This window comes from Komarekiella delphini-convector SJRDD-AB1 (genome assembly GCF_014831675.1).
Lineage (GTDB): Bacteria > Cyanobacteriota > Cyanobacteriia > Cyanobacteriales > Nostocaceae > Komarekiella.
In genome coordinates this window covers 1-44,084 of the sequence record NZ_VJXY01000010.1, presented here as the reverse complement: position 1 = coordinate 44,084, position 44,084 = coordinate 1, and the positions used below count along the sequence as shown (strand labels likewise).

The window sequence follows — 44,084 nt, the reverse complement described above, 5'->3', positions numbered from 1 at the left end:
ATTGGAGAGATTTTTTGGGATATTGAGCGATAATTCCGCTGGAGATTTTCCTTTTCTGACAAGTTTTTATCTTTAATAACTCCACAGGAGGATAGCACATGAACACTTTCAAAGAATCAGCTACTAATACTATTCTTGATATTCCTAAAAAGGGAATGCCTGTTACTATCATTACTGGATTTTTAGGTAGTGGTAAAACCACACTGCTTAATCAAATTCTCAAGAACAAACAAGATTTAAAAGTGGCAGTACTAGTTAATGAGTTTGGTGATATCAACATTGATAGCCAATTACTAGTTTCTGTAGATAAAGATATGGTAGAACTCAGCAATGGCTGTATTTGTTGTACGATAAACGATGGGCTAGTTGATGCTGTTTATCGCGTTTTAGAAAGAGAAGACCGCATTGACTATTTAGTTATCGAAACCACGGGTATTGCTGACCCTTTGCCAATTATCTTAACGTTTTTGGGCACAGAATTGAGAGATTTTACTAACCTCGATTCTATCCTCACCTTAGTAGATTCTGAGGTTTTTAATGCAGAACATTTCCAGAGCGAAGCAGCTTTAAAACAGATAACTTATGCAGATATTGTTCTCCTAAATAAAGTTGACCTCGTTAGCTCAGATAAACTCAAAGAATTAGAAACTTACATTCACGAAATGAAGGCGGGAGCGAAAATTCTACATACTCAATATGGACAGGTTTCGTTACCATTAATTTTGGATGTGGAGTTGACTTCTACAGCTGAATATACTTCTCTTGCTCAAGAAGACAACCATGAGCATCACCATGATCATGAACATGAGCATCATCATCACCATCATGAACATCACTCACATCATTTAGACAATGATGGATTTGTTTCGGTTTCTTTTCAAAGCGATCGCCCTTTTGATATCCACAAGTTTGAGGAATTTCTTACTGGACAAATGCCACAAGGTGTGTTCCGCGCTAAAGGTATTCTTTGGTTTAGTGATAGCGACTTACGCCATATCTTTCAACTCAGTGGCCCTCGTTACAACTTACACGCTGATAACTGGCATTCTTTGCCTAAAAATCAGCTAGTTTTCATTGGACGAAACTTAGAAACGAGTGAAATTTACTATCAGCTTCATCAATGTTTAGTATAATGAAGAAGTGTAAAGATATGTTACACTCAGTTACTAGTTAGCGGTCAATGGCAACCGATATCTGACTACAGACTAATTTGTCAAACATTTCTACAAGACTCAAAAAATGACTTTATCGATTCGTCCCGATCTAACTTCTGCTGATCAAATACTGTCATCTTTAGCAACTCAGCAACAGCAAACTGTAACAGAAGCAGAAATGATGCAAGCTGTGCGTACTCTGTTGATTGGATTAGGAGAAGATCCAGACCGTGAAGGACTAAAAGATACTCCCAAAAGGGTGATGAAAGCATTGCAGTTTCTCACCAAGGGATATCATGAATCTTTGAATGAACTGCTAAATGGAGCAGTATTCACAGAAGATGCCAATGAGATGGTGTTGGTTCGGGATATCGATATTTTTAGTTCCTGTGAGCATCATATTCTACCGATAATTGGTCGCGCTCATGTTGCCTACATTCCCAATGGCAAAGTGATAGGATTATCTAAAATTGCCCGTATTTGCGAAATGTATGCACGACGCTTACAAGTGCAAGAACGTTTGACGGTGCAAATTGCTGATGCATTGCAAGGGTTACTCAAACCTCAAGGGGTAGCAGTTGTAGTAGAAGCCACTCACATGTGTATGGTGATGCGTGGTGTTCAAAAACCCGGTTCTTGGACAGTAACTAGTGCGATGCGCGGTGTTTTTGCAGAAGATGGCAAGACTCGTGAGGAATTTATGAATTTGGTAAGGCACAATTCTAATTTTCGTTAAATAGCCTCGGTTGAGTTAAATATATATTTAGCGAGTGCTGTAGGTGTAGAGATGGGATTCCTGTCTCTACATTATTTTAAATATTTGTATGTAGCGAGAAATCGCTCACTACGAACAAAAAAAGTTATTTTTTTAATTCTGTTATTTTAAAAGCAACTCCAGCTTCATCTGAAACAACAAGAGGTGCATCAGACTAAGAATCTTGCTAAAAGCGATCGCATCTACAATAAACTGCAAACACCCGGTATCTCGTTAATTGACCAACTTGATACTACAACTCGTTGGTATTCCTGATGGACATCTACTTGAATTGTAAGTTTTAATCAGATATTCTGAGCAATCAAGATTATTTTCTAAGGAAACCAATGAACAAATTTATACTAAGCTTGCTTTCTTCTCCAGTCCTAATTAGCTCCATTCTTTCTATGGGAGTAATGCTTAATCAAGCACAAGCTACAGAGCCAGAAGCCAAAACTACAGACCGCCTATCTTGCATACGCAATTACCATAAAGTTGGTTTTGTATGTGCTAGGGCTTCCGTATTGGCTGAAATTCCTAACTATCAGCCGGAAGTAGAGTCTTCCCAAGATGAGGTTCCTATGCTAAAGTTTAACGTTGAAGAGAGCGAAATGGCAGTCGTTTTATTTAACTGTGACTGTCCTCGTTGTATCAATTCTTTACGTCAGATGCGCGGCTCGACACCTTTAGTTTATTAGTATTTCACCAGCGACTACAAAGCAATATCTACAAACATTCGTGAGGGCACAACAGATGTTGTGCCCTTAACGCGTGTCTACTCAAACGAAAACTACTATCTAGGAAGATTAGCAACCGCCAGCCCAAGTTACCCATTTATGAGATAAACCTATATGCAAAACTCCCCCAATCATCTCTTGTTCAGTGATGATTGCCCCTGTTAAATCTGCACCAAAAAGGTCTGCTTCATTAATATTGCTGCCAATTAAATTTGCCTTTTTGAGATTGGCATGACTTAAATCTGCCCCACTCATTTCCGCCTCGCTAAGGTTTGCACCAAGCAAGTTTGCCAAAGCTAAATTTGCACTTCGTAAATCTGCACGACTCAAGTTAGTTTCTTGCAGATTTCCCCTAATTAAGTCTGCACCAATCAAGTTTACTTCACTCAAGTTTGCACCACTTAAGTTGGCTCCGCTAAGTTCTGCATCAGTCAGATTTGCCCGACTAAAGTTACATCTACTCAAGTTGGCTTGAGAAAGGTCAGCACCACTCAAGTCAGCTTCAGCTAAATTTGCACCACTCAAGTCAGTTTCAGTCAGGTTTACTTGATGCAAATTTGCTTTATTGAAATTCCGTTCTCCTGCTGCATATAGATTTAGGAGCTTATTAGCGTCCATATTGTCACCTCGTAATGTCTGTAGGTAAATAAATCTAGTGAATTAACACTACCCACACACCAAAGACGATTTGTTGAGTTACCAGCAATCGGAATTTAGCTAAAACTTGTAATCTTATTGTCCTATATATTTTGACTATTTGAACATTTACTTAATGGAAATATACTTGCTACCTTGCTAATAAGTAATTAGTATATTTTTCGCATTTCTACTTGACTGGGAATAATTACTTAACTACTACCAGGAAATTAATTAAGTAAAAATTGATTTAGTAAATCAATTAATATTATTAAGATAAAATAGATGTGACAAGTTGTAAATTTAATAATTGTGAGCGTTATCGCAGCTAGAAAATATGTTGATAAATTAGAATTTGTTGCTGATAGCATTCGTGTTGGCTGTTGACGGTTGACAGTTAACCGTCAGCGGTTAATGAACCTCATGAGTGACTGTACAATTTGAAAGCGTAATAGCTTACTGAGTTATGTGTTTACTGTTCCGGCCCAGTTAACGTAATTATTAAAATTTTAGCTGAGGCTAACATCTAAAAAATCAAAATCTGGACTATTTGATATTAGTTATTAAAACAGATAATTTCATTCCATACTTGCGATCGCCAGTCATACAGATTCAATAAACACCACCAACTTTAATGGTATATTTGATTAAGAGTTTCATCAGTTAAAAGCTATGACACAACTTAATTCTCATCAAAAGCCTCGTCGAGGAAGATTATTTCCAGAACTTACTATCTCGCCTGAAGAACAAGCCAAGCGCCAAGCCGAATTAGAAGCATTTCAGCAGCGAGGTCGTGTAATTTTTGAGAAACTTCGCCCACAGTTAATCGAGAAGCACTATAACTGGTTTATATACATTGAGCCAGATAGTGGAGACTATTTCATTGCTTCAGATAGCATGGTGGCTGTACAGCAAGCACTTGAAAAATATCCGCAGCGTCGATTTGCAACTTTCCGGCTAAATGAGACTGGGGTCTGTGGTCGGATATGATCCAAGGTGAGTTTGATGAAATTGGTCAGTTATTTTTTGACATTGAGTTGATTGCTGCTGATGGTGATAAATTACCAGTAACAGCATTACTTGATACAGGCTCGACAGAGTGGCTGGCAATTAATAACCAGGATTTAGAAGCTCTTGAGTGGCTTAATGTTGGAACAAGAGACGTGGTAACTGGAAAGGGTGAAATCACTTTTAATACTTACTTAGGAAAAGTAGTATTAGATGCACAAGAGTTTACTATTGAAGTCGTTGCTGGGTCTGAATTCAGGGAAATTATATTAGGCTTGCCTTGGCTAAGAACTCGGCGGCTTTTGGTGGATTTTCCAGCAGGAGTATTGACTTTAGGATAGAGGCGATCGCACTTTTCAATGCTTATTAAAAATTATTATTTATAGCATCAAGTTCTATAACCTGGTTAAGTTTGGCAGACTTTGGATAGATATAAACGTTAAAATTTATTAAAAGTATAGAAAAGTCAAAATAATAGTTAAATTCAGAGTGCCCTCATGACCGCTGATTTGAATACGGCTACACCTGATTTTATAAGCACGCTATCCCAGGCTGCGGCTGCGTATCGAGAACACAGAGGTACACGCCCTAGTGCTGAAATATTAGTAAATGCGTTATTGCAAGCAGAAAAAGCAGCCAAGCAACAACGGTTGACTTATTCGTTTGAGTCTCTTTTGGGTAAATGGCGACTTTGCTTTGCTACTGGTACTAAGAAAGTTAGAAAGCGGGGGGGAATTGTATTAGGTAAAGGTTTGTATGTACCCAAATTGGCAGCAATCTATATTTTCTTTAGTGCCATAGAACAAAATTTAGGTAAAGGCGAAATTGCTAATCAAGTCCAATTAGGCTCAGTGTTGTTGAAGCTCACAGGGCCAGTGCAATATTTAGGTAAGAAAAATTTATTGGCATTTGATTTTAACCAGATGATTATTAGTCTGTTTGGTCGTGTGGTGTACAACAAGCAGATTCGTTCTGGTAAAGTTCAATCTGAGGATTTCTATAATCAGCCTATAGCTGAGCTACCCTTCTTCGCCTTCTTTTTAGTAACAGAAGATTTCATTGCAGCTCGTGGCCGTGGGGGAGGGTTAGCACTTTGGATTAGAGAAACTTGAAGATACTCCCCAATCGGTAATCGCTGCGTTCTGCCATTCACTTTCCCAATCTAATTTCAGTTCATCCACTAGGGAACATCCCCTAATAATTCCAAAAGCGATCGCTCCATAACTTTACTCACAAGCTGATTACCTTGCAAGTTGAGGTGAATATGATCGTGATACAAGCTTTGTGGGTTGGTAGTTGAGTTAAATATTGGCAGAAAATCTATATAAGTAATTTGCTGTGCTTGAGTAAAATCACTGAGACGCTGACGTGCTTGAATTTCGTAATCACGCGAACCTGGTTCGCCAAGTTCTCGGAGTAAGGGAGTCATAACTAGGAGAAATTTACTGTTGCTTTGACGAGTCAAAGCTTGAATTTTACTTATTGCCTCTAAATTAAAACCAACGCGATCGCCTGGTTCATCATTCACTGCTTTCATTTCAGGAATTGGCTTTTGTGTGAAGACATAACGCCGTAATACTTCCACCAATGCCAAAGCAGGTTTACTATCTGGATAGTTGCGATCGCGTCCCACTGGTAAAGAAGTAGGAGCAGTAGCAAACAAATCATCAGTGTTAATTAATAACACCACCGCCTGCGCGTTAAAATTGCTAAACTTCTCTAAATAAGCTAATTCGTTTCTTGGGCCCCAAGAATTGGCTGAAGCATTAAGCACTTCTACTACCTGGTAATTTTGATCGATTGCTGATGATAAAGAACGCATCATCAAGCTAGATATTGTATTAGCTTGATCTGTCCACCAGCCACCATTAGCGATTGAGTCCCCTAAGAGTAGAACTCGCAGTGTAGAGGGTGCAAGTATCTTTTGGATTGGCGCACCTCGCATAGAATACTGATTAATCTCAATGCGATTACCAAAGCGCCGGGTACGCTGGCTAGGAGCTAACAAATAACCAATTTCCGCATCGCCAATATAAATTAGCGGATTACCAAAGCCAAAGAGCGATCGCAATCCGATCTCTATCACCACAAAAAATCCCACAACTACTGCCAAAATTATGCTTAGCACCACTTTCACCTTAAAATTTTGGAAATATCGCAAAAATCAAAGTAATAAATTATACTATTATTTGTTTTTTGACTTGGCTGGCAAACAATAAACGCTATTAAGTGAAATTACGCTAAACTATCAATGCATCGACCACACACATGTATAAATAAACGAACTACGTCTATAGGAGTAAGTAATTTTGGGGATGGAAAAGTTGCAAACTTTAAACAAAATAGAATTAGGAATTTAACGTGATCCGCAAATAGAAGGACTACAATCAAAACGGACAAATGCTTCACGCTGTGACGAAGGAGGAATTATCAAGCTATGTCCGACTTAAATCGCGGAATTATGAAATTTGAGGGTGCAGATTCACCAAAAGTAGTCACTATTTCTACTGTGTTGCTTTTGGGGTCGATCGCCGCTCTGATCATTTGGGCGCTGCAAGCCGCCTATGCGCTAAACTAAAATCATCAGTAGCTTAGAAAAGGGACATTGGTGAAAACGGTTTCCGTCGTAGCCAAGTGTCCAACTTCTAACTAATAAATAAAAGCCCCTGACAACCATCAAAATTTCATAAAAACTTTAGATATGAGATTTGAGATTTTAGATGGAAAATTTAAATCCGTCTTGAAAAGTTTGCTAGGTCGGGAAACCCTCTTTACGACTTTTCGCAAAATCCAAAATCCACAATGTTTGACCTTTGGGGCGCTTTAGTTATTTTAATTGCCTGTCCCCTCTTGGGCGGATTACCACTAATTGGGTGGATCACCTCCGCCCTGACGCAGAAGCAATTATCGCAAATTGGTACAGGAAATGTTAGTGTCTCCGCTGCGTTTTACCACGGTGGCACATTCGTAGGTATTCTGGCAGTTTTGTCAGAAGCTTTAAAAGGAATTGCAGCAGTATTGCTTAGTCGTGCTTTCTTCCCAGTGGGATCGCCTTGGGAATTAATTGCCCTCATAGCCCTGGTAATCGGTAGGTACTGGATGGGCAAAGGGGCGGGCACGACAAATGTTGTTTGGGGATTTCTGATACACGATCCACTTGTGTCAGGATTTACACTTTTTTTTGCAGCCATCAGCTTTTTAATCCTGCGCTCAAGACAGATAGTGAAATTTGGGGTTTTGATTTTATTGCCCCTATTTGTGACATTTTTGCACGTTGGTGATATCCCCAGAATGATGGCTGTTACCGCCCTGGCTGGGTTACTGGGCTGGATTTATACAAGAATTCCCGATGACATGAACCTCTCAGCCCAAGAGGCACAAACAGAGTCGCAACCGATGTTGGAATTTTTGCGCGGCGATCGCGCTATTCTCTCTCTAGACGATGAGCTAGATGCTGCCATAGTTGGAGAAAAGGCAGCCACACTATCTCAAATTAAGCGCTGGGGCTACCCCGTACCTAAAGGGTGGGTACTTGGGCCAAGTGATGATCCCGCGTCAACAGAATTTCTCCAGCCATCAGAACTATCACCCTTGGTGGTGCGTTCCTCTGCCATTGGCGAAGATTCAGAACAAGCCTCCGCCGCCGGTCAGTATGAAACGGTTTTGAATGTTACCAGCCAGCAGGAGTTACAAGAAGCGATCGCTCAAGTTCAAGCTTCCTACAACCATCCATCTGCTGTGCAATATCGACGCGATCGCGGCTCAAATGATACAGCAATGGCGGTGCTGATTCAACAACAAGTCCAGAGCGTCTATTCGGGAGTAGCTTTCAGCCGCGATCCCATTACTCAGCAAGGTGATGCGATCGTCATTGAAGCCCTTCCAGGTAGCCCAACACAAGTTGTCTCCGGTAAAGTCACACCAGAACAATATCGCGCTTTTGTTGTTGAGACAGAAAATTTTTCCTCTGTCCAATTAGAGGGACAAGGACGAATCCCACAAGCATTAATCAAGCAAGTAGCATATTTAACCCGCCGCCTCGAAAAGCGCTATCACGGCATTCCCCAAGATATCGAGTGGAGTTATGACGGACAAACATTATGGGTTCTGCAAGCTCGACCGATTACCACCTTACTACCCATCTGGACGCGTAAAATCGCCGCTGAAGTGATTCCTGGCGTGATTCACCCCTTAACTTGGTCGATTAATCGTCCATTAACTTGTGGAGTTTGGGGAGAAATTTTTACTTTAGTTTTAGGCGATCGCGCCCTTGGCTTAGATTTTAACCAGACAGCAACTCTGCATTACTCTAGAGCTTACTTTAACGCATCTTTCCTAGGGGAGATTTTTCGGCGCATGGGATTGCCGCCGGAAAGTCTGGAGTTCTTAACTAGAGGAGCTAAAATGAGTAAGCCGTCCTTAGAGTCAACCTGGGAGAATTTACCAGGACTGACGAGATTGCTAAGGCGGGAATTAAACTTAGACCAGGACTTTAAGCAGGATTATCACAAAAGATTTATTCCAGAATTGTCGCAACTGGCGCAAGAAGATATAGATGCTTTAGATGCATCCAAGCTGTTAGCTAGAATTGACCTCATCTTAGAGTTGCTGCATCGTGGGACATACTACAGCATTCTGGCTCCCTTGAGTGCGGCATTAAGACAGGCGATTTTTCGCGTCAAAGATGGGAAAATTGACAACAGCGTTTCCCCAGAAGTGGGAGCATTGCGATCGCTGAGTGCTTTAGCCGCAGATGCGAAACAGATATTAGTTAAGTTTGAGCCAGGTAAAGTATTTGAAGAGTTGGCGCAAACCCCAGAGGGACAGAAGATTCTGCAACAATTTGACGAGTTACTTCAGGATTATGGCTATTTAAGTGAAGTGGGAACTGATATTTCCGTTCCGACTTGGCGAGAGAATCCCCAACCAGTCAAGCAGATGTTTGTGCAGTTGATGCAGGGAAATGAACCACAAACTGGCGCTGTTGACCAAATTAATCTAGTTTTACCAAAAAAGCAAAAGCGCTCTTTTGTACAGCGACGTGTGGATCTTAAAGGGCGAGTCACCGAAATTTATTCGCGGCTATTAGCTGAATTGCGTTGGAGTTTTGTAGCCTTAGAGAAAATTTGGTTAAAATCAGGTTTGCTCAAGGAAACCGGGGATATCTTTTTTCTCGAATTTGATGAAGTGCGCCGTTTAATTGCGGGTTCCGATTCCAAGTTGATTGATAAATTAGCTAAGTTAGTGGAATCTAGGCGATCGCAATTCGTCCAAGATAGCGAGTTTAATCAAATACCGCTTTTAGTCTACGGCAATACACCACCTCACCCCTTAGCTCCTTCGGCTATTTACTCTGACCAAATTTTACAAGGTATTCCCGCCAGTCACGGACAAGCTGAAGGGCGAGTGAAGGTGTTGCGAAATTTACAAGATATACCGGAGATAGATCGAGAGACGATTTTAGTAGTTCCTTACACAGACTCCGGCTGGGCCCCCTTCTTAGTAAGGGCTGGAGGCTTAATCGCTGAAGCTGGTGGACGACTTTCTCACGGGGCGATCGTTGCTCGTGAGTATGGGATTCCCGCTGTCATGGATGTTCGCGGTGCTACATGGCTACTACAAGATGGTCAACGAGTACGGATTGATGGCTCTAGGGGTATTGTGGAACTATCCAACGATTTAAGACCGGAATGATTAGTACTTCCCTCAAAGACTTACCAGAAGAGTCTGTTTCCCATAATCCCGAAATCAAGAAAAAAGTAATGTTGAGGTTTGGCGATTTACCTTACTTGACTAACTTTTCTCAAGCACGTTTTGCACCTGGACAGAGCGCACCAGGACACGCGCATCAGGATATGTGTGAGGTTTTCTTTGTGGAAGCTGGTTCAGGCGTAATTTCTATTGACGGTAAAGAAAACCCCTTGCTTCCAGGAACCTGTGTAGCGGTAGAGCTGGGGGAAGTTCACGAAATAGTTAACACTGGCTCAACTGAGCTTGTTCTGACTTACTTTGGTTTGCAGGTAGAAGCGGAAAACAGAGAAAAATCATCCACTCGCATCGAATGAAACTCAAACCCAAAATCACATTGCTAAATCACCTGGCGTTGCTGATTAATGAGATGAATTTGTTTCGCGCAAACGCGAGCTAGTGCGTTGCGGGATACATATAGATTTCTCGTAGGGGCACGGCATTGCCCATAAGTGTCAACTTCAGCTCAAACACTCAATTTCCCGTCGTTTCAGATCCCCCAACCCCCTTCAAAAGGAGGCATTCGATTCTAATTCCCCCCTTGGAAAGGGGGGTTAGGGGGGATCTCAAATCTAGGTGGTACATCGAAAAACTTTGAAATGCTTATCAGACTAAGCTTTCACGTTAAGTTGACACGTATGGGCATTGCCGTGCCCCTACCAACGGATCTGTATCATTTTTAAAGTTAAATGGTACAAGAGGATGTCTGAAAACTTTTTGGTGTTGTATTCGAGACTTGTAGATCCCCCTAAATCCCCCTTAAAAAGGGGGACTTTGATTCCGTTTCCCTCCTTTTTAAGGGGTTTCAATTCTGGCAATGTATCTGGCACTTTGCTTGGCTCTAGGGGGACTTTGATTCCGTTTCCCTCCTTTTTAAGGGGTTTTAATTCTGGCAATGTATCTGGCACTTTGCTTGGCTCTAGGGGGACTTTGATTCCGTTTCCCCCCTTTTTAAGGGGGGCTAGGGGGGATCAATAAGTGCCTAATATCACAGCCGACCACTTTTCAAACAACCTCTAAGATGTTAAGTTTTTAAATTTTATACTTCAATTCAGCAATGCCGGATTTAAGTATCTTGAAGAGGAGTTGCATATTGAGATAGTAAAGCATCAGCGGCTTGGTGATGTTTTTCTACCAAGTGAGGCGGGGAAATAACTTGTGCCTTGTGCATATAGCGATAAATCCAGAGACTAAACTCATCAATAGAGCGAGGTGGCAGGGTAATTAGATAATCTAGATAACTAGGATTACCAGTAGTTTCGTTTTTTGAACCAAGGATAATTTTCTGCTTGGGGTGACGTAGTTCCCCCTCTTGAATAAAAGCTGTGACTGGAGGAAAAAAACGCACTTTTACTGTTAAAAATTCTAACTGTTCTTGTAGTTCTAGTTGCTGCTCTGGAGGTTCACCTAAATACAAACCCCAGCCATTTTCTAGTAGTTGATAAGCTTTGTTGAGGCTATTTTTTTGTGCTTCTAGACCTCTACCTTGTCCATTATTTAATAGTTTGCAGTAATTTTTAAAGCGGTTTAGCCGTCCAATTGCTAAATGCCCATTTTCGTAGTTTTCATAAAGCAGATACCAAGCAATATCATGATAAATTAACTGCAAAGGAACTATTTGTAAGAGTCCAATACGATTATTACCATAGAGGTCACTAGCACGAGAAATTTCTATCGCCTGTCCTTGACTAATGGCTGTTTCTAGGACTGGTAACTGGTGAAATAGTGTATTACGGTTCTCTCCCTGTGCAGCCATCTCTTCGGGATCTGTATAAACTATAGCGCGGTTGAGATGCTGTCTAACAGGGTAAAAAAATTTACCTTGTAGTTCCATATCTAATCCCCGCAGTCTTTTGCTAAGTATTTCGCAAATTCGCCTTAACTGCGGATCTCCTTGAAATTTGGCCTGGGATGCCAAGGCATTAAAAGCTACTTTTAATTCTGTCTGAGACATAGCACCAGTACCTAGGTAATATCCCCAACGATACATTCGGCGTTCTAAGATGCCATAGCGACGCAAAGTTTTTAAGTCTTTTCGCAGGGTGGCGATCGCAGGATAATCCTCTGGTAATTCTATTTTACACTCGACAGCTAACTGTTGTAGGGATAGTCGTACTTGAGTAAGTGAATCGTGTTGTTTGTCATAATTGACGTTGATTAAATCGGGACTACCTATACCTGGATTCTTCAACAAAGTTGCAATTAGCAACATCAGACGTTCAAAGGATAGGTGTTCTGCGTATGGGTGAGATATAGATTTTTTAGGCATAAGAAATTAGAAAATATTAATAGTCCGAGTAATAAACTAGCGTAATGTCTTTATCTACAGTAGTTATAGCCTGATTTTAATTTTAAAATAAATTATTTTCTTTTACTGGCTTCTTGCTTACTTAAGAGATATCGTAGTTAGTAATGATACGGTATTTTTCATTAATATAAGTCATATTTATAACTATGTATATTTCTCGTCGTGGTGCTAAATTACGTAATGCTCTGGTATCGGTTTTTAATGGAAGCGTTACTCTCGTGATTTTGCTAATTGCTCCTTTGGGTTTAATGGCAGTAATTATCAATACTTTATTAGTGACTTTCGCTACTTATGTTGTTTCCAGCGTTGCAGATAGGGTGATTACGGCGCTGAAACCTGGACAGAACGCAGAGTTAACAGGTTCGTCTATGCAAAAAAATCGTCAAAAATCTGCTCTCCAACGATGGTGGCGGTAATACCGATTCAATTAATGATTGCAACAAATCCTTTGGTAGAGACGTTGCGTAGAGTAGAGACGTTGCAATGCAACGTCTCCAGGACTTACGCACTCAGATCCCCCAACCCCCTTAAAAAGGGGGCTTTAGAAGTTCCCCCCTTTTTAAGGGGCTCCTAAACATCCTTTAGTTGTTAAAGATAATTGCACTTAAAAAGGGGGCTTTAGAAGTTCCCCCCTTTTTAAGGGGGGCTAGGGGGGATCTAGGTTTCAGGATTCAGTGCGTAAGTTCTAGTCTCTACATGGTCTATCTGTTTTTAAATTGGTATAACAACAAATTCATAATTTGTAATTCCATGCGGACTCTATATGTTTCTCAGCAAAATTGTTATGTATGTTTGCAGCAGGAGACTTTGCTTGTTAAGCAAGGAGAGACTATTTACGGTGAGGTGCAGTTACCTTTATTGGAACAAGTTCTGATTTTTGGTAAGTCGCAAGTTAGCACCCAAGCAATTCGTGCTTGTTTATGGCGAGATATTCCCATTACCTATTTGTCGCGTATGGGTTTCTGCTATGGCAGGATTTTACCCATCGCTAGAGGATATCGCCAATTATCTCGTTATCAGCAGCAATTGTCACCTGTAGAAAAGTTAATCTCTGCTCGTGCGATTGTGCAGGCAAAGTTAAAAAATAGTCGGGTATTGATGCGACGACAGCGAAAAAGGCTTGAGTCTCAGGTTATAGAAAATGTCTTGCAAAGTCTTGATTATTTAGCTAACCAAGCGGTGGGGGCTGATTCTGTTGAAAGATTGATTGGGTTTGAAGGTGCTGGTGCTGCACAGTATTTTTCTGCTTTTGCTGAATGTTTGACTAATACAGATTTTGTGTTTACTGCACGTACCCGTCGTCCTCCAGGAAATCCTGTGAATGCAATGTTGAGTTTTGGGTATCAGGTTCTCTGGAACCATTTATTGGCATTAATTGAACTTCAAGGACTTGACCCTTATTATGCTTGTTTGCACCAAGCACATGATAGTCATGCGGCGCTAGCTTCTGATTTAATTGAAGAATTTCGCGCCCCAATTGTAGATTCTTTAGTATTGTGGCTAGTGAATAGTAAGGTGGTAAATTCCCAAAAGGATTTTGATTACCGTGATGGAGGATGTTATTTAAATGATTCTGGACGGCGGAAGTATCTTCAAGCTTTTTTACAAAGGATGGAAGAAGAAATTCAAACTGATTCTGGAGAGAAACAACCGAAATGGGATTTGTTGACGCAGCAGGTTAAGGCGTATAAGCGGTTTGTCTATAACCCTAGCTTCCTTTATCAGCCTTACCAGATTCGCTAAGTTTATATGTTTTTGTACGTGGTGGCTTATGATATTCCTTGTGATAAACGCCGCAAAAAAATATCGGATTTATTGGAAGGCTATGGTCAACGAGTTCAATATTCGGTGTTTGAATGTCGATTATCTAGTGATAAATATAAAGAACTGCGTCGCCGGCTTCAGAAAATAGTCAAGTTGGCTGAAGATAGTCTGCGGTTTTACCCTCTGTCACGTCATACTTTAGAACAGGTGGAATGTTGGGGTATAGGGCCACCTGTTACAGAACTCCCAGGTTCGCTAATTATTTAGGTGGTTGCGAGGGGGTCTGGAAACCTCTGAAATGCTCATTCTATCATTTACCCCCTCGCCGTCCTGTTTTGTAAGGGTTTCAAGGATTTTTTTCACTTATGTTTTTGATTTTGCAGTCTCAATTTCTGACCCCCTTGCAAACCTCCTCTAGACTCCCTGTTAGATAAGGGTTTAAAATCAAGGGGTCTCCACTCGCTGGAGAAACTAATTGAATGGAAACCTCCTTTCTCGAAAAGGTCATGTTCGAGCGCAAAGTGGTCTCCACTCGCTGGAGAAACTAATTGAATGGAAACATTCAACCACTTTTAATAATTCCAAAACTAGCAACTTGTCTCCACTCGCTGGAGAAACTAATTGAATGGAAACTTAGTTTTCATTTACTACACTCTCTTAGTAATGATGTGTCTCCACTCGCTGGAGAAACTAATTGAATGGAAACCTTAGTTGAGCATCATTCAAATCTTGACTTTCGTCAGTCTCCACTCGCTGGAGAAACTAATTGAATGGAAACCTCCCGCCCGCCGCCGCCAGACCGCCGACCCTACCGCTCGGTCTCCACTCGCTGGAGAAACTAATTGAATGGAAACTACCCCGTTTTGCAGGTATTGATTGCTGCGGTCATTTGAGTGTCTCCACTCGCTGGAGAAACTAATTGAATGGAAACTTCTTGTGGAATTGCACGATGTAACAACTTAGAGTTAAATTTGATGTCTCCACTCGCTGGAGAAACTAATTGAATGGAAACGGCACATCCTTAGATTTTTGATATCTTACTATATCCGTCTCCACTCGCTGGAGAAACTAATTGAATGGAAACTTAAAATTAGCTAATTCCCATTCCTGGCATTTTAAAACCTGAAGTCTCCACTCGCTGGAGAAACTAATTGAATGGAAACTTGAAGATGGATTAAAAGGAACCATGGTTGTGTACAGTCTCCACTCGCTGGAGAAACTAATTGAATGGAAACCAGAAATACCTCGCCACTGGGCGCTTGCTTGACGGCTCTCCACTCGCTGGAGAAACTAATTGAATGGAAACATTTCCGAAGAAAGAACTGTTTTTAAATTTCACATAACAAGTCTCCACTTGCTGGAGAAACTAATTGAATGGAAACAATTCTGGTCTAGATTCGGCGGCTGCTTCAGGTATTATTAAAAGTCTCCACTCGCTGGAGAAACTAATTGAATGGAAACGAAGTATGATTTATCCACTGGAACTCCGTTTTGTGTGTCTCCACTCGCTGGAGAAACTAATTGAATGGAAACCATTGAACGCGCCCCTACGTTCCACCTGGGCAAAGTCTCCACTCGCTGGAGAAACTAATTGAATGGAAACCCAACGTGTTTCAAGCTGCACATCTTTTTTCAAACGTAGTCTCCACTCGCTGGAGAAACTAATTGAATGGAAACAATTCCCTGAGTGCTGCTGACCAAGCAAGGGCATCGAGAGTCTCCACTCGCTGGAGAAACTAATTGAATGGAAACGCTATAGCCGATGTACGATCGCCTCCTTTTGCTAGGGTCTCCACTCGCTGGAGAAACTAATTGAATGGAAACGTCACAGGTAGTACCGCTAGAGCAACGCTATGGTGTACAGGTCTCCACTCGCTGGAGAAACTAATTGAATGGAAACCAGTAATTCATTATTTGGCATTTATTTAATAGCTTAGTCTCCACTCGCTGGAGAAACTAATTGAATGGAAACAATTTTCCTTAAGTTGTTCGATGCTAATGTATTCAATAGTCTCCACTCGCTGGAGAAACTAATTGAATGGAAACTGTGGATATTGGTAAGCGCTAATTACTCTTGCCTTGTCTCCACTCGCTGGAGAAACTAATTGAATGGAAACATAAGTAAAGCACCACTGCAAACAGAGGACAAAAGGTCTCCACTCGCTGGAGAAACTAATTGAATGGAAACTACCTGCGCCTGGACTATAGCTACCATCACTAAAGTCCCGTCTCCACTCGCTGGAGAAACTAATTGAATGGAAACCTAACTTCCTTTGTTAAAACTCCTCTCCAAGGGTTGTGTCTCCACTCGCTGGAGAAACTAATTGAATGGAAACTCATTTGTTGAATGCTTGGCTGTGTTTCACGCACTGTCTCCACTCGCTGGAGAAACTAATTGAATGGAAACGTGGAGACGTATTCCTGTTTTAGACCAATCTTCGTCTACCCCGTCTCCACTCGCTGGAGAAACTAATTGAATGGAAACCCTAACTGGCAGCCCAAGCCTTCACCCGGCGCTAGTGTCTCCACTCGCTGGAGAAACTAATTGAATGGAAACTGTCCACGCTCGCTTCTCTTGGCTTACTGTCTCCACGAAGTCTCCACTCGCTGGAGAAACTAATTGAATGGAAACTAATATAAGTAGACATTTGATAGTTTACTTATTTAAGAAGTTTGTCTCCACTCGCTGGAGAAACTAATTGAATGGAAACTACATTAACTTATAAAGAGTAATTCAATTAAATTGCTTGATTAGGTCTCCACTCGCTGGAGAAACTAATTGAATGGAAACTCTGCCTGTCACTGGTATGATGTTGTTCGCTGGCAGTCGGCTTTTGGTCTCCACTCGCTGGAGAAACTAATTGAATGGAAACTAACCACAGTAATCCCTTCAATAACCTCAATAGTAGGTCTCCACTCGCTGGAGAAACTAATTGAATGGAAACTTAGCTAAACCAACCTTACTCACTTTTGAGGAGATTATATAAAGTCTCCACTCGCTGGAGAAACTAATTGAATGGAAACTTTGGTTGATAACTTGCTATCTCCTTCTTAATTCTAGTCTCCACTCGCTGGAGAAACTAATTGAATGGAAACTAGACAGAAGTTTTGTACATAGAGTCTAGAACAATCTTGCGTCTCCACTCGCTGGAGAAACTAATTGAATGGAAACACCAAGCACCCATTCTTTTGGTTGTTTCCAAGAATCAGATTGTCTCCACTCGCTGGAGAAACTAATTGAATGGAAACAAAACTTAAGCCAGCTTTCCCAATCCCCAGTATCCCTGTCTCCACTCGCTGGAGAAACTAATTGAATGGAAACTATTACCATTAAGATAACAACACTTTCGGGTATGCTGTCTCCACTCGCTGGAGAAACTAATTGAATGGAAACCTAATCCTTTGATTCCTTTTACAGAAGGTGTATTGTCTACGGTCTCCACTCGCTGGAGAAACTAATTGAATGGAAACTTCTAGCCTGCATGGGTCTGTTTAACATTTTGGTTCCTTTGTCTCCACTCGCTGGAGAAACTAATTGAATGGAAACAACACCACACCAGATGGATAAACCTCCTTATATTTGTGTCTCCACTCGCTGGAGAAACTAATTGAATGGAAACTTCACTAGTTAACCTTTAATCAGTTAGTAGTGAATCCCGTCTCCACTCGCTGGAGAAACTAATTGAATGGAAACTTACCCAACATCTTCTTGAAATGGGCTATTACCAAGTTAACGTCTCCACTCGCTGGAGAAACTAATTGAATGGAAACTCTTCACTTCTGCTACTCAGTCCACTGGTTCAGCTCCAGTAGTAGTCTCCACTCGCTGGAGAAACTAATTGAATGGAAACTCAGCTCTAAGTTTTCTTTTTTTAGCTCAGCTATTCTGGTCTCCACTCGCTGGAGAAACTAATTGAATGGAAACTCTACAAAGCTATCTTGAAATGCACCGACCCTTAGGTCTCCACTCGCTGGAGAAACTAATTGAATGGAAACTAGCCCTGTTAATAGTTACTGTCATTATACCAAAGCCCTGTCTCCACTCGCTGGAGAAACTAATTGAATGGAAACGACAGTTAAGTTTGGAGATTCTATTCCAAATGATGAAGGTCTCCACTCGCTGGAGAAACTAATTGAATGGAAACATAGTAGGGAACCTCTTCAGACTTTAAGAAACCGAGTGTCTCCACTCGCTGGAGAAACTAATTGAATGGAAACCAACTGTTTTAATACATGGTATATACTCTAAAGATTAAGGAGTCTCCACTCGCTGGAGAAACTAATTGAATGGAAACTTTTCTCCCATTCACTAGGAGAAATTATGTGACCTACCGTCTCCACTCGCTGGAGAAACTAATTGAATGGAAACACTTCATTATTCATGAAGCAATACTCTAAAGCTAAGTCTCCACTCGCTGGAGAAACTAATTGAATGGAAACCCGCCGTCGCCTCGAAAACCGCCCCATCCGAAGCTGTCTCCACTCGCTGGAGAAACGCGCCAATCGTAATCAATCTTAGGTTTTGGTTTCTTTTTCTTTTCTGGCTCGTTGTTTTGGGTCAATATCTCCTCCTCTAGAAGTTGCGGCTTTGGGCGTGATCGCTTGATACTTTGTATTGATTATACGTTACAAGTATTGTAATAGGCTATATATCCCTAAAAAACATTTAACCCGCCTGATGAGGGGCGGGTTTTTCTTTATTGAGTAAATTTAATAACTGAACGTGAGTTTGCCTGAGAGATTCGTTCTCCTCTCTCAGGCGGCCGATTCCCCCAATAGTTGTGCGTTCTCAATACCTACTTTCTTCTCGACTTCTTCTAGACGCTTAACAAACTCCGCTAAATTCTGCGGATTCGGGATGGACTCTTCCTTGTTCAAGTAATCTTCAATAAATTGTTTAAGAGCGCCCGTAACTGTCTTTCCCTCTTCTCCTAGTTTTTTGCTAAAAGCATCCTTGGTTTTGGGGTCTATCTCAATCGAGATAAAAGTCCTTTGTCTTTTGGTCGTCATAATAAATTTTTTAATACTACATACCTTTAATTTATTCTTGCCGAACGTGTATTGCAAGGTATTGAGTGTATTGTACCTTATAGTGCTTGACATTGTATCGCAAAATCAATACAGTAGATACAGAAAGCAAAAAGCGATCGCCAAGTTTTCTCAGGACATAGCGATCGCCTTTTAAACTAAAAGATCAGAACTTACGCACTCAGATCCCCCAACCCCCTTAAAAAGGGGGCTTTATAAATTCCCCCCTTTTGAAGGGGAGCCAGCGCGGTCTTCTCTACTTTGAGGCTGCGCCAAGGGGGTTTCCACGCCACTCTCCACAACGGAGGGAACCTCCGCAAGGGGGTGGCTCCCCATGAGCGACTGGCGTGGGCTAGGGGGGATCTAGGTTTCAGCCTTCAGTGCGTAAGTCCTAAAGATGTTCATTTTAGGTGCGCGACAGCTTACACCTGGTCTTTGAGTGACCATTTGCTGAAGAAAATATAAAGAACTTGCCCTTTATACAGGGCTTTTTTGTGACAACAAATACGTACAAATCATTAAACTTATCAAAATATAAATAAAAATATTTAAACAATTACAAACTAACTAGCTCAAAGCCTTATCAGGAGAGGATTCAGCCAAAAATTTTTACCAGACATCAATATTAAATTTTAATAGACAATCGCTAATATAAATTTATACAATCTAAAACACGCACTATCAAAGAAAACAAATCTGTGTCGGAATCATACTGGCAAGCAAAAATCTGGGGATTACTTCATGATTCAGTGTTAAAAGCGCTACACACTAATAGTGAATGTTCAGAAAATAGCTTCTGGCAGGAACTAGATGTTATGCAAAACTGGCGTGAAAATAGCTGGAATCCAGAGACATCTGGAGGCGGAGTATTAGAACATATCTACCAAGCTGACTATATTGCCTCAGCAAGCGATCGCGGTGCTATTGGTAGTGTTACTGACAGTATCAATTATGGTCAGGGCAATAACGGAGAAAAAGGGTTAGAAATATTTCACCTATTATCTGGGGCAAAACACGATTTTAAAATCAAGCAGCACTCAGAAATGCTGGCAGCAAACCCCAGAAATTACTTAACAGATAAGGAACAAAAGCTACTAAAAGCAATACCAGCAGAGTTGAGAACAGATATTAAAAATATTAAAGGTCTGTTTTGGTGGTTGTGGCGTTGTTTACCAGTAGCAACGTGTCGGGAATTTGATGATGAATCTTTAATGCTAATGCCGGCTGAAACCCGCCTACCAGATAGTTCCATTTGGAGTCATGGCAGTATTACGGCTGCTTTGGCTGGCGCTTTAGCAGGATATGACTTGACAAGTGCAGAGATAAAACATTGGCCAGTCAACAAAACTTTATCTCGTCCTTATCTAGCCAGTTTCACCTTTACACCCGTACAAGAACTCATTAAAGCCAGTCGCAAGATGCGAGACTTTTGGGCAGGTTCTTGGCTGTTGCATTATCTCTCAGCTAAAGTCTGTTGGCAACTTGCCCAGAAATACGGCCCCGATTGCTTTCTTTATCCCAGCCTTTACCAACAGCCATTAATTGACTATTGGCTATTAAAGGAATTTCCTGAGTTTGATAAATGGGTAGAAAAACCCGAAGCTAATTCACTTTTAACGGCGGGATTTCCTAATGTATTGGTGTTAGTGCTGCCAAAAGATAAAGTTAAAGCTGCTATGCAACGGGCTAAACAAATACTTTTAGAAGAATGGGCGCGAATTGGTGATTTTGTATTTGACGAATTAAAAACTGAACGTTATTGGATGCCAGATTTAACAAAAGAAAGCAAAACTTGGAAAGGTTGGCTACAGTCTCAGTGGCAGTTTTACTGGACAGCCTTACCCATAGGTAAAGAGGAAGAACCTCTAAAAAATGCGGCTATTCCTATAGAACAAGAAGTAGAATTTTTAGAGTGGTTAGATGCTCAAAATCAAGCTTATAACTTAACTAAAAAAAAGCAAAAACTGTTTCAAGATGATGAAATTACTTTTTTGCGAGAAGCATATCAACATCAACAATTTAGTGTCAATGTTGGTTCTTGGTGGGCATCGATTTTTGATGCTAATAGACATAGTTTGGCAGCAGTTAAAAATGCGCGTAATTGGGAATTACCCACAGCTTTTGGCCCCCGTTCTACAATTTCTGGCATTGGCCCAGTGGTGCATCCTGGTAATGATTGGATTACAGACGGTGAAACTAAAAAATATTGGGAACAACACGCAGGTTTATTTGATGGTAGAGAACAGTTAAATGCAACTGAGACGGTTAAGCGTGTTTTAGAAAAAGTTTTGCATAAATTATTGGATGTTCAAAATGAAGATGCGATCGCAGTTTCTTACCCAGATTTAACCGCAGGCGTGGCGGGATATCTCAAAGTGTATGAAAAAGATATTAACCATGAATTGCTATTTGAAGATGCTTGTCAAGCAATCATCCAAAAATTTACTTGGGCGAAGGATGTCATGAGAGAAATGCGTAACAAATGGGGTATTCCTTGGATAGATAAAGATAATCTACCCCAAAGGTTCCATCCACGCTTACTAAATTCTGGCTGGTTAGTAGAAGATGCTGATACTCCAGAACTAAAAGAATTACAAGATAAATTAAAAATAGCCAATGAACAGGATAAAGAAGTAATCCGCAAAGATATTTCTGATTTAAAAAAAAGTTATCGCCAAGACATTCAAAAAATTATTGATAGCTTTTATCCTGGTAATAATCCTGCTGATTGGTATGTATTGGCTGCGGGTGATGGCGATGGGATGAGTGAATGGTTACAGGGGATAAAATTAAAAGAATATCAACATTATATTCCCTCACAATTATCGGTATCGCTTGAAAGCTTTCAGAAGTTTTTAGAAGTTAAAAAACGGATGGGGCCATCAACACATAATGCTCTCAGTCGGGCTTTGCTAGATTTTTCTAATCAATTAGTACCTTATTTAACAGAACAGCGTTATGCTGGACGCTTGATTTATGGAGGAGGTGATGATGTTTTAGCCTATACCAATCTTTGGGAATGGGATAACTGGTTGTGGGATATTCGCCAATGTTTTCGAGGAGATGAAGATCCGCAAGCAGAATTTGATAGCAATGGCGATTATTGGACTGCTAAGGCTGATTTGCAGTCAAAGCAAGTAGCCAAAAGACCATTATTTACGATGGGGAAAAATGCAACTATTAGCTTTGGTATTGTAATTGTGCATCATTCCGTACCACTTGCGATCGCCCTAGAAAACCTCTGGTTAGCTGAAAAAAAGGCGAAGGAACACAAATCGGCTGACAATCAAGCCAAAGATGCAGTACAGGTGCGGGTGTTGTACGGCAATGGTAATAATTTACAAGCAACATCAAAGTTTTTAGTTTTTGATGAGTGGCGAAAACTTATCTCTACAAATGTAGTCGATAGCGCCATTTTTGAACAAGCCGCGACCCTTTGGAGTCAACACCCAGCACCGAGTCGAGAGGCTATTTTACCTTGGACAAAAGCATTTTGCGATCGCCGCGACCAATTTCAAGGTAATGAAACTCTCAAAAAGCAGTTTCAAAGTAATTTAGCTGATTTTCTCAAATCCTTGATTCTTACTACCCAAGAAAAAGACCTAGACAATGAAATTCAAAATTGGTTAAAACTTGCAGCTTTTATCAAACGTCACCGAAGAATTATGAATGATGAATGATGAATTATGAATGATGAAAGGCAAGAGGGAGTGATGAGTGAGGAAAATATAAAAACCTGGGATATTCGAGAGAGGTCTTTTGAATATGCGTTGAGAGCAATTAAATTATTTGAGTTTTTGCAGCAAGAAAAATATGGTGCGGGTTACATAATCGGAAAACAATATTTGCGTTCAGCTACTTCTATTGGTGCTAATATTCAAGAGGCTCAATCTGGTGAAAGTAAAGCTGATTTCATCCATAAATTTAGTATCGCTCAAAAGGAGGCAAGAGAAAGTTTATATTGGCTGCGTTTATTAGTTAAATCGGCAATTGTTTCTAGCGATCGCCTGACAAATTTGATTCAAGAAACACAAGAACTAATTGCCGTTATCACCAAAATCATTATCAACACCAAAAAAAACAAATAATAACAACCCATACCCCATTCATAATTCATAATTCATAATTCATCATTCCTATGTATTGGTATAAGCTCACACCATTAGATATATTAATGTTAAGAGATGCCAAACCATTTTCACCACAAGAAAGGGCTTGGGCAGGTAGCATATTTCCTCCCAATGGTCATACTATTGTTGGGGCATTGCGAGGATTATTACCAGAGAAGCAAGACTTTAATATTATTGGCCCGTTCCTCTGTTATGAAAACAAAGGAAATAATTTATATCTTCCCCGTCCATTAGGGTTTGTGAAATCCACACCTCTTGTTCCTTTAGCATGGGAAACTGAATCTCATTTACATAATGTTGTTTTACATGATGAGACTCAACCTTGTCCTTTAGTTAAACCTGTCAACTCATTAAGAGAAGACGAGGAAGATGAGTTTATCAAAGGTGACGGTTCAGAATCAAAATTTAGGCAATATCTGCCATATTCAGTTGTCAAAACATATCTACAAACAGGACAAATAGAACAGCAACATTGGATGGTTACAGATGGGAGTTACGAAAATCAACCTTGGACAATAGAGACGCGATCGCATAATGCCATTGAACAAGGAACAAGACAAGTTAAAGATGCTGATGGTTACTTTGTGGAAAATGGAATTCGTCTCTATCCTGGCTGGAGTTTAGCAGTTGGCATCGACGAAAACATTGATACACCAACAACTTTACGATTAGGAGGAGAAGGACACCGGATAATTTTGCAGCGTTGTGATGAATTAGGCGAACAGTGGGCAAGTTTACAACAACAATCAAAAGCTAACTTTGAACATGGCGGTAAATCTATAGCTTACTTAGTTACACCGGGTGCTTTTGAACGCAAAGATAAATTAGAAGGATCTATTTGTCGTGCTTATCCTTGGGAGTGGACATTAGCTCATACTGTTAACCGCAATCAAACACCAGGACATTTAGTTAGTATGGCAACAGAAAAACCAGTACTTATTAGCTGTCGTTTTCGAGAAAAAGCAGAAGCGAGTAAAAGTATTCCCGCGCCGCAAGTTTTTGCTGCACCTCCTGGTACTTTGTATTACCTCAATCAACCGCAAGTTTTGTTTCAAGATGATGAAAAAACCAAGGTAAATAAGTGGCGAAAACTTGGATATTCAGAATTACTGTGGATAAATTACAAATCAGAAGGCAATAATTAATCATGATTAATTACATTTATTTATATCTTCTTGCTCCGTTACATACAGGGGGTACAACTCAAGAAGGTAATTTGTTAGGAATTGCGCGGGAATCTCACACTAATTTACCATACATACCTTCAAGTACAATTCGTGGTAAAGTTCGGTCAACTGTCACAGATAAAGATAAACAATATCAACTATTTGGTAATGACTTAAAAGATGGTAAGCAACTTGAACAAGGTGATATTTGGATAGGCGATGCTTCAATTTTATGGCTACCCGTACCTTCTTTAAGTCATAGTGTAGTTTGGATTAGTTGTCCTATGCTACTACAACGTTGGCAACGTTTACAAGGTAGTAATTTAACTATACCTACCGAATATAGTTGTAACTTTGCTAATAGTAAAACTGCTGTTTACCTCAAAGATGCAATTATCAAAGCTGATAAATTACGCCCTTGGGATAAATGGGAGGAATTTATCCCAAAATCGTCATCAACAAGTTCTATAAATCGTTTATTAGTTTTACCAGATAAACACTACACTACATTAGTTCAAATGAGTTTATGGCGACAAGTAAAAATTAAACTCGATGAACACAAATCAGTAGACGGTGGTTTTCGTTATGAAGAAGCAATTCCCCCAGATACATTAATGTATTCACCTTGGGGAATCACATCTCAAGCTAATGGCACAGCCGAGAAATCATCTCAAGATTTTAAGGATTTATTAGCTGCGAATCAAATCTTACAAATTGGTGGACAAGAAAGTTTAGGACGTGGATTTGTCCAGCAGTGGATGTAAACATGTAGTAGTAAAGGAATTAATTAACATGACATTTGACCCTAGAACAACTGCGACATCAATTTACGAAGCTTTAAATGAATTGCGTTCTAAACCTAATCAAGATGACACTATTTTAAAACAACAAAAAGGACAAGCAGTTGAACTTTACACTTATCTTTCTACTTGGGGAATGATGCGACTCAAAGCTGAAGAAACAGCCTTAGTAGATAATATGAAAGGTAAAAAGCAGGTGGTAAAAAAGTTTTTTGAATGTTTACAAGAACTATCAGGAATAGCAAATTTAGCTAACGAACAAGGTTTAGGAATTTTAAAAAACCTTGATACAGATGAATATTTAGGTTTAACAGGATTGGGGCTAGCTTTAGCACAAGAGTTTAGTTTTTGGGCTACTGCCATTTATTCAGGTATTGAAGGAGACTCAAACTAATGGTATTTGATAGACCTCAACCTAGAAAACCTCAACCACCTGCAACTGGGGAATCAAATATGAATAAACCCAAAAAAGTAATTACTGTTGGTGTTGGTGGTGGTTCTGGTGGTCATGGTAACGGTAATCAGCCTCCTATACCTTCTCCTTGGTTAAACCCAAAAAATCCACCTCAACCAGATGCAGCAGCTAGTTTTGTAGAATATCTGCGGTGGATGCGATCGCTTGACAGTGAATATAAAGATGAGACAAAAGTACAATTGTTACAAATAGCTGAAGAAAAGGCGAATTATAGCGATCGCTTGGATCAGCTAACAAAACGCACTCAACTAATTGCTAAAGATTCATTTCAAGTCAAATGCCCTTGGCGAATTCGGGTAGGCGGACATCGCGGCCCAGAAAGTATTCTTTTACCTGCCTTTGATGCTTTAGGAATGCCTTATATTCCCTCTAGCACTTTGCGTGGCGTTGCTAGAACACAGGCAATTCGAGAAATCATGGCGCAGAAACAAGTCAATTGGAAAGCAGCCGAGAAAGAAGTTGCACCCTGGTTTGGTTCTTTAGAAGCGAAGAATGAGTGCGATCGCGCAGGTAAAGTTGTTTTCCTAGATGCTTACCCTCTCCCCGGACAAAAAATATTAACGGTAGATATAGCAAATAATATTTGGCAGTGGAAAGAGAACTCACTTGAATATAGCCCCAATCCTAATGTGTTCTTTTCTCTCAAAGAAGCAACTTTTATCATTGGTTTACGCCTAGCTAGTAGTTGTCAAGATACTCAAATATTAGAACAGACTAAACAATGGTTAATTGCAGGTCTGCAAGCTGGTATTGGCTCACAAGTTAATACTGGATATGGTGAACTCATTAGACCAGGTAAAATTAAACTAGAAAGTGAGTTTTTTCGAGTTGAATTTACTATAGAAGGTCAATTAATTCACGGCCGCAAAAGATTTAAACATATTTTTCAACCTTACCAAAAATACCAAGACGGTAAACTCAAGGCAGATACAGTAGCAGATGCCGAAGTGCGTCCTGTAGCTTTTAAATCAATGTTACGCTACTGGTTTCGTACTTTTGCATTGGGAATTTTAGAACCAACAGAAGTTCAAACATGGGAAAATAAAATATTTGGAGGTATTAATCCCAGCAAAGAATATGGTTGGTTAATGGTCAGAGTTTTAGAAGGAAGAGTTCTCCAACAAGAACCTCAGAATCATTATGATAAATGCGGTGAGCAACAAGGAATTTTAACACTAAACTACTCACCAGAAATACCAAAAGATAAACTAGATAATCTTAAAAAATTAAGTCAAAATCTTACTTGCTTAATGTTTCATTTAGGTGGTATTGGTCAAGGTGCAAGAAGACCTTGTTATTCTCGCAAAAACCGTCCTTACATGCGTGGTTCTACTCTAAAACCTGACCGCAAAGATTCCTTTTGGAGATTACCAAAAACTCCTAAAGAATTTCAGCAATTATTTAGGCAAAGATTAGAAGTTTTTTATCAAGCACTACAAGCTTTGGGTGCAAATTTCAATTATAAGCAACTAAGATATTGTGGTAAAGTCAACTCATTTACTTGGGTAGAAGCTTTAGATATTAATGCCAAAATTATAGTTGTTAGTATTAAAGACAATGACAACAAAGGATATGCACTAGAAACTTTACATCAAAGTTTTCACAAATTAGAAGCAGAAAATTATACTGATGCTAAAAACTTGTGTGGTGGTGTTAAGAAAGATTATGTAAATAGCAAAAAACGTGAAGTAATTCCTTCTCCTATATGGATTGCAGATTTAGATAATTATCAAGTAGTCACCATTTTTGGTGCTACCGCCGACCCTCGTAAAAAGTTTTTAGATAAGCTACGTCAAGATACAACTCCTCAAAACTATGCCCAAATTTTCCCTTTATGAGAACCATATCAACCGAAACTAATCACGTAGATACATTAATTATTACCGTAGGTACTCGTCAAGTTGGTTGGCTTTGTCAAGATGGAGTAACTCGTTCTTTTGGTGCAGATGGTAATAGTAGCTATCCAACCCACGTTAACGAACTTTATCAAGAATTAGGAATTGAGCGTGGTACTTACCAAGAAAACGATAAAATCTCTCCTTGGAGTGCTAGAGATTTAGGTAAACGGTATTATGAATACTGCGTAGAATGGCTTGGTGGTAACTTTAGCCAAGTTGAATTGCTTTTAGACGAAGAAATTATTGAAACCGGCATTAAACAGGGACTCAAGCATATTATTTTATGGGGAACTGACCAACCAGAAACCGTTTCTTGGTCTTTTCGCCGACTCGATACTATTTGGTTAGCACAATTAATGGCAGGAAAAATTAAAAGTATTTTTCCTGATATCAGAGTTGATGTTCATGTACCAACTATTAATGCAAATGATAGCAATGCTATTCGGAAAGAGCTAGAGCTTTTAGTATTACAAGAAGCTTTGGATTACTTTTCTCCCTCTGGCGATAAAGAATTTGTATTATGGATACAAAATAAAGGTTGTGTGCCAACTGTTGCATCTAGCGTAGAAATTTGTGCTGCGGCTTTAGTACGTCAGTGTAAAGTGTTTAATGCAAGTCCAAATGAACCTCCAGAGTTTTTTACTAAATTAGAAAATAACTTAATAACCGCTAACCATTCCCAAAGTTTTAAACTGATTCCAATGGGAGAGTATTTCTGGTCATTAGAAAGACTGCGAATTATTTCTGCTTGGGAAAGAGGTGATTTTTTTGAAGCTCAATTATGGTTAAAAATTCATCAAATTCTTCATCCAGTTTTATATAAATTAACTGGGTTTTTAGCAAGATATAGTAACTGGGAATCTGACAGTGATTTTTTTCGCAAGTTGGGAGAATGGCTAGGTTCAAATGATGTCAGCAGTCTAGTTTATTCGGAGCAAATTAAAAGGTGGAAAACCCAACTCCATAAAATGCAATCAGATAACATAACTCAACTATGGGAATCTACAATTATCGTAGAATTATGTCTTTACCGAGAAAATTACACCACTGCATTTATTCAGTTTACACAGCTTTTAGAACGGTTGCTATATCTCCAATCACAATCTCAAAACTGGGTTGTTAAGGGTTTGATATTAAATAAAAATAATGACCCATCACTAGCAGAATTAATGCAAGGTTGGTGTAAATATAATAATTTTAATCAAGATAGTAAATGGTCTAAATTATTGTATGAAGTTCGACAAAAACGTAATAAAATTATTCATCAGGGTGAATTTATCACTTCAAGAAAAATTTGTTCTATCTGGGCTAATAATGGGTTTCCTGTAACATTCCCAGAAACGCCAGAAATTATTAAAAATTTGATGATGAATGTGCTGATGGAAATTAGTACACCTCCCAATTGTGATCAACTGCTGATGCGATCGCTTTATCAATGGGGACTCAACCATCTTAAAGATGCTATTTAAGGCTTAGACTACTAAGTATTGGGGTAAGCTTCTCGTTCGAGAAGCGTGCGTTTGCGTTCGACGCCCCATCGATAGCCCGACAATGCCCCATCATTACGCACAACACGATGGCAAGGAATTGCTACTGCTAAGGGGTTTGCGCCGCAGGCCTGGGCGATCGCCCGCACCGATTTCGGCAAGCCGATGCACTTGGCGATGTCAGTATAGCTTACCGTCGAGCCGATTGGAATCTTCTGCAACGCTTGCCACACGCGCTGCTGGAAGGCAGTGCCGCGGATATCGAGAGGTAGGTCTAGCCCCAATATCGGCGCTTCGACAAAGCCCACCACTTTCGAGACAATCTGCTCAAACTCGGCGTCTCCGCCGATTAGATTGGCCTGTGGAAATCGGTCTTGCAAATCGCGTGTCAGTGAATCTGGATCGTCGCCCAAAAAAATGGCGCAAATCCCGCGATCGCTTTTGGCAACGAGAATCGATCCCAAAGAGCATTCACCGACAGCGAAGTGTATATCTGTATTAGTGCCACCAGCGCGATAGTTTGAAGGTGTCATACCCAATACCTGATCTGATATTTCGTAGAACCGTCCGTTGGAGTTGTACCCGGCGTTGTAAATTGCTTGCGTCACCGTATCACTCTTGTTGAGCGTATTTCGCACACACTTCTGGCGATGAGCTGCCGCGTATTCTTTCGGCGTCAGTCCAGCGATCGCCTTAAATACACGCTGGAAATGATAGGCGCTCAATCCTACATGCTGCGACAGTTGTTCGAGACTGGGTATCTCTTGGGAATTCTCAATGAGCCGACAAGCGATCGCAATTTTCGCGGTATGCTGTTCGAGCAGTGAGGCCTGATCCGGCTTGCAGCGCTTGCACGGGCGGAACCCAGCTTCTTCGGCATCCTTACAGGTCACATGGAATTGCACATTTTCCGGTCGCGCCAGACGCGCAGCGCAAGAAGGACGGCAGTACACACCAGTAGTTTTGACTGAGTAGTAGAATTTACCATCGGCATCAGGATCGCGGGCGATAACTGATGCCCAGCGAATATCGTTCTGCGTTGCCGCTGCAAGCTGGGCGTTTTTCGCTGAGATATTCATAGCTTTCCTTTCAACGATTCGCGTTATGAATACAAATTTAACAGCGGTGCTTGTCCCTGGCACTCCGGTTCTTGCTTTCAAATTCCTGTGGGTTTGGATGGTCTAAATATCTATTTTTTGGTGTTGCTGATTGAAAATATGAATTTGTCTCGCGCAAAGGCGCAAAGGCGCAGAGAGGATGAGGAGTCATTTGTCATTTGTTATTTGTCATTTATTAGGACGCACAAGCAGAAGTTAGTTATTTTCCCCCTTTCCCCCCTTTCTCCCTTTCCTCCTTGTCCCCCTTGTCTTCCTTGTCCCCAGCCCCCAGTACCCAATCCCCAGTCCTCTAGCCCAAAAACAGTTTGTATGCAGGATTCTGGTTCTCATCCCAATAGCGATAGCCAAGGGTATCCAGAAAAGCTTGCCACTCCTTCATCTCCTGGGGAGGAACCTGGATACCGACGACAATTCGCCCGTAATCTGACCCATTGTTGCGGTAGTGGAACATACTAATATTCCAGTTGGGACTCATGGAAGTGACGAATTTCATCAACGCGCCGGGACGTTCGGGAAACTCGAAACGATAGAGTAACTCATTGTGGGCAAGAGGAGAATGTCCACCAACCATGTGGCGCAGGTGTAATTTTGTCAGTTCGTCATCAGTTAAGTCAATCGTTTTAAACCCGCAGGCTTCAAAAGTTTCTGCCATTTTTACCGCGTCAGCACGATTTTGAATCTGTACACCCACAAAAATATGGGCTTCAGTTTTATCGGCAATGCGATAGTTAAACTCAGTTAGATTACGTCTACCAATACATTCACAAAACTGGCGAATACTGCCCCGTTCTTCGGGAATTGTAACTGCAAAGATGGCTTCGCGGCGTTCGCCAAATTCTGCCCGTTCTGCGACAAAACGCAAGCGATCAAAGTTCATGTTAGCGCCGCAAGCAACAGCAATTAACGTTTGTCCCTGGATTTGCTCCCGTTCTGCGTAGGCTTTGGCAGCTGCGATCGCCAATGCACCTGCTGGTTCTAAAATTGAGCGTGTATCTTCAAACACATCTTTAATTGCAGCACAAATATCATCCGTATCCACCAAAATAATGTCATCCACATACTGCTGACACAAACGAAAAGTTTCTTCACCAACCTCCCGCACCGCTACCCCGTCGGCAAACAAGCCCACTTGAGGCAATCGTACCCGATGTCCAGCTTTTAGCGATTGATACATCGCATTAGCATCCACTGGCTCAACGCCAATAATTTTGATTTCGGGACGCAACCGTTTCACATACGCTGCAATCCCAGAAATCAATCCGCCACCGCCAATTGCGACAAAAATTGCATGGATGGGTTGCTGACATTGCCGCAGAATTTCCATGCCAATTGTTCCCTGTCCGGCAATCACATACGGATCATCAAAGGGGTGAATAAAGGTTAAACCTTTTTCCGCTTCCAGTTGACGGGCGTAAGTATAGGCATCATCGTAGGTATCCCCATGCAAAACCACCTCTCCCCCGCGTGCTCTAACTGCATCTACCTTGACCTGGGGCGTTGTTACTGGCATAACGATCATCGCTCGTGTTCCTAACTGACGAGCACCAAGAGCAACCCCTTGGGCATGGTTTCCAGCAGACGCAGCAATCACACCCTGTGCCAGTAAGTCTGTTGACAGGTTAGCCATTTTGTTGTAAGCACCCCTTAGCTTAAAGGAAAATACTGATTGCATATCCTCTCGCTTAAGCAGGAGTTTATTATTCAGTCGTGCAGAGAGATTTGGGGCATACTCCAGTGGTGTTTCCTGGGCAACATCATACACACGGGCAGTCAGGATTTGTACCAGGTAGTCGCAATACATGGGCGTCAAGGGGTAGCAGATGACGGATGGATGATAATTTTACCGCTACTTGTGTACCTGTGTTGCAGAGGTTATTTGCGATCGCTTCACTAAGAATAAATATTTGGCTGTGTATTCCGGCCTACTTACCTACAAATTGACAGACTTTAAATAACATCTACAAATAAGCCGAAACTGAGTTGACTATGACGTTAAAAGTTAGCATTGATGAAATCCCGCACTACGCCTTCAAATATCTTCACCAATTAGATTTTATTGTCTTCTAGCTAGATGAGTTTATATTGATACAATATTCGTGTAAACTACTAAATACATTTTATACAGATGCTATTCATATGAAGATGGAACCAGCATATACTTCTGTGGGGAAAATTTTTGAGTACAGACCAATGTTCTTTATCCCCAAGTATCAAAGAGCTTATGCATGGGAAGCTGAATCGGTTGAAGATTTTATCAAAGATTTGAAAAACTGTTTTGAGAGAAGAAAATCACATACACCTGTTAATCATTTTTTTGGAGGGGTTCTCTGCGTTAGATATTCTGTTGCAGGAGCTGTAAATCAACACGAATATGAAATTATTGATGGGCAACAAAGAATTTCAACCTTTACACTACTGATGTCTTGTTTAATTAAGATATATAAAGAGTTGCTAGAACAAGCAAAGAGTTCAGGAGATTCAAATAATGAATTCATATTAGAGGGACGTATCAAAGATCTCTCTGAAAGATTTGTAGAGTTCCGCCAAGAGGTTCAACGAAAGGTAAACTCTGTTGAAGTTATAAGACTATCAAAAGTGGATCATCCATTCTACAGAGAACTTATTCGTGAGATGAATCCATCTCCTTCAAGAGATTCTCATCAAAAGATTAATATTGCATATCAAATGCTTTTAAAAGAGGTACGACATATAATCAATCCATCAAAGATAGAAGGAAAAATGGATGATATTGAGATATTACAAAATATTATAGATAATGACTTTACAATATTATACATGGTAACTGATAGTAAAGATGATGCTTTTAGATTATTTCAAGTTATTAATGATAGAGGAACAAATTTAACAGTTGGCGATTTATTAAAAGCAAAAATTTTAGAGATTTTAGAAGGTTTCAATGACTATCAAGATAGTTGCGAAAAATTCTGGGACGAAATACTTGCCGATTCTCCGTCTAATACAGCAAATTATCTGAATTGGATTTATGAATCTTATAAGGGCAAGAGAGCTAAACAAGATGAACTATTTGATAATCTTCTCGATGGTTTTTTACCAGAACATAAGGAACATAAAACAGAAAACTTCACAGATCGTGAGTCTAAACAAATATATCAAACAGTCAAGAATATACATGAAGATATTCTTAAGTGTAGAAAATTGCTAGAAGGACAATGGCTCTATCAATTACAACAGCCAATAACTAATTGGGATAGAACTCGCTTAAATCTGCTTCTGAAAGAACTTGATCATACTTTATCTGTCCCCCTCTTTCTAGCAGCTTCGCAACTTGATCATAAGATTTTCTCGGAAATGGTACAGATTGTAGAGAAAGTTTATTTTAGATATAAAATAATATGTAATCAGCACGCTACATCATTAAAAAGTATTTATTATGAAGAATCGCGTGCTATCAGGGATAATTCAAGTTCTTATGATCTCTCATCATTAAGGCATAAATTACAAAATTTAATTAACTCAAAAGCATCAAGTTTTACATTTAAAAACGGTCTTGAAACATTAGAATATAAAGATTCTGGTGGTAATAAACCTCTTAAATATTTTTTGATGACTTTAGAGTATTACTATCAATGGTATCAGGATGGCAGTACGGGAACTCCATTATGTAAAGATAAAAGCAGGGTCTACGACTTTGCTGGAACTTCCATTGAACATATATATCCACAAAATGCTAAAAATTTCAAAGCAGAAAATTTGGAACCATTAAAAAATACATTGGGAAATCTAACTATCTTAGACCCAGCACAGAATACCATAGGTGGAAATGACCCTTTTGATGTAAAAAGGTCACTTTATCAAGCATCAACGGTACTATTGACTAGAAATATAGCAAAAAATGCAACTTGGAATGAACAAGAAATCAAAAATCATAAAAATCTACTCATAGATATTGCACTCAAAGTTTTCTATCCATAATTTTAAATTACTTGTCTCATCTATCTTTAATTTCTCACAAGAAAGTGTGATCGTCTATCGAGGTAGGTTGAATTGGTACAGGAAATCTTGGTAAATTAGACCGTCAATGAATTCACTGACTGGCTTGGTTTCCGGCAGTTTGAGGAATTCTTTAAGAGTGAGAGACGGTGGAAGTACTGTTGTCATAGCATTACCTTGGGTTCGGTGTCATTGTCACTCTGCTTTATGAATTATTGTCGAGTTCGAGCGATCGCAAATATCACATAGCTTGAATTGACATAAGGAATCTAACCTTTGAGCATAACCACGAAAGCATCAGCAATTTATACCGAAGAGAAGTTTTATAATTATGCTCTCAAATTAAGAATTATCACCGCTGAGATAAATCCATCAAATTCGCCAGTTTATAAACAATCCGCGCACCTACATTGCCATCCCATTCAGCATCACCGACTTCGCAGATATCAAAGCCAATGATTTTGCGATCGCTATTTACTAATTCCCGGAACAGACAAAATGTTTGCTCTAATTCCAGTCCACCAGGAACAGGAGTACCTGTATTTGGACAGAGTTTTGGATCAAGACCATCTACATCAAAGCTAATGTGAACGTATTCTGGTAAATGACTGATAATTTCGCGGCACAAATCAATCCAAGTCGTTCCAGAGTAAAGCTTTTGTTTAATCGCTGGGTCGTAATAAGCAACAATGCGATCGCTATGATCAATTATTTGCACTTCATCATGACAAATATCGCGCAAGCCTACCTGTACTAATTTAGAAATTTGCGGTAGCTTCATCGCATTAAACATGATAGATGCATGGGAAAACTCAAATCCCTCATAAGCATCGCGTAAGTCTGCGTGTGCGTCAATGTGCAAAATCCCAAAGTTGGAATATTTAGCTGCTAATGCTTGGTAATAACCTAAAGGTGAACTATGATCACCCCCAATTACTGCAACTCGCTTCCCATTATTAATTGCTTCTTTGCACTGTGCAAATAGCCATTGATTTACTTGTTGACTTGCTTGATTAATTTCTGTCAAAACAGGTGTTAAATCTGGTGAATCTGCAAGTTGTTTACCTTGTGCTAATCGTTCGATAATTTTTGCAGCTTCGGCGCGATAGTATTTGTTTTTCTCTAAAATATCTTGGGAAATTTCTGGCATAAAAATTCCCTGTTTCCAGCCATCAGGATGATCGAAATCAAACAAATCCAGTTGAGTTGAAGCGTCCAGAATTTGCTGTGGGCCATTGGCAGTGCCAGCACCATAGGAAACGGTGACTTCCCACGGGACGCCAAAGACAATCAGATTTGCAGATTCGTAGTCGAATGGCAAACCCAAGAGATTGCCATTGATTTCACCTATGCCGCTAGGATTGTAATCCTGGAGTTGATTAATCATAGAGTATTTTCTGAATTTACGTGGGTAGACAGCACGCTGACCGATGAACACCTGGATTGCAACAGCACAGGTTATATTCTTTGGCAAATTGCGCTGTTCCATTGTAATCAAAAATCAAAATTCCTTCATTTGCTTCTATATCCTCAGAGGATGTTTGAAAAATTCTCTTGTCAGTATCAAAATTTTTAGATCCCTCTAAATCCCCCTTAAAAAGGGGGACTTTGATTCCGGTTCCCCCTTAAAAAGGGGGGCTAGGGGGGATCTAAAAATGCCTAAAGTCACAAAGAAACACTTTTCAAACAACCTCTCATTGGAGTGTGTACGTATCTAGTTAATTTTGCTGATAATAAAAATTTATTTATATGAATTTACTGTACCAATAATTGCTCGTATAAAAGACAACTTTTATAACCAAATTGTCTATAATGTGGGCTTTATTGAAACTATATAGGATTAGAGATGAAGTAGATAGGCAGATTGGGAAGCATAATATATAACCCCAGATCGATTTATTCTCAGTGGAATAAATTCCACTAGTTCGTGAATCGAAAACATCTTCAGAACTTACGCACTCAGATCCCCCAACCCCCTTAAAAAGGGGGCTTTATAAATTCCCCCCTTTTGAAGGGGAGCCAGCGCGGTCTTCTCCCAAAGGGAGAGGCTAGCGCCAAGGGGGTTTCCACGCCACTCCCCACAACGGATAGCGCAGCGTAAAGCCTTCTCTTCTCCTATCGGAGACACTTCGTGAACGAGAGGCTTCGCCTTAAGCGAAGCCATGCCGCAGGCTTTACGGCATGGCTTCTCTACTTTGAGGCTGCGCCAACGCTGAGAGCGAGTCTTGTCTGCGACACGCTGCGCGAACGAGCGTCGGAAACCTCCGCAAGGGGGTGGCTCCCCATGAGCGACTGGCGTGGGCTAGGGGGGATCTAGGTTTCAGCCTTCAGTGCGTAAATCCTAATCTTAACAAAAGGATGTTTAACAGTTAACAGTAAACGGTAAACAGTAAACATAATTGGGTTTAGGGGAAACCACTAAGGGGGCGTGTGCAGGATGTGACATCAAATCCTGATAGCGCAGCCGTGACCAATGCCATCATTGCTCTAGCAAAGAGCCTGCGGTTGAATATTACGGCAGAGGGCGTGGAAACTCAAGAACAGCTTGATTACTTACAAATGCAAGGATGTCACGAAGGTCAAGGGTTTTATTTTAGTCACCCTGTCACTGCTGACATAATCACCGCAATGCTAAAGACAAGTTCTCAAGAGATAGAGGAGATATCCGGCGACAAGCAGCTGTGCGTCTACGCAGTGTAGGACTATAGCAAAGTGCTGAGTCCTGAAGCGCGGATAGCTATGGTTTAGCCCGTCCTAAGTATAAATCCAAGTACTACCCTACGGGAAGCCGCTTCGCGTTTACAAGGCTTAGAGCAATCAACATTGTCCTAACCCATACTTCGACTGCTATAAAATCCAATATAGTTCAGTTAAGCAACTTCTCTCTGTGTCGCGCCAGTTGCTACAACAGGGAGGCAGCCGCGTGAACAGTAAGTAGGAAAGCCTATTGCTTGGGATGATTGTTGCAATAGAACCATTTTTTGCGATCGCCTTTTTGTTCTATCTTCAAGACTCCAGATGTGCTTAGCTTTCTAATATCTGGTTTTTTTAGTTCTGAAAATTTATGATTTTACCTAGTGGGTTCAAAAAAAATGTGCCAACTTGGCTGAAGTGAATATAGAAAAATAGTATTCTGTATATCAAGTAACTATTTTTTTGCAAATTTCTCCACCAAAATCTTAGCGGTTGAAGCTAAACTACTATGAATTTTCATAGCGTTTGTTTGCAAGATGTCTAATCATCAAACTATCATGTTTCAGGCTGTTCAGATAACCACTGCCGAAATTATCATCTGTCATTACCGCATTGCAGACATTTTGCCCGCTTCTATTTAATGACTATGAGATGGTGGGTTCAGTTTAGCAATTTAAATTTAGGCAAGTCACATTAGGGTTAGTTATGAACTACCAAATTCCTTCTTCTCAGGCAAATTACTATAAAGCCATTAGTCCAGAACAATTGAATCAGGTCATCGAAGCTATTGTCGATGGTCGATATTCCTGGGCTTGTGTACTAATTTTGCGTTTCGTTGGTTACAATCCACTCCACTTTATTCCCCAACGCACTTACAGTCGTTTAATAAAAGAAAATAGCCAAGTTCCGCCTCCAAGCGGAGCTAACCATCAAGTACAAACAACCATGAATTCTACCTTAAGTAATCCTGGTAGACAAGCATCTAAAGTTTTAGGTAATAATAAACTGGATTATTTAGAAACTTTAGACAAAAAACAGCGTGATCGCCAAGACCAAGACAGTAATAGACCACTTTATTCAGACACAAAGATTACAGAGTTATCTTCGTTCAGACTTCATAAGCTGCATAATCACAACTAGTTCCGCTTTTATATGAGACGTACGCATGGCTTACCTCTTTGCAGAAATATGCGGAGTTAAAAGTGTCAAATAATATGTGTTTTTAGTTTCCGCCATGATGTACTAGTTATAAAAGCTTTGTACTTCTTGTTCTTAATAATTTTAATTCCGTTTATCAAAAATTCACGTTTTTACAGGCATTTATCACTAGTTAGTACATCACGGCTTAAATAGAGCACCCATTCCCAATCAACAAAATGCTGGTGGTATACCAATTACGTCAAGCCTTCTCTTCTCTTGCGTCAGCTACGCCAAAGCCAACGCCATAGTTACGCTTAGAGCGGAGCGGGGCACGGCCCCAGAGCGAATTATAAGACTAGCCAAACCAATCAGATGGAACATGGGATGGATCAACTGCGTCTGGAATATGCCGAGTTATCTCCTCTGCTTTCTCAGATAAAATTTCTTCAATTCCTTGATGAATGATGGCTTCTATATGTACGGTTTGTTCGAGACAGTAACGTACGGAGTCTGAACTTATCAAATGCTCTTTTTCTTGTTCATCAACTGTTAGATAATGATTAGGAATTCTATTTAAAGTATAAGCAATCAAATTTTGCCTAAAATCAGGGTTTGCAAAAGCTTCTTGATAAGGATGACGAGGATATTGTTCTAAAATATCCTCAATTTCTTGAACAACAAACGGCATTGTTAAATTAACAATAGTTTTAGACATTTTTCAATACCTATTTTGCATTTTAAATTGTTATTTTTTTTTAAGTTAAGGTCTGATATTCTCCTGAGAAAGTATAAATGAGAAATTTTTGAAGTTTATAATGCTCATCAGCTATTTGTTTTAACTGTTCTAGGGTCATTTGTCCAGCGATCGCTAAATCATCAATTTTCCCAACAATATTCATCAGACTCAAATTCCCAGTAATAAAAAGGAAAAGCTTTGTCCACTCACTGCAATACCCTTCGGTAAAGGGTAAAGGGTAAAGGCTGAAATTTATCTAGGTAAGCTGGGGAAGTTGTATTAGGATTTTTGTGAAATGGTATTACAGTCTAAATTTAGGAAAACAATTTGAGGAACTTGTGAGGGAATCATCCAATTAAAAACTTATGCATCTTAAAATTCAGTCAACAGTCAACAGTCAACAGTCAACAGTCAACAGTCAACAGTCAACAGTCAACAGTCAACAGTCAACAGTCACTATTTGTTCTCCCCCTGCCCCTCTGCTCCCCTGCCCCTCTACTCCCCTACTCCCCTGCTCCCCTGCCCCTCTACTCCCCTGTTCTCCCTTTAACCTCGAAGTATCTGGTGTAAGCTAGTTAATAACTCTCTGGCTGTGTAGGGCTTGGATAAAAATGCTTGGATATCAGGCCCAGTAGCTTGAGTGAAAAACTCAGTTGAGTGTAGTCCGCTACAGGCAATGATTTGAACTTGTGGGTTCATTCTTTGCAAGGTGCGGATAGCGGTGATGCCATCCAACTCTGGCATCATCATATCCATCAGTACAGTATTGATTTTATGCTTGTGCTGGGCATAGAGTGCGATCGCCTCGATTCCATTACTGGCAATGAGAGTCTTGTAGTTGTGGTTTTCCAGGATGATTGTAGCAATCTTGCGAATTTGATCTTCATCATCTACAACTAAAATCAATTCTCCCTGCCCTTGAGGCATATCTAGGTTGTCTGTACTCAAGGTTTGGGTTGCTTGCACCGCTGGGAAAAACAGCCTAAATTGGCTACCCTGTCCAATTCCTGGGCTAGACACCTTGACAAAACCGCCGTGGTTTTTAATAATGCCGAGCGTAGTTGAAAGACCTAGTCCCGTACCTTTGCTGACATCTTTTGTGGTGAAAAATGGCTCAAAAATTCTATTTAATATTTCTGGCGGCATCCCAATTCCAGTATCCGCAACAGTAATTACAATATGAGGCCCAACTGTGGCTTCAAGATTCATTTTGGCATAGGCATCATCAATAAACTTATTCTGTGCAGAAATTGTGATACTACCGCCATCTGGCATAGCATCACGGGCATTTACTACCAGATTCATCAGCACTTGATGCAGTTGTGTAAAGTCTCCAGAGATAGTCCAAAGGTCTTGTGGTATGTCTGTGTAAAATTCAATCGATTTAGGAAATGTCTGAGCAATCTGGGTAATTTCTGAAATCAGGTGTTTTGGTTGGACAATTGTGTGCTCTCCTTTAAATCCTCGCGTAAAAGACAAGACTTGCTTGACTAAATCTGCACCGCGATTGGCGTTGCTTTCTACAAGCGCTAGCAGTTGCTTAGAACGCTCCTCATCCTGGGCAAATCTTCCTTGTACTAATTGAGCTGCTGCCAAAATTGGTGTCAGTATATTGTTCAAGTCGTGGGCAATTCCACCTGCAATAGTTCCAAGGTTTTCTAATCGCTGAGTGCGAAAAGATTGGGCTTGGTGTTGTTTCTTTTCTGTGATGTCAGTGTCAACGCTGAGAATTGATTTGGGTTCTCCAGCAGCATCGCGCATCAATGTCCAGCGACTTTCTACGATAATTTCCTGACCAGATTTCGTAACTTTATTTAACTCACCGTGCCACGAACCAAATTCAACTACATTTGTTAAAGCTATTTCTAATTCTGGCGAAGTTTTTTTGTATAAAAGCTCCTGGGGATTCTTTCCCACAGCCTCCGTTGCTTGCCAACCGTACAGACGCTCTGCACCTTTATTCCAGAATAAAATTTGGCTTTTGAAATCTCGAACTAAAATTGCATCAGTGGCAATATCAAGCAGAGCTGCTTGTTCATAAATTTTCTGTTCTGCTTGCTTGCGATCGCTAATGTCAGAAAATGAAGCAACTACTGCATAAGGGATTGGGTTATTATCTTGAAACAGGGGTTGGGAATTAATCGAAATCCAGGCTAGTTGTCCATTGGGCTTGTAGATTCCCATAACTACATTTGAACAAGGTTTGCCTGTACGTAAGCTGACTAATGATGGATAATTTTCACTAGGGAAGGGCGAGCCGTCTTCACAAATCACTTGCCAACAGGGATCTTGGGGGGTGCGTCCGATCATCTCGTCGGCGGTAAGCCCCAAAATGCGCTCAGCGCTGGTATTACAGGCGATTATTCTGCAATCATCAGCGGCTTTTAACACAACACCTTCTTGCATGGCCGTCACGACTGAACGATAGCGTTCTTCGCTTTTTATGAGTGCTTTCTCAGCCTGCTTGCGATCTGTGATATCCCTACTTGTGCCGATCATCCGTATCGGCTGACCGATTTCATCATGGTATACCTGACCTTTGCAATTTAACCAGTGTAGGCTGCCGTCGGGCCAGACTACTCGATAATCCACACAGCCGCTTCCTTCTTCAATAGCCTGAGCTAAAGCCTCTTCCCTAGGTTTTCGGTCTTCTGGATAAATTAAATTGAGATAATCTTCATAGTTTGGACACAAAGTACCGCTTGGCAAACCATGTAGTGGCCCCATATTGTCAGACCAAATAGTGTGATTGGTGATCAAGTTGCAGTCCCATATACCCATGTGGGCAGCTTCCAGGGCTAAACTCAATCGCGCCTCACTCTGGCGCAGTGACTCTTCTGCTTGCTTGCGTTCTGTGATATCTTCGACGACGCCACCACAGGAATAAACATACCCTTGTTCATTTTGCATGGCAAAGCCGCGATCCCAGATCCAACGCATCGATCCATCAGGTTGCAAAATGCGATATTCTTCACTAGTGGCTTCACCACGTTTCTGTCGCTCTAATTTTGCCATCAAGCGATCGCGATCTTCTGGATGCACCCCGTCTACCCAAGAGTTAGGCTGGTCACGCAGACTTTGACAAGAGCGACCCCAAATTTTTTCATAAGCAGGATTAACATACAGGTTTTCTCCCGTTTCTGGGTTCCCAATCCAGATGAGTGCGTGGGTATTTTCGGCAAAATGACGAAATTTTTCCTCGCTTTCCCGCAGTGCTTCCTCCATCTGCTTGCGCTCAGTAATATCTCTTCCAACTCCTTGAACTTCAAACACCTCTCCTGTTTCATCCTTAATTGCGGACAGGTTCCATTCAAACCAGCGAAGACCGTTGACTGTGAGTGTGCGTTGTTCTCTAATATTCAAGCAATGAGGTGGCGATAGGATGGCTCTCACATATTGCATCGCTTGAGGCAATTCATCTGGATGGAAAAACTGAGATAACGACTGACCACGCAATTCATCCAATTGCCAGCCTAATGTTTGACATGCCGCTGTATTAGCAAAAGTAATCTTTCCTTGCATATCTATGCGGATAATCATATCGGTTTGGCTTTCAACTAGCTGGCGATAGAGTTTTTCACTTTGCCGCAATGCTTCCTCGGCGCGTTGGCGCTCGCTGATTTCTTCTTGCAACAGCGTGTTAGATACAACAAGTTCAGCTGTGCGTTCAGCCACGTGTTTTTCTAATTCCTCAGTGGCTCGGCGCAGTACTTCCTCTGCCTGTTTGCGTACGGTGATATCGCAGAGCAACCAGCGCCAACCAACTCGCCGGCCCCGTGAATCATACACGGCAGCTAAGCTGATACTTGCCGGAAATGGTGTACCTCTTCGCGGCTGTAGATAAATTTCCCAGTCCTGTGTCTGTTGAAAACTATTCAGTTGGGCGATAAAGGTCGGATGGTCTGGCTGAGCAATAAACAAAATCAATGGTTTGCCTACCAGATATTTTTGCTGCACACAAAGCAAGGTTGCTGCTGCATGGTTAGCCTCTATGATGATCCCGGTTGTATCAGTTACCAAGTAACCATCTGGAGCAAATTCAAACAAATCCTGGTAACGCTGACGCTGTGATTCTACTTTTTCACGAGCCGCAGACAGTTCTTCGTTTTGTAGACGCAGTTCCTCTTCTACTACCTTGAGTTCTTCGAGAGTTCGCTGAAGTTCCTTGTTGACTTGCATGACTGAGGCTGATTCTTCCTCAACCAATCGTTTTAAATAATTGTGAGTTTGGCAGCATACTTCCTCTATTTGCTGATCAGTAGGCTTTGATTCATCTGTGGGTTCTTGTAAATATTGCTGTAATCCTTCAACAACCCCAATTACTTTCACGAGATCAAATGCGTGCAGCAAGGTAGTTTCACTGACGATTCCGACTAATTGCTGCTTTAAGTCCAAAATGGGTAGATAGCGAATTCCATGCTGACGCAATAATGACCAGGCTGTGAAAATATCCTGAGAATCTGATTGTGTGAGGGTAATAACTTGCTGCCTCATCACCTCAGCTATTGTTACTGTAGATAAATCTCTATGAGTATTTGTAATTTTTACTACATCTTCTTCAGTTAATATTCCCAATAACTGCGATCGCTCCACGACCAAGACACAGCCACTTACTTGCTGACTCCAAACGCTTGAATCACATGACGAATTTAAATTATTCAGCCGATAATTGCTACTTCGTTCCTGACTCATCAACGCAATGGCTTCGACTACACATCTATCAGGGCTAATCGTCAATGGAGAACGATCAATAACATGATATAAAGTAGGCAAATCAATAAGCTGATCTTTTAATCGCATAGTTAATTCGTCAATTCTAATTATGTTATTGATATGAAAACGATATGGCGAAAGCTATCGTGAGCAAACTGAAGAATAACAGTGCTGCTCACGCTGTAAGAGAGTATTGATTAAATTTATTGATAAATATGCCATGTCAATATTACAAAGCTGTGTGCAAGGGTTATAGCTCAAGCTAATATCTCAGCTGGAAAGAGGATGAATTTTGTAGTGGTCAAACTAATTCTATTGTTAAATCAGCAATAGATGATCTGTTGTCTAAAGAAATTATCCTATTTAGATAGTACACATAGTACTGTTGAAGTGACATCTGTGCAATTAATTGCTTAAAACAAGAGATATTATTCCCCTCGTGGGGGATATTTGATGAGCATCAATCAGTATCACAGCATTGCTACTAGATCTAGTAGTCCACCAAGGCATTTTTGCTGGGTAAGCCCCTCTAATTGATAAACTAGTCAAAAAAGGGGTTGAGCATGGCAAAAAAGTATGTTGTAGATTTAAGCGAAGAGGAAGTTTTACAACTGCAAG

31 protein-coding genes, 2 pseudogenes and 1 CRISPR repeat array are annotated in these 44,084 nt (G+C 40.6%); of the genes and pseudogenes, 22 read left to right on the top strand and 11 right to left on the bottom strand.

The features are described from left to right. Nucleotides 1-98: 98 nt before the first annotated feature. From FNW02_RS11390 to FNW02_RS11380, 3 genes are all read left to right on the top strand, one after another. Nucleotides 99-1,133 (top strand): CobW family GTP-binding protein, encoded by a 1,035-nt coding sequence (locus FNW02_RS11390; RefSeq protein WP_191757661.1) that lies wholly within the window; start codon nt 99-101, stop codon nt 1,131-1,133. 106 nt (nt 1,134-1,239) lie between these two features. After that, the gene (gene folE / locus FNW02_RS11385; protein ID WP_191757660.1) at nt 1,240-1,890 is read left to right on the top strand and encodes a GTP cyclohydrolase I FolE; all 651 of its coding nucleotides are present in this window, start codon (nt 1,240-1,242) and stop codon (nt 1,888-1,890) included. Nucleotides 1,891-2,255: 365 nt separating this feature from the next. Continuing rightward, nucleotides 2,256-2,606, top strand: a complete 351-nt coding sequence (locus FNW02_RS11380; protein ID WP_191757659.1) for a hypothetical protein — start codon at nt 2,256-2,258, stop codon at nt 2,604-2,606. A 108-nt stretch (nt 2,607-2,714) separates the two neighbouring features. On the opposite strand, the gene FNW02_RS11375 is transcribed toward FNW02_RS11380, so the two are convergent. Further along, nucleotides 2,715-3,263, bottom strand: coding sequence for a pentapeptide repeat-containing protein (locus FNW02_RS11375; protein ID WP_191757658.1), 549 nt, complete (start codon nt 3,261-3,263; stop codon nt 2,715-2,717). Between the two features lie 690 nt (nt 3,264-3,953). Between FNW02_RS11375 and FNW02_RS11370 the strand changes: the two genes are divergently transcribed. The 3 genes from FNW02_RS11370 (at nt 3,954) to FNW02_RS11360 (ending at nt 5,401) form a co-directional block, all read left to right on the top strand. Continuing rightward, the gene (locus tag FNW02_RS11370; RefSeq protein WP_191757657.1) at nt 3,954-4,271 is read left to right on the top strand and encodes a hypothetical protein; all 318 of its coding nucleotides are present in this window, start codon (nt 3,954-3,956) and stop codon (nt 4,269-4,271) included. Continuing rightward, complete coding sequence (locus FNW02_RS11365; RefSeq protein ID WP_191757656.1) at nt 4,268-4,630, top strand: aspartyl protease; 363 nt, start codon at nt 4,268-4,270, stop codon at nt 4,628-4,630. The genes FNW02_RS11370 and FNW02_RS11365 overlap by 4 nt, the downstream gene beginning before the upstream one ends. Nucleotides 4,631-4,786: 156 nt before the next feature. Further along, nucleotides 4,787-5,401 (top strand): hypothetical protein, encoded by a 615-nt coding sequence (locus tag FNW02_RS11360; protein ID WP_191757655.1) that lies wholly within the window; start codon nt 4,787-4,789, stop codon nt 5,399-5,401. A 68-nt stretch (nt 5,402-5,469) separates the two neighbouring features. On the opposite strand, the gene FNW02_RS11355 is transcribed toward FNW02_RS11360, so the two are convergent. Further along, on the bottom strand, nt 5,470-6,426 hold the full coding sequence (locus FNW02_RS11355; protein ID WP_191757654.1) for a GDSL-type esterase/lipase family protein: 957 nt from the start codon (nt 6,424-6,426) through the stop codon (nt 5,470-5,472). 300 nt (nt 6,427-6,726) lie between these two features. Here FNW02_RS11355 and FNW02_RS11350 point away from each other — a divergent pair, with 300 nt between their 5' ends. The 3 genes from FNW02_RS11350 to FNW02_RS11340 all read left to right on the top strand — a co-directional run bounded on the left by FNW02_RS11350 (nt 6,727) and on the right by FNW02_RS11340 (nt 10,354). After that, complete coding sequence (locus FNW02_RS11350) at nt 6,727-6,867, top strand: hypothetical protein (protein ID WP_041565237.1); 141 nt, start codon at nt 6,727-6,729, stop codon at nt 6,865-6,867. A 224-nt stretch (nt 6,868-7,091) separates the two neighbouring features. Continuing rightward, nucleotides 7,092-9,983, top strand: coding sequence for a glycerol-3-phosphate acyltransferase (locus FNW02_RS11345; RefSeq protein ID WP_191757653.1), 2,892 nt, complete (start codon nt 7,092-7,094; stop codon nt 9,981-9,983). After that, nucleotides 9,980-10,354 (top strand): cupin domain-containing protein, encoded by a 375-nt coding sequence (locus FNW02_RS11340; RefSeq protein ID WP_191757652.1) that lies wholly within the window; start codon nt 9,980-9,982, stop codon nt 10,352-10,354. Before FNW02_RS11345 ends, FNW02_RS11340 begins: the two co-directional genes overlap by 4 nt. A 749-nt stretch (nt 10,355-11,103) precedes the next feature. On the opposite strand, the gene FNW02_RS11335 is transcribed toward FNW02_RS11340, so the two are convergent. Next, entirely contained in the window at nt 11,104-12,306 is a 1,203-nt protein-coding gene (locus tag FNW02_RS11335; RefSeq protein WP_191757651.1) for a helix-turn-helix transcriptional regulator, read from the bottom strand. A 185-nt stretch (nt 12,307-12,491) separates the two neighbouring features. On the opposite strand from FNW02_RS11335, the gene csx18 reads away from it, so the two are divergent. The 3 genes from csx18 to cas2 all read left to right on the top strand — a co-directional run bounded on the left by csx18 (nt 12,492) and on the right by cas2 (nt 14,376). Next, on the top strand, nt 12,492-12,761 hold the full coding sequence (gene csx18, locus FNW02_RS11330; RefSeq protein WP_191757650.1) for a CRISPR-associated protein Csx18: 270 nt from the start codon (nt 12,492-12,494) through the stop codon (nt 12,759-12,761). A gap of 334 nt (nt 12,762-13,095) precedes the next feature. Beyond that, nucleotides 13,096-14,088, top strand: a complete 993-nt coding sequence (gene cas1, locus FNW02_RS11325; protein WP_191757649.1) for a CRISPR-associated endonuclease Cas1 — start codon at nt 13,096-13,098, stop codon at nt 14,086-14,088. Nucleotides 14,089-14,094: 6 nt separating this feature from the next. Beyond that, a complete protein-coding gene (cas2, locus tag FNW02_RS11320) occupies nt 14,095-14,376 on the top strand; it encodes a CRISPR-associated endonuclease Cas2 (RefSeq protein ID WP_191757648.1) in 282 nt (93 codons plus the stop codon). Between the two features lie 184 nt (nt 14,377-14,560). Next, nucleotides 14,561-18,549: direct repeats of the CRISPR family, unit length 36 nt; unit sequence GTCTCCACTCGCTGGAGAAACTAATTGAATGGAAAC. Between the two features lie 315 nt (nt 18,550-18,864). Here cas2 and FNW02_RS11315 read toward each other — a convergent pair. Further along, nucleotides 18,865-19,119 (bottom strand): hypothetical protein, encoded by a 255-nt coding sequence (locus FNW02_RS11315; protein ID WP_191757647.1) that lies wholly within the window; start codon nt 19,117-19,119, stop codon nt 18,865-18,867. A gap of 716 nt (nt 19,120-19,835) precedes the next feature. Here FNW02_RS11315 and cas10 point away from each other — a divergent pair. Genes cas10 through FNW02_RS11280 form a run of 7 tightly spaced genes read left to right on the top strand, consistent with a single transcriptional unit; the run spans nt 19,836 to nt 29,075 of the window. After that, on the top strand, nt 19,836-22,817 hold the full coding sequence (cas10, locus tag FNW02_RS11310) for a type III-B CRISPR-associated protein Cas10/Cmr2 (RefSeq protein ID WP_191757646.1): 2,982 nt from the start codon (nt 19,836-19,838) through the stop codon (nt 22,815-22,817). Between the two features lie 6 nt (nt 22,818-22,823). Further along, the gene (locus tag FNW02_RS11305; protein ID WP_225225585.1) at nt 22,824-23,225 is read left to right on the top strand and encodes a four helix bundle protein; all 402 of its coding nucleotides are present in this window, start codon (nt 22,824-22,826) and stop codon (nt 23,223-23,225) included. A 50-nt stretch (nt 23,226-23,275) separates the two neighbouring features. Continuing rightward, nucleotides 23,276-24,412 (top strand): type III-B CRISPR module-associated Cmr3 family protein, encoded by a 1,137-nt coding sequence (locus FNW02_RS11300; RefSeq protein ID WP_191757645.1) that lies wholly within the window; start codon nt 23,276-23,278, stop codon nt 24,410-24,412. Between the two features lie 2 nt (nt 24,413-24,414). Then, a complete protein-coding gene (gene cmr4, locus FNW02_RS11295) occupies nt 24,415-25,197 on the top strand; it encodes a type III-B CRISPR module RAMP protein Cmr4 (protein ID WP_191757644.1) in 783 nt (260 codons plus the stop codon). A gap of 28 nt (nt 25,198-25,225) precedes the next feature. Further along, nucleotides 25,226-25,627 (top strand): hypothetical protein, encoded by a 402-nt coding sequence (locus FNW02_RS11290; RefSeq protein ID WP_191757643.1) that lies wholly within the window; start codon nt 25,226-25,228, stop codon nt 25,625-25,627. Then, the gene (locus FNW02_RS11285) at nt 25,627-27,546 is read left to right on the top strand and encodes an RAMP superfamily CRISPR-associated protein (RefSeq protein ID WP_191757642.1); all 1,920 of its coding nucleotides are present in this window, start codon (nt 25,627-25,629) and stop codon (nt 27,544-27,546) included. Before FNW02_RS11290 ends, FNW02_RS11285 begins: the two co-directional genes overlap by 1 nt. Beyond that, entirely contained in the window at nt 27,543-29,075 is a 1,533-nt protein-coding gene (locus FNW02_RS11280) for a hypothetical protein (RefSeq protein ID WP_191757641.1), read from the top strand. The genes FNW02_RS11285 and FNW02_RS11280 overlap by 4 nt, the downstream gene beginning before the upstream one ends. An 11-nt stretch (nt 29,076-29,086) precedes the next feature. On the opposite strand, the gene ada is transcribed toward FNW02_RS11280, so the two are convergent. Together ada and ilvA are read right to left on the bottom strand one after the other, a co-directional pair. Further along, nucleotides 29,087-30,172: a bifunctional DNA-binding transcriptional regulator/O6-methylguanine-DNA methyltransferase Ada gene (gene ada, locus FNW02_RS11275; RefSeq protein ID WP_191757640.1), complete on the bottom strand. Its 1,086-nt coding sequence runs from the start codon at nt 30,170-30,172 to the stop codon at nt 29,087-29,089. A 328-nt stretch (nt 30,173-30,500) separates the two neighbouring features. After that, on the bottom strand, nt 30,501-32,012 hold the full coding sequence (ilvA, locus tag FNW02_RS11270) for a threonine ammonia-lyase, biosynthetic (RefSeq protein WP_191757639.1): 1,512 nt from the start codon (nt 32,010-32,012) through the stop codon (nt 30,501-30,503). 341 nt (nt 32,013-32,353) lie between these two features. On the opposite strand from ilvA, the gene FNW02_RS11265 reads away from it, so the two are divergent. Continuing rightward, entirely contained in the window at nt 32,354-34,165 is a 1,812-nt protein-coding gene (locus FNW02_RS11265) for a DUF262 domain-containing protein (protein ID WP_225225584.1), read from the top strand. Nucleotides 34,166-34,252: 87 nt separating this feature from the next. On the opposite strand, the pseudogene FNW02_RS11260 reads toward FNW02_RS11265, so the two are convergent. After that, a pseudogene (locus FNW02_RS11260) lies at nt 34,253-34,351 on the bottom strand (Uma2 family endonuclease); the annotation flags it as partial. Between the two features lie 184 nt (nt 34,352-34,535). Continuing rightward, nucleotides 34,536-35,570 carry an agmatinase SpeB gene (speB, locus tag FNW02_RS11255; protein WP_191757776.1) on the bottom strand — a complete coding sequence of 345 codons (1,035 nt, stop codon included), beginning with the start codon at nt 35,568-35,570 and terminating at the stop codon, nt 34,536-34,538. Nucleotides 35,571-36,604: 1,034 nt separating this feature from the next. Between speB and FNW02_RS11250 the strand changes: the two are divergent. Then, nucleotides 36,605-36,883 (top strand): annotated as a pseudogene (locus FNW02_RS11250) (EAL domain-containing protein); the annotation flags it as partial. Between the two features lie 699 nt (nt 36,884-37,582). Next, complete coding sequence (locus tag FNW02_RS11245) at nt 37,583-38,017, top strand: HetP family heterocyst commitment protein (protein ID WP_191757638.1); 435 nt, start codon at nt 37,583-37,585, stop codon at nt 38,015-38,017. A gap of 355 nt (nt 38,018-38,372) precedes the next feature. Here FNW02_RS11245 and FNW02_RS11240 read toward each other — a convergent pair whose 3' ends face one another. The 3 genes from FNW02_RS11240 to FNW02_RS11230 form a co-directional block, all read right to left on the bottom strand. Beyond that, nucleotides 38,373-38,732 carry a late competence development ComFB family protein gene (locus FNW02_RS11240; RefSeq protein WP_191757637.1) on the bottom strand — a complete coding sequence of 120 codons (360 nt, stop codon included), beginning with the start codon at nt 38,730-38,732 and terminating at the stop codon, nt 38,373-38,375. Between the two features lie 40 nt (nt 38,733-38,772). Next, nucleotides 38,773-38,916 (bottom strand): hypothetical protein, encoded by a 144-nt coding sequence (locus FNW02_RS11235; protein ID WP_191757789.1) that lies wholly within the window; start codon nt 38,914-38,916, stop codon nt 38,773-38,775. Nucleotides 38,917-39,299: 383 nt separating this feature from the next. Then, the gene (locus FNW02_RS11230; protein ID WP_191757636.1) at nt 39,300-43,553 is read right to left on the bottom strand and encodes a PAS domain S-box protein; all 4,254 of its coding nucleotides are present in this window, start codon (nt 43,551-43,553) and stop codon (nt 39,300-39,302) included. Nucleotides 43,554-44,084 lie beyond the last annotated feature (531 nt).

Excerpts from the sequence above, each read along its gene's own strand:
- FNW02_RS11390 (WP_191757661.1), top strand. The coding sequence starts at position 99 with ATGAACACTTTCAAAGAATCAGCTACTAATACTATTCTTGATATTCCT.
- folE (WP_191757660.1), top strand. The coding sequence starts at position 1,240 with ATGACTTTATCGATTCGTCCCGATCTAACTTCTGCTGATCAAATACTG.
- FNW02_RS11380 (WP_191757659.1), top strand. The coding sequence starts at position 2,256 with ATGAACAAATTTATACTAAGCTTGCTTTCTTCTCCAGTCCTAATTAGC.
- FNW02_RS11375 (WP_191757658.1), bottom strand. The coding sequence starts at position 3,263 with ATGGACGCTAATAAGCTCCTAAATCTATATGCAGCAGGAGAACGGAAT.
- FNW02_RS11370 (WP_191757657.1), top strand. The coding sequence starts at position 3,954 with ATGACACAACTTAATTCTCATCAAAAGCCTCGTCGAGGAAGATTATTT.
- FNW02_RS11365 (WP_191757656.1), top strand. The coding sequence starts at position 4,268 with ATGATCCAAGGTGAGTTTGATGAAATTGGTCAGTTATTTTTTGACATT.
- FNW02_RS11360 (WP_191757655.1), top strand. The coding sequence starts at position 4,787 with ATGACCGCTGATTTGAATACGGCTACACCTGATTTTATAAGCACGCTA.
- FNW02_RS11350 (WP_041565237.1), top strand. The coding sequence starts at position 6,727 with ATGTCCGACTTAAATCGCGGAATTATGAAATTTGAGGGTGCAGATTCA.
- FNW02_RS11345 (WP_191757653.1), top strand. The coding sequence starts at position 7,092 with ATGTTTGACCTTTGGGGCGCTTTAGTTATTTTAATTGCCTGTCCCCTC.
- FNW02_RS11340 (WP_191757652.1), top strand. The coding sequence starts at position 9,980 with ATGATTAGTACTTCCCTCAAAGACTTACCAGAAGAGTCTGTTTCCCAT.
- FNW02_RS11335 (WP_191757651.1), bottom strand. The coding sequence starts at position 12,306 with ATGCCTAAAAAATCTATATCTCACCCATACGCAGAACACCTATCCTTT.
- csx18 (WP_191757650.1), top strand. The coding sequence starts at position 12,492 with ATGTATATTTCTCGTCGTGGTGCTAAATTACGTAATGCTCTGGTATCG.
- cas1 (WP_191757649.1), top strand. The coding sequence starts at position 13,096 with ATGCGGACTCTATATGTTTCTCAGCAAAATTGTTATGTATGTTTGCAG.
- cas2 (WP_191757648.1), top strand. The coding sequence starts at position 14,095 with ATGTTTTTGTACGTGGTGGCTTATGATATTCCTTGTGATAAACGCCGC.
- FNW02_RS11315 (WP_191757647.1), bottom strand. The coding sequence starts at position 19,119 with ATGACGACCAAAAGACAAAGGACTTTTATCTCGATTGAGATAGACCCC.
- FNW02_RS11305 (WP_225225585.1), top strand. The coding sequence starts at position 22,824 with ATGAATGATGAAAGGCAAGAGGGAGTGATGAGTGAGGAAAATATAAAA.
- FNW02_RS11300 (WP_191757645.1), top strand. The coding sequence starts at position 23,276 with ATGTATTGGTATAAGCTCACACCATTAGATATATTAATGTTAAGAGAT.
- cmr4 (WP_191757644.1), top strand. The coding sequence starts at position 24,415 with ATGATTAATTACATTTATTTATATCTTCTTGCTCCGTTACATACAGGG.
- FNW02_RS11290 (WP_191757643.1), top strand. The coding sequence starts at position 25,226 with ATGACATTTGACCCTAGAACAACTGCGACATCAATTTACGAAGCTTTA.
- FNW02_RS11285 (WP_191757642.1), top strand. The coding sequence starts at position 25,627 with ATGGTATTTGATAGACCTCAACCTAGAAAACCTCAACCACCTGCAACT.
- FNW02_RS11280 (WP_191757641.1), top strand. The coding sequence starts at position 27,543 with ATGAGAACCATATCAACCGAAACTAATCACGTAGATACATTAATTATT.
- ada (WP_191757640.1), bottom strand. The coding sequence starts at position 30,172 with ATGAATATCTCAGCGAAAAACGCCCAGCTTGCAGCGGCAACGCAGAAC.
- ilvA (WP_191757639.1), bottom strand. The coding sequence starts at position 32,012 with ATGTATTGCGACTACCTGGTACAAATCCTGACTGCCCGTGTGTATGAT.
- FNW02_RS11265 (WP_225225584.1), top strand. The coding sequence starts at position 32,354 with ATGGAACCAGCATATACTTCTGTGGGGAAAATTTTTGAGTACAGACCA.
- speB (WP_191757776.1), bottom strand. The coding sequence starts at position 35,570 with ATGATTAATCAACTCCAGGATTACAATCCTAGCGGCATAGGTGAAATC.
- FNW02_RS11245 (WP_191757638.1), top strand. The coding sequence starts at position 37,583 with ATGAACTACCAAATTCCTTCTTCTCAGGCAAATTACTATAAAGCCATT.
- FNW02_RS11240 (WP_191757637.1), bottom strand. The coding sequence starts at position 38,732 with ATGTCTAAAACTATTGTTAATTTAACAATGCCGTTTGTTGTTCAAGAA.
- FNW02_RS11235 (WP_191757789.1), bottom strand. The coding sequence starts at position 38,916 with ATGAATATTGTTGGGAAAATTGATGATTTAGCGATCGCTGGACAAATG.
- FNW02_RS11230 (WP_191757636.1), bottom strand. The coding sequence starts at position 43,553 with ATGCGATTAAAAGATCAGCTTATTGATTTGCCTACTTTATATCATGTT.